57 protein-coding genes, 1 tRNA gene and 1 pseudogene (1 of these 59 running past the window's edge) are annotated in these 55,160 nt (G+C 65.0%); 14 read left to right on the top strand and 45 right to left on the bottom strand.

The window, feature by feature from the left end; translation table 11 throughout:
- The 8 genes from ACQ6S1_RS00295 to ccmI all read right to left on the bottom strand — a co-directional run.
- Positions 1–987, bottom strand: the 5' end (the start) of a protein-coding gene (locus ACQ6S1_RS00295; RefSeq protein ID WP_445039181.1) for a bifunctional [glutamine synthetase] adenylyltransferase/[glutamine synthetase]-adenylyl-L-tyrosine phosphorylase. Its footprint begins 1,923 nt before the window's first position; only the first 987 of its 2,910 coding nucleotides appear in the window; the start codon lies at positions 985–987; its stop codon lies beyond the left edge, outside the window.
- A gap of 3 nt (positions 988–990) precedes the next feature.
- Positions 991–2,379 carry a sensor histidine kinase gene (locus tag ACQ6S1_RS00290; RefSeq protein ID WP_445039180.1) on the bottom strand — a complete coding sequence of 463 codons (1,389 nt, stop codon included), beginning with the start codon at positions 2,377–2,379 and terminating at the stop codon, positions 991–993.
- Entirely contained in the window at positions 2,363–3,058 is a 696-nt protein-coding gene (locus tag ACQ6S1_RS00285; RefSeq protein WP_445039179.1) for a response regulator transcription factor, read from the bottom strand. Before ACQ6S1_RS00285 ends, ACQ6S1_RS00290 begins: the two co-directional genes overlap by 17 nt.
- Before the next feature lie 77 nt (positions 3,059–3,135).
- A complete protein-coding gene (locus tag ACQ6S1_RS00280; RefSeq protein WP_445039178.1) occupies positions 3,136–4,749 on the bottom strand; it encodes a Do family serine endopeptidase in 1,614 nt (537 codons plus the stop codon).
- Positions 4,750–4,870: 121 nt separating this feature from the next.
- Positions 4,871–5,302: a cytochrome c-type biogenesis protein gene (locus tag ACQ6S1_RS00275; RefSeq protein ID WP_445039177.1), complete on the bottom strand. Its 432-nt coding sequence runs from the start codon at positions 5,300–5,302 to the stop codon at positions 4,871–4,873.
- A gap of 29 nt (positions 5,303–5,331) precedes the next feature.
- Positions 5,332–7,323, bottom strand: coding sequence for a heme lyase CcmF/NrfE family subunit (locus ACQ6S1_RS00270; protein ID WP_445039176.1), 1,992 nt, complete (start codon positions 7,321–7,323; stop codon positions 5,332–5,334).
- The gene (gene ccmE, locus ACQ6S1_RS00265; RefSeq protein WP_445039175.1) at positions 7,320–7,757 is read right to left on the bottom strand and encodes a cytochrome c maturation protein CcmE; all 438 of its coding nucleotides are present in this window, start codon (positions 7,755–7,757) and stop codon (positions 7,320–7,322) included. Before ccmE ends, ACQ6S1_RS00270 begins: the two co-directional genes overlap by 4 nt.
- Positions 7,754–8,872: a c-type cytochrome biogenesis protein CcmI gene (ccmI, locus tag ACQ6S1_RS00260; RefSeq protein ID WP_445039174.1), complete on the bottom strand. Its 1,119-nt coding sequence runs from the start codon at positions 8,870–8,872 to the stop codon at positions 7,754–7,756. The genes ccmE and ccmI overlap by 4 nt, the downstream gene beginning before the upstream one ends.
- A 155-nt stretch (positions 8,873–9,027) precedes the next feature.
- Between ccmI and ACQ6S1_RS00255 the strand changes: the two genes are divergently transcribed.
- The 3 genes from ACQ6S1_RS00255 to ACQ6S1_RS00245 all read left to right on the top strand — a co-directional run bounded on the left by ACQ6S1_RS00255 (position 9,028) and on the right by ACQ6S1_RS00245 (position 13,933).
- Entirely contained in the window at positions 9,028–10,287 is a 1,260-nt protein-coding gene (locus ACQ6S1_RS00255; RefSeq protein ID WP_445039173.1) for a sarcosine oxidase subunit beta family protein, read from the top strand.
- A gap of 80 nt (positions 10,288–10,367) precedes the next feature.
- Positions 10,368–13,349 (top strand): 2Fe-2S iron-sulfur cluster-binding protein, encoded by a 2,982-nt coding sequence (locus tag ACQ6S1_RS00250; RefSeq protein ID WP_445039172.1) that lies wholly within the window; start codon positions 10,368–10,370, stop codon positions 13,347–13,349.
- A complete protein-coding gene (locus tag ACQ6S1_RS00245; protein ID WP_445039171.1) occupies positions 13,346–13,933 on the top strand; it encodes a hypothetical protein in 588 nt (195 codons plus the stop codon). Before ACQ6S1_RS00250 ends, ACQ6S1_RS00245 begins: the two co-directional genes overlap by 4 nt.
- A gap of 55 nt (positions 13,934–13,988) precedes the next feature.
- On the opposite strand, the gene ACQ6S1_RS00240 is transcribed toward ACQ6S1_RS00245, so the two are convergent.
- The 12 genes and pseudogenes from ACQ6S1_RS00240 to ACQ6S1_RS00185 all read right to left on the bottom strand — a co-directional run bounded on the left by ACQ6S1_RS00240 (position 13,989) and on the right by ACQ6S1_RS00185 (position 25,383).
- Positions 13,989–14,462: a glycine zipper 2TM domain-containing protein gene (locus ACQ6S1_RS00240; RefSeq protein ID WP_445039170.1), complete on the bottom strand. Its 474-nt coding sequence runs from the start codon at positions 14,460–14,462 to the stop codon at positions 13,989–13,991.
- An 81-nt stretch (positions 14,463–14,543) separates the two neighbouring features.
- Complete coding sequence (locus ACQ6S1_RS00235) at positions 14,544–15,908, bottom strand: ATP-binding protein (RefSeq protein WP_445039169.1); 1,365 nt, start codon at positions 15,906–15,908, stop codon at positions 14,544–14,546.
- Positions 15,905–16,582 carry a response regulator transcription factor gene (locus ACQ6S1_RS00230; RefSeq protein WP_445039168.1) on the bottom strand — a complete coding sequence of 226 codons (678 nt, stop codon included), beginning with the start codon at positions 16,580–16,582 and terminating at the stop codon, positions 15,905–15,907. Before ACQ6S1_RS00230 ends, ACQ6S1_RS00235 begins: the two co-directional genes overlap by 4 nt.
- A 12-nt stretch (positions 16,583–16,594) precedes the next feature.
- Positions 16,595–16,954, bottom strand: a complete 360-nt coding sequence (locus tag ACQ6S1_RS00225; RefSeq protein ID WP_445039167.1) for a PepSY domain-containing protein — start codon at positions 16,952–16,954, stop codon at positions 16,595–16,597.
- 69 nt (positions 16,955–17,023) lie between these two features.
- Positions 17,024–18,454 (bottom strand): DUF2793 domain-containing protein, encoded by a 1,431-nt coding sequence (locus ACQ6S1_RS00220; RefSeq protein WP_445039166.1) that lies wholly within the window; start codon positions 18,452–18,454, stop codon positions 17,024–17,026.
- Complete coding sequence (locus ACQ6S1_RS00215; protein WP_445039165.1) at positions 18,447–22,280, bottom strand: baseplate multidomain protein megatron; 3,834 nt, start codon at positions 22,278–22,280, stop codon at positions 18,447–18,449. Before ACQ6S1_RS00215 ends, ACQ6S1_RS00220 begins: the two co-directional genes overlap by 8 nt.
- A gap of 3 nt (positions 22,281–22,283) precedes the next feature.
- Positions 22,284–22,724 (bottom strand): NlpC/P60 family protein, encoded by a 441-nt coding sequence (locus ACQ6S1_RS00210; RefSeq protein ID WP_445039164.1) that lies wholly within the window; start codon positions 22,722–22,724, stop codon positions 22,284–22,286.
- The gene (locus ACQ6S1_RS00205) at positions 22,721–23,614 is read right to left on the bottom strand and encodes a phage/gene transfer agent baseplate hub protein (protein ID WP_445039163.1); all 894 of its coding nucleotides are present in this window, start codon (positions 23,612–23,614) and stop codon (positions 22,721–22,723) included. Before ACQ6S1_RS00205 ends, ACQ6S1_RS00210 begins: the two co-directional genes overlap by 4 nt.
- Positions 23,615–23,626: 12 nt before the next feature.
- Positions 23,627–24,256, bottom strand: coding sequence for a phage distal tail protein, Rcc01695 family (locus tag ACQ6S1_RS00200; protein ID WP_445039162.1), 630 nt, complete (start codon positions 24,254–24,256; stop codon positions 23,627–23,629).
- Positions 24,257–24,835: a phage tail tape measure protein gene (locus tag ACQ6S1_RS00195; RefSeq protein WP_445040218.1), complete on the bottom strand. Its 579-nt coding sequence runs from the start codon at positions 24,833–24,835 to the stop codon at positions 24,257–24,259.
- Between the two features lie 12 nt (positions 24,836–24,847).
- Positions 24,848–25,015 (bottom strand): annotated as a pseudogene (locus ACQ6S1_RS00190) (rcc01693 family protein); the annotation flags it as partial.
- A 32-nt stretch (positions 25,016–25,047) separates the two neighbouring features.
- Positions 25,048–25,383, bottom strand: coding sequence for a gene transfer agent family protein (locus ACQ6S1_RS00185; protein ID WP_445039161.1), 336 nt, complete (start codon positions 25,381–25,383; stop codon positions 25,048–25,050).
- A gap of 97 nt (positions 25,384–25,480) precedes the next feature.
- Here ACQ6S1_RS00185 and ACQ6S1_RS00180 point away from each other — a divergent pair, with 97 nt between their 5' ends.
- Positions 25,481–26,296: a hypothetical protein gene (locus ACQ6S1_RS00180; RefSeq protein WP_445039160.1), complete on the top strand. Its 816-nt coding sequence runs from the start codon at positions 25,481–25,483 to the stop codon at positions 26,294–26,296.
- A gap of 3 nt (positions 26,297–26,299) precedes the next feature.
- Here ACQ6S1_RS00180 and ACQ6S1_RS00175 read toward each other — a convergent pair whose 3' ends face one another.
- The 11 genes from ACQ6S1_RS00175 to ACQ6S1_RS00125 all read right to left on the bottom strand — a co-directional run bounded on the left by ACQ6S1_RS00175 (position 26,300) and on the right by ACQ6S1_RS00125 (position 34,277).
- Positions 26,300–26,710 (bottom strand): phage major tail protein, TP901-1 family, encoded by a 411-nt coding sequence (locus tag ACQ6S1_RS00175; protein WP_445039159.1) that lies wholly within the window; start codon positions 26,708–26,710, stop codon positions 26,300–26,302.
- A gap of 80 nt (positions 26,711–26,790) precedes the next feature.
- Positions 26,791–27,201 (bottom strand): DUF3168 domain-containing protein, encoded by a 411-nt coding sequence (locus ACQ6S1_RS00170; RefSeq protein ID WP_445039158.1) that lies wholly within the window; start codon positions 27,199–27,201, stop codon positions 26,791–26,793.
- Positions 27,198–27,398: a hypothetical protein gene (locus ACQ6S1_RS00165; protein WP_445039157.1), complete on the bottom strand. Its 201-nt coding sequence runs from the start codon at positions 27,396–27,398 to the stop codon at positions 27,198–27,200. Before ACQ6S1_RS00165 ends, ACQ6S1_RS00170 begins: the two co-directional genes overlap by 4 nt.
- The gene (locus ACQ6S1_RS00160) at positions 27,395–27,727 is read right to left on the bottom strand and encodes a phage head closure protein (RefSeq protein WP_445039156.1); all 333 of its coding nucleotides are present in this window, start codon (positions 27,725–27,727) and stop codon (positions 27,395–27,397) included. Before ACQ6S1_RS00160 ends, ACQ6S1_RS00165 begins: the two co-directional genes overlap by 4 nt.
- On the bottom strand, positions 27,727–28,275 hold the full coding sequence (locus ACQ6S1_RS00155) for a head-tail connector protein (protein WP_445039155.1): 549 nt from the start codon (positions 28,273–28,275) through the stop codon (positions 27,727–27,729). Before ACQ6S1_RS00155 ends, ACQ6S1_RS00160 begins: the two co-directional genes overlap by 1 nt.
- Positions 28,276–28,352: 77 nt before the next feature.
- Positions 28,353–29,624, bottom strand: coding sequence for a phage major capsid protein (locus ACQ6S1_RS00150; protein ID WP_445039154.1), 1,272 nt, complete (start codon positions 29,622–29,624; stop codon positions 28,353–28,355).
- 76 nt (positions 29,625–29,700) lie between these two features.
- A complete protein-coding gene (locus ACQ6S1_RS00145) occupies positions 29,701–30,270 on the bottom strand; it encodes an HK97 family phage prohead protease (RefSeq protein ID WP_445039153.1) in 570 nt (189 codons plus the stop codon).
- Positions 30,271–30,325: 55 nt separating this feature from the next.
- Positions 30,326–31,492, bottom strand: coding sequence for a phage portal protein (locus tag ACQ6S1_RS00140; RefSeq protein WP_445039152.1), 1,167 nt, complete (start codon positions 31,490–31,492; stop codon positions 30,326–30,328).
- Positions 31,493–31,510: 18 nt separating this feature from the next.
- Positions 31,511–32,824: a DNA-packaging protein gene (locus ACQ6S1_RS00135; RefSeq protein ID WP_445040217.1), complete on the bottom strand. Its 1,314-nt coding sequence runs from the start codon at positions 32,822–32,824 to the stop codon at positions 31,511–31,513.
- Positions 32,793–33,329, bottom strand: coding sequence for a hypothetical protein (locus tag ACQ6S1_RS00130; protein WP_445039151.1), 537 nt, complete (start codon positions 33,327–33,329; stop codon positions 32,793–32,795). The genes ACQ6S1_RS00135 and ACQ6S1_RS00130 overlap by 32 nt, the downstream gene beginning before the upstream one ends.
- A 471-nt stretch (positions 33,330–33,800) precedes the next feature.
- Positions 33,801–34,277: a YcgN family cysteine cluster protein gene (locus ACQ6S1_RS00125; protein ID WP_445039150.1), complete on the bottom strand. Its 477-nt coding sequence runs from the start codon at positions 34,275–34,277 to the stop codon at positions 33,801–33,803.
- A 109-nt stretch (positions 34,278–34,386) separates the two neighbouring features.
- Here ACQ6S1_RS00125 and ACQ6S1_RS00120 point away from each other — a divergent pair, with 109 nt between their 5' ends.
- Positions 34,387–36,594 (top strand): transglycosylase domain-containing protein, encoded by a 2,208-nt coding sequence (locus ACQ6S1_RS00120; protein ID WP_445039149.1) that lies wholly within the window; start codon positions 34,387–34,389, stop codon positions 36,592–36,594.
- On the opposite strand, the gene ACQ6S1_RS00115 is transcribed toward ACQ6S1_RS00120, so the two are convergent.
- On the bottom strand, positions 36,587–36,928 hold the full coding sequence (locus ACQ6S1_RS00115) for a hypothetical protein (protein WP_445040281.1): 342 nt from the start codon (positions 36,926–36,928) through the stop codon (positions 36,587–36,589). The two genes, ACQ6S1_RS00120 and ACQ6S1_RS00115, sit on opposite strands and share 8 nt — an antisense overlap.
- On the opposite strand from ACQ6S1_RS00115, the gene ACQ6S1_RS00110 reads away from it, so the two are divergent.
- Together ACQ6S1_RS00110 and ACQ6S1_RS00105 are read left to right on the top strand one after the other, a co-directional pair.
- Positions 36,893–37,225, top strand: coding sequence for a DUF1214 domain-containing protein (locus tag ACQ6S1_RS00110; protein ID WP_445040216.1), 333 nt, complete (start codon positions 36,893–36,895; stop codon positions 37,223–37,225). The genes ACQ6S1_RS00115 and ACQ6S1_RS00110 overlap by 36 nt on opposite strands.
- Positions 37,222–37,770, top strand: coding sequence for a DUF1254 domain-containing protein (locus ACQ6S1_RS00105; protein WP_445039148.1), 549 nt, complete (start codon positions 37,222–37,224; stop codon positions 37,768–37,770). Before ACQ6S1_RS00110 ends, ACQ6S1_RS00105 begins: the two co-directional genes overlap by 4 nt.
- Positions 37,771–38,083: 313 nt before the next feature.
- Here ACQ6S1_RS00105 and ACQ6S1_RS00100 read toward each other — a convergent pair whose 3' ends face one another.
- From ACQ6S1_RS00100 to ACQ6S1_RS00090, 3 genes are read right to left on the bottom strand one after another with little or no spacing between them, the layout of a single operon-like run.
- Positions 38,084–38,425 (bottom strand): DUF1491 family protein, encoded by a 342-nt coding sequence (locus ACQ6S1_RS00100; protein WP_445039147.1) that lies wholly within the window; start codon positions 38,423–38,425, stop codon positions 38,084–38,086.
- A gap of 20 nt (positions 38,426–38,445) precedes the next feature.
- On the bottom strand, positions 38,446–39,129 hold the full coding sequence (locus tag ACQ6S1_RS00095) for a peptidoglycan-binding domain-containing protein (protein ID WP_445039146.1): 684 nt from the start codon (positions 39,127–39,129) through the stop codon (positions 38,446–38,448).
- A 2-nt stretch (positions 39,130–39,131) separates the two neighbouring features.
- Complete coding sequence (locus tag ACQ6S1_RS00090) at positions 39,132–40,853, bottom strand: sensor histidine kinase (protein ID WP_445039145.1); 1,722 nt, start codon at positions 40,851–40,853, stop codon at positions 39,132–39,134.
- Positions 40,854–41,085: 232 nt separating this feature from the next.
- Between ACQ6S1_RS00090 and ACQ6S1_RS00085 the strand changes: the two genes are divergently transcribed.
- Positions 41,086–41,514, top strand: coding sequence for a SufE family protein (locus tag ACQ6S1_RS00085; RefSeq protein ID WP_445039144.1), 429 nt, complete (start codon positions 41,086–41,088; stop codon positions 41,512–41,514).
- On the opposite strand, the gene ACQ6S1_RS00080 is transcribed toward ACQ6S1_RS00085, so the two are convergent.
- The 3 genes from ACQ6S1_RS00080 to ACQ6S1_RS00070 form a co-directional block, all read right to left on the bottom strand.
- A complete protein-coding gene (locus ACQ6S1_RS00080) occupies positions 41,490–42,170 on the bottom strand; it encodes a DUF6456 domain-containing protein (protein ID WP_445039143.1) in 681 nt (226 codons plus the stop codon). The genes ACQ6S1_RS00085 and ACQ6S1_RS00080 overlap by 25 nt on opposite strands.
- Positions 42,171–42,387: 217 nt before the next feature.
- Positions 42,388–42,801: a Ros/MucR family transcriptional regulator gene (locus tag ACQ6S1_RS00075; RefSeq protein WP_445039142.1), complete on the bottom strand. Its 414-nt coding sequence runs from the start codon at positions 42,799–42,801 to the stop codon at positions 42,388–42,390.
- 298 nt (positions 42,802–43,099) lie between these two features.
- The gene (locus ACQ6S1_RS00070; RefSeq protein WP_445039141.1) at positions 43,100–44,137 is read right to left on the bottom strand and encodes a hypothetical protein; all 1,038 of its coding nucleotides are present in this window, start codon (positions 44,135–44,137) and stop codon (positions 43,100–43,102) included.
- A gap of 151 nt (positions 44,138–44,288) precedes the next feature.
- Here ACQ6S1_RS00070 and ACQ6S1_RS00065 point away from each other — a divergent pair, with 151 nt between their 5' ends.
- Positions 44,289–44,882, top strand: a complete 594-nt coding sequence (locus ACQ6S1_RS00065; RefSeq protein WP_445039140.1) for a superoxide dismutase — start codon at positions 44,289–44,291, stop codon at positions 44,880–44,882.
- Positions 44,883–44,928: 46 nt separating this feature from the next.
- Here ACQ6S1_RS00065 and ACQ6S1_RS00060 read toward each other — a convergent pair whose 3' ends face one another.
- Positions 44,929–45,675 (bottom strand): DUF1194 domain-containing protein, encoded by a 747-nt coding sequence (locus ACQ6S1_RS00060; protein WP_445039139.1) that lies wholly within the window; start codon positions 45,673–45,675, stop codon positions 44,929–44,931.
- 115 nt (positions 45,676–45,790) lie between these two features.
- Here ACQ6S1_RS00060 and ACQ6S1_RS00055 point away from each other — a divergent pair, with 115 nt between their 5' ends.
- From ACQ6S1_RS00055 to folK, 5 genes are all read left to right on the top strand, one after another.
- Positions 45,791–47,344 carry a helicase HerA-like domain-containing protein gene (locus ACQ6S1_RS00055; RefSeq protein ID WP_445039138.1) on the top strand — a complete coding sequence of 518 codons (1,554 nt, stop codon included), beginning with the start codon at positions 45,791–45,793 and terminating at the stop codon, positions 47,342–47,344.
- Positions 47,345–47,363: 19 nt separating this feature from the next.
- Entirely contained in the window at positions 47,364–48,755 is a 1,392-nt protein-coding gene (locus tag ACQ6S1_RS00050) for a dipeptidase (protein ID WP_445039137.1), read from the top strand.
- A gap of 80 nt (positions 48,756–48,835) precedes the next feature.
- Positions 48,836–49,603 carry a dihydropteroate synthase gene (folP, locus tag ACQ6S1_RS00045; RefSeq protein WP_445039136.1) on the top strand — a complete coding sequence of 256 codons (768 nt, stop codon included), beginning with the start codon at positions 48,836–48,838 and terminating at the stop codon, positions 49,601–49,603.
- Positions 49,600–49,971, top strand: a complete 372-nt coding sequence (gene folB, locus ACQ6S1_RS00040; protein WP_445039135.1) for a dihydroneopterin aldolase — start codon at positions 49,600–49,602, stop codon at positions 49,969–49,971. Before folP ends, folB begins: the two co-directional genes overlap by 4 nt.
- On the top strand, positions 49,964–50,452 hold the full coding sequence (gene folK / locus ACQ6S1_RS00035; protein ID WP_445039134.1) for a 2-amino-4-hydroxy-6-hydroxymethyldihydropteridine diphosphokinase: 489 nt from the start codon (positions 49,964–49,966) through the stop codon (positions 50,450–50,452). The genes folB and folK overlap by 8 nt, the downstream gene beginning before the upstream one ends.
- Before the next feature lie 5 nt (positions 50,453–50,457).
- Here folK and ACQ6S1_RS00030 read toward each other — a convergent pair whose 3' ends face one another.
- The 6 genes from ACQ6S1_RS00030 to frc all read right to left on the bottom strand — a co-directional run bounded on the left by ACQ6S1_RS00030 (position 50,458) and on the right by frc (position 54,932).
- Positions 50,458–50,727, bottom strand: coding sequence for a PilZ domain-containing protein (locus ACQ6S1_RS00030; RefSeq protein ID WP_445039133.1), 270 nt, complete (start codon positions 50,725–50,727; stop codon positions 50,458–50,460).
- A 92-nt stretch (positions 50,728–50,819) separates the two neighbouring features.
- Complete coding sequence (locus ACQ6S1_RS00025; protein WP_445039132.1) at positions 50,820–51,128, bottom strand: SWIB/MDM2 domain-containing protein; 309 nt, start codon at positions 51,126–51,128, stop codon at positions 50,820–50,822.
- A gap of 115 nt (positions 51,129–51,243) precedes the next feature.
- Positions 51,244–51,318, bottom strand: a tRNA-Gln gene (locus ACQ6S1_RS00020).
- A gap of 114 nt (positions 51,319–51,432) precedes the next feature.
- The gene (gene sucD, locus ACQ6S1_RS00015; RefSeq protein WP_445039131.1) at positions 51,433–52,317 is read right to left on the bottom strand and encodes a succinate--CoA ligase subunit alpha; all 885 of its coding nucleotides are present in this window, start codon (positions 52,315–52,317) and stop codon (positions 51,433–51,435) included.
- Entirely contained in the window at positions 52,317–53,516 is a 1,200-nt protein-coding gene (gene sucC, locus ACQ6S1_RS00010) for an ADP-forming succinate--CoA ligase subunit beta (protein WP_445039130.1), read from the bottom strand. Before sucC ends, sucD begins: the two co-directional genes overlap by 1 nt.
- Before the next feature lie 138 nt (positions 53,517–53,654).
- On the bottom strand, positions 53,655–54,932 hold the full coding sequence (gene frc / locus ACQ6S1_RS00005; RefSeq protein WP_445039129.1) for a formyl-CoA transferase: 1,278 nt from the start codon (positions 54,930–54,932) through the stop codon (positions 53,655–53,657).
- Between the last annotated feature and the right edge of the window lie 228 nt (positions 54,933–55,160).

Raw genomic sequence — 55,160 nt, 5'->3', positions numbered from 1 at the left:
GCCCTCCACCGCGATCACACCATGGCCGCGATGGGCGTGGATCTGGCGCTTCATCGCGTGGATGTCGGCAATGGCCGCGTAATCCAGATATCTTCGCCAGACGAACGGCGTCAGTTCCTTCAGAAATGCCTCGCCCGCCGCGATGTCGCCGGCGCAGGGGCGCGCCTTCAGCATCGCGGCGCGTTCCCAGTTCTGTCCCACGCTCTCGTAATAGGACAATGCCGCGCCAACCGAGATCGCGATCGCCGTCGATCCCGGGTCCGGCCGCAGCCTGAGGTCGGTCCGGAACACATAACCATCCGCCGTGCGCTCCTGCATGATGCGCACAAGCCGCTGCACAACCCGCACAAAAAACGGCGCGGGCTCGAGGCCCTCGGCCAAAGGTGCGGCCTCTCGGTCGAACAGAACGATGAGGTCGATGTCCGATGAATAGTTCAGCTCACGCGCGCCATGCTTGCCCATGGCCAGCAGGATCAGGCCGGAATCGCGCTCGGGATCATCCGCGTCGGTCTTGAAGGTGCCCTTCACCACCTCCTTGCGCAGCAGGAAACGAAGGGCAGCCGAAAGCGCCTGATCCGCGAGGTCGGACAGAGCAGCCGTCACCTCTGGCACGCCCCACACGCCGCCGAGATCGGCCAGCGCCAGCAGCAGCGCCATCTCCTGCTTTCCGCGCCGCAGCCGGCGCATCAGCACAGCTTCGTCGTTTTCGTCCGCGGCAGCGCGCACATCGGCCAGCACCCGCTCGCGCGATTGCTCCGCGGGCTCCTTCAGCAGGTTCAGAAGACGCGCCGGATCGCTCGACATCAGCCGCCACAGAAAGGACGATCCCTCCGCGATCCCCGCCAGCACATCCTCCACATCGGGGCGAGCCGCGCATTCCTCTACCAGCGGCGGATGGTCCGCCAGAAGATCCGCGATCTTGCGGCGGCCGTCGTCACCGGGCCGGGGGCCGCGCCGGAGGCAATGGCTGAGGGGAAATGCGCTCATGTCCTAAACCCGGGGAAGTTCGATGCTGGCCCGCAGGCCCGGATGATTGTCGGCGAGAACGAGAACACCTCCATGCAGGTGCGCGATGGCGTTGACAAGGCTGAGGCCGAGGCCCGAGCCTGGGAGGGTGCGGCTCGTCTCCAGCCGCACGAACCGTTCCAGCACGCGCGCGCGGTCGGCGTCCGCAATGCCGGGCCCGTGATCCGCCACCACGAGGCGCACCCGCTCGCCCTCCGTTTCGACCTGCAGCGCGATCTTGCGAGGAACGTCAGGAGCAGCGGGCGCACCATATTTCAGAGCATTGTCCACGAGGTTCGCCATCGCCTGCGCCAGCAATTCGCGATTGCCCCGCACCTGCGTCTCGTCCGAACCCGGATCGCAGGTCAGCGCAAAGCCGGCATCCTCGGCCACGGGCTCGTAGAGATCGGCAACGCTCGCCAGCAATTCGCCCACGTCCAGCGGCTTCATCATGTCGCGCGAGGCACCGGATTCGGCGCGGGCAATCATCAGCATCGAGTTGAACGTGCCGAGCAACGCGTCGGATTCCTCGATCACCTGCTCCAGCGCCGCGCGGTAATCTTCGTCTCGTCGGCCGATCCGCAGCGCTTCCTCTGCGCGGTTGCGCAGCCGCGTCAGCGGCGTCTTCAGATCGTGCGCCACATCGTCGGTCACCTGTCGCATGCCGGCCATCAGTTCCGAGATGCGTTCCAGCATGGCGTTGACGCCGATGGCCAGGCGGTCGAACTCGTCACCGGATCCGGACACGGGCAGCCGCTGGGAAAGGTCGCCCGCCATGATCGTGCGGCTCGTCGCCGTCAGCGCATCCAGCCGCACCAGAACGCGCCGCGCCACGATCAGTCCGCCGACAAGGCCCAGCAGGATCACGAGCACGAGCCCGCCGAGAATGGTCTGGGCCAGCACTTCCGCAAATCGGCGGCGCTCCGCCAGGTCGCGCCCCACCAGCAGGCGAAATCCGCTCGGCAGCACGAACACGCGAACATGGGCCATTGCCCGCGCCTCGTTTCCCGAACCTTTGCGGGTGTAATCGGTCTCGCGTGCGCCTGCGCGGTCAAGCACGCCCGGCGGCAGAGCCGCCACATTGCCGGCCAGCGGCTCGCCCATCGGCGAAGTCACGAGATAGAGGAACGCGCCGGGGCCACGCACCCGGTTCTCCACCTCCCGCACGAGGCCGAGCATGCCGCCCGACGCGTAGCGCTGCGCCAGCCCCGCCACTTCCGCCCGCACCGCCTCGTCGATCTGCGCCTGGACGATGCGACTCGACTGCCACAGCACGTAACCAAGGCTCAGCACGGCCGTCAGCGCGAACACGCCGAGCAGGCCCAGCGCCATCTTGAACGCAGTGGTGCGGAGCAGCTTACCGAGCGCCGTCACGGATCACATATCCGGCGCCACGGATCGTGTGCAGAAGCGGCCTGTCGAACCCCTTGTCGATCTTCGAGCGCAACCGCGACACATGAACGTCGATCACATTGGTCTGCGGGTCGAAATGATAATCCCAGACATTTTCGAGCAACATGGTGCGTGTCACCACCTGCCCGGCATGGCGCATCAGATATTCCAGCAGCCGGAATTCGCGCGGCTGCAGCGGAATGTCCCGGCCCGCCCGCACCACATTATGCGACAGCCGGTCGAGCTCCAGATCACCCACCTTCAACAGCGTATCGCCCGCCATGGGCGACGCGCGCCGCCCCAGCGCTTCGATCCGGGCGAGAAGCTCGGTGAAGGCGTACGGCTTCGGCAGATAATCGTCGCCACCGGCCCGCAGGCCCGCCACCCGATCGTCGACCTGTCCCAACGCCGAGAGGATAAGCGCCGGAATGGTGACGCCGTCCCGCCTCAACCCGCCGATCAGGGTGAGACCGTCCAGTTTGGGCAGCAGCCGGTCGAGCACCAGCACGTCATAGGCCGTCTCACGCGCCATGGCATAGCCGGCCTCGCCGTCGGCGGCATGGTCGGTCACATGCCCCGCTTCGGCCAGCGCCTTCACGAGATAGGCGGCGGCTTCGCGGTCGTCTTCGACAAGCAGGATGCGCATCCCTGCTTCATACATGATCGTACGCCTCAAAAAGAAGCGGCGGACAGCCGTTCCGCTGCCCGCCGCTTGATGTCATCGCGATAAACCTGAGATCAGCCGCGGTCGACCGGCACGGCCACGTAGCGGGCATTGTCGCCCGTGCGCACCCGCATCAGCACAGAACGAGTGCCTTTGTCCTTCGCGGCCTTCAGCGCATCGCCCACGTCACGCGGATTCGACACCTTCTTGCCGCCGACTTCCAGAATGATGTCGCCCGTGCGCAGCTTCTCCGAAACGGCGCTGTTCTGGTCGATGTCCGAAACCACCACGCCCTCACTGCCCGCGCCGTCGACGCGAGCGGCCGATTGCAGGGTCACGCCGAGATCGGCGAGTTCGGTCGGCGTCGATTCCGAACCGCTCGGGCCGGTGTCGGAGCCGGCCGAGGCCGAGCGCGGCTCCTCGGGCAACGTGCCCAGCTTCACCGTCACGTCGCGCTCGCCGCCGTCCCGCCACAGCTTGATGCGGGCATCGGCATGGGGTTTCATGCCGGCGATGGTCCTCGACAGGTCCCGCGCGTCCTCGACACGGTGGCCATCGACGTCGAGGATCACATCGCCCGCCCGGATGCCAGCCTTGGCGCCGGGACTATCGGGCTGCGGCTCGACCACGAGCGCGCCGCGCGCCTCCTTAAGACCGATCGATTCGGCGATCTCGTCGTTCACCGGCTGGATCTGGATGCCCAGCCAGCCACGCGTCACCGCGCCGCTCGCCCGCAATTGATCGATCACCCGCGCGGCCACTTCCGAAGGCACGGCGAAAGCGATGCCCACATTTCCGCCCGACGGCGAATAGATCGCCGTGTTCACGCCCACGACCTCACCCTTGAGGTTGAAGGTCGGGCCACCGGAATTGCCGCGGTTCACCGCCGCGTCGATCTGCAGGAAGTCATCATACGGGCCGGCGCCGATGTCACGGCCACGCGCCGATACGATGCCCGCCGTCACCGAACCGCCGAGGCCGAACGGATTGCCGATCGCAACCACCCAATCGCCGACACGCGGCGAGGCGCTGCCGAACGACACGAATTTCAGATCCTTGGCGTCGTCCACCTTGAGCAGCGCAAGGTCGGTGCGCGGATCGGTGCCGATCACCTTGGCCTGCAAGGTCTTGCCGTCATCGGTGCCCAGCTCGACCTCGGTGGCATTCTCGACCACGTGGTTGTTCGTCACCGCATAGCCATCGGCCGAGATGAAGAAGCCCGAGCCCTGGGCCATGCCGAACTGGCGTCCCTGCCCCTGCGGTCCCTGTCCGCGCGGCCCGCTGCGCGGTCCCTGATCGGGTCCGCTGTTGGGTCCTCCACGGCCGAAATCGTCGAAGAAGCGGCGCAGCGGATGCCCTTCCGGAAGATCGCGGAAGAAGCCGGGCAATTGGGCCTGCTCGTTGCGCGCGACGGAGGTCTTGACGCGCACGCTGACCACGGCCGGCTTCACGGTATCGACCACGTCGGCGAAGCTGATCTGCTGCTGGCGCGGAGCTTCCTCGCGCAGATTGTTCTGCTGGCTGAGGTTCTGCACGTTGACGATCTGGGCGTTGGCCGGGGTGCTGTCGGTCAGCACTGCCTCGCCGGCCACGACACCGGCCAGGCCGAGCGCAAAGACCGACCCCAGCAGCACGCGCTTGCGGCGCTTCAGCGATCCAGAAACAGGTCCGGAGGAATTCGATGCCATGTGCGGATGTCCTTGTGAAATTTCCGGCAGTGACGGGCCTCCGCCGCTGCGTTGCACACAAGATGGGGCGTCGCCCCTTACGGCTCCATGGCCGCCACATGAAATCTTCGTAAGGTTCGGCTCAGACCTCGCGCTGGAGCGCGGCGTCGAGGCGTTTCTGTTCGTCGGCCGACAATTCGGCCGGTCCCGCAGAACGACGCCGACGAAATGCCAATGCCGCGGCTCCGGCGCCCAGCACCAGAACGATCACCGGCGCGCCCCACAAGAGCAGCGTTTCGCTGCTGAGGCGTGGGCGCAGCAAGACGAACTCGCCGTAGCGTGCCACGAGGTATTCCTTGATTTGGTCGCCGCTGTCGCCGGCCTTCACACGCTCGCGCACCAGCATGCGAAGATCCTTGGCGAGCGGCGCATCGGAATCGTCTATCGACTGATTCTGACAGACCATGCAGCGCAATTCGAGAAACAGTGCGCGAGCGCGGGCTTCGGCAGCGGGATCCGGCAGTCTCTCATCGACCAATGCCCAGGCGGGCGCAGCCAGAAGCATCGCCGCCATCAAGACGATCCGCCACATCGCGCGCATCTCTATTCCGCCGGCACGGGGGAAGCGGCGGCCACCCGATGCCGCGAGGGCTTCGGCACACCAATTCTGAGACGGCGATCCGCCAGCGAAAGCGTGCCGCCCAGCGCCATCAGAACCGGTCCGATCCAGATCAGCAAAACGAGTGGCTTCCACTCGGCACGCACCGCCACTTCGCCATTGGTGGCCACCTCGCCCAGCGACACATAAAGCTGCGACACCCCGTAGGTTATCAGTCCCGCCTCGGTCGTGGTCATCTGGCGTGCTTCGTAGACACGCTTGGCCGATTCGACGCGGCGTTCCACCACGCCGTCCCGGCGCACCGCGAAGCTGGCCACGAGGTCGCGGTAATTGGGGCCGTTGCGGGTTCCCAATTGCTCCAGCACCAGCGACCGGCCGGCGATGTCGAAGGCCGCGTCCTGCCGCATGGTCTCGATGCGCTCCACATTCCACGCGGTCGCACCGATGATGCCCATGAGGCAAAGACCAAGACCGCAATGCGCGATGGCTCCGCCCCAGGTTGCGCGCGGCAGGCCGCCCGCGCGGCGCAGGCTCTGCCCCAACGGAATGCGAAACAGCCGGATACGCTCGACGATTTCCGCGAACGATCCCACGATCACGAACAAAGCGAGCGCAATTGCCAGAGGTGCGAGTGCCGGGCCGCCTTCCGCGAACAGCACGGCCGATCCGCCACCGATGATCGCAACACCAGCCGCAGCCCAAAGCCGCTGCGCCGCCCACAGGAAATCGCCCCGCTTCCAGGCCAATAAGGGCCCAAACGGGACGGCTACCAGAAGTGCCAGCGCCAGCGGTCCGAACGTTGCGTTGAAGAACGGCGCACCCACGGAAATCTTCTCGCCGGTCAGGCCTTCCAGCGCCAGCGGGTAGAGCGTGCCCACGAACACGGCCGCCGTCGCGGCCGACAGCAGCAGATTGTTCAGCACCAACGCCCCCTCGCGGGAGACGGGCGCAAACACGCCGCCCTGTCGCAGCGTTCCCGCTCGCAGCGCGAACAGGCTGAGCGAGCCGCCGACGAAGATACCGAGGATGGCCAGGATGAACAGGCCGCGCTCCGGGTCCACCGCGAAGGCGTGGACCGACGTCAGCACGCCCGAGCGCACGAGGAATGTGCCGAGCAGCGAACAGGCGAAGGTCAACAGCGCCAGCAACACCGTCCAGACCTTCAGCGCCTCGCGCTTTTCCATGACGAGCGCGGAATGCAGCAGCGCGGTGCCGGCCAGCCAGGGCAGAAGCGAGGCGTTTTCCACCGGATCCCAGAACCAGAAACCGCCCCAGCCCAACTCGTAATAGGCCCAGTACGAGCCCATCGCGATGCCGAGCGTCAGGAACACCCAGGCGGCCAGCGTCCAAGGCCGCACCCAGCGGGCCCAAGCGGCATCGATCCGCCCTTCGATCAGCGCCGCGACAGCGAAGGCGAAGGCGATCGAGAAGCCGACATAGCCGGCGTAGAGCAGCGGCGGATGGATCGCGAGGCCGATGTCCTGCAGCAGCGGGTTGAGATCGCGCCCCTCGAACGGCGCAGGGTCCAGACGGATGAAAGGATTGGATGCAACCAGGATGAACACGAGAAAGGCCACGCCCACCCAGCCCTGCACGGCCAGCACATTCGCCTTGAGGGTCGGCGGCAGATGGCGTCCGAACGCCGCGACGGCCGCACCGAAAAGGGCGAGGATCAACACCCACAAAAGCATCGAGCCCTCGTGGTTCCCCCACACGCCGGAGATCTTGTAGATCAGCGGCTTTGCGGAGTGGGAATTCTCGACGACGTTGAGGACGGAGAAGTCGGAGCTCACATAGGCCGCCGTCAGCGCCGCGAAGGCAAAGCCCACGAACAGAAGCTGGCCCAGCGCCGTGCTCGTCGCCACGCCCATCAGGGTGGTGTCGTGGCGCCAGGTGCCCCACAGCGGCACGGTGCTTTGCACCAGCGCCAGCGCAAGGGCCAAAACCAGTGCGTAATGCCCCGCCTCGGCGATCATTCCTCGTCGCCCTTCCAAGTGCCTTGCGCCTTCAGCGCATCCGCCACTTCCTTCGGCATGTAGCTCTCGTCGTGCTTGGCCAAAACGCTTGCCGCGCGGAACATACCGTCAGGTCCGAGCTCGCCCTCCGTCACCACGCCTTGCCCTTCGCGGAACAGATCCGGCAGAAGTCCCTTATACGTCACGGGCACGCTGCTCGTCCCGTCGCTCACGGCAAAGTGCACCTCGGGGCCTTCGCGCCGCACACTGCCTTCCGCGACCAGCCCACCCATGCGCAGGCGCGTGCCTTGCGGCGGCGGGCTTTCGACGAGTTGCGTCGGCCCGCTGAAGAACACGATCGTGTCGTTGAGCGCGGTCAGGACAAGGCCCACCGCCACCGCGAGAACCGTGCCGGCACTGCCGATCAGAGCGAGACGTCTTCCCTTGCGTGTCACGCCGGATTTTCCTCAAGATCAAGGCCCAGCACCAGATCGTCGATCCGGCGCAGTTCCGCTTCCTTCCCTGCAAAGGCGCCCCGCGCCTCCGACGCCGCGGCCTTGGCCTTGTCGGCATCGCCGAGCATGGTCCAGGCCCGGATCAGACGGAGCTGTCCGGCCAGATCGCCCGGATCGCCCTTGAGCCTGCTTTCGAGCCCCTCCACCATGGCACGGATCGTGACCATGCGCTGGTCGGGACTTTGGCTCGCCAATGTCTGCGGGTCCACCGCCGGAACCTGTCCATCCGGCCCGAGAGCGGCGGACGCCAGCGCCTGACGGGCCGCGCCGCGCCACGGCGCGTTGGGCGGTGCCTCGACCAGCAGAGCCCGGTAAATGTCGGCGGCTTCGGCCATATCGCCGGCCTGCTCGGCCGCACGACCGAGATAGAACCGCGCCTGCGGAAATCCGCTTTCCTGGCTCAGCGCCCGCTCGAAAGCCGCCTTCGCTTCGGGCGTCACCGTACCGTCGTTTGCAAAGGTCAGCGCCTCGCCAAGGCCCGCTTCCCGCGCGGGCGTCGTGCCCAACAGGCGGATCGCATTGCCGTAAGCGGTCGCGGCATCCTGCGCGCGGCCCATGCGCAGATAGACGGGCGCCAGAACTTCCCAGCCCCTGCCATCTTCGGGCCGGCGGGAAACTTCCGCTTCCACGCGGGCGATAAGGCTCGCAAATCCCTCGTCCGGCGTCATTTGCCGTTCGGCCAGCGGCAGATCCGGCAAATCAGGGCGGCCAAGTGCCCCATAGACCATCAGCGCCACCAGGGGCACGCCGGCCAGACCCGCAAGAGCCGCCATACGCCGCCGTCGCGTCGCGGCCGGCCCTGCCGTCTGGGGTGCAGGCTGCGGCGCTTCCGAAGCAGCGATCAACCGTCGCGCAATCTCGGTCCGCGCAGCCGCTGCTTCTTCCACGGGGATGATCCCGCGTGCGCTTTCGCGCTCCACCTCGGCCAGCTGGTCGCGATAGACCGCCGCTTCGCCGCTGGCCGCGGCCGCAACCGTGCGGCGCCGGGCGAGAGGCCACAGCACGCACATCACCGCGGCGGCCGTCATCAGGGTCAGAACAATTCCAAGGACCATGGCGCCTCACCTACCACATTCACATTGTGTCTGTGATCAGGGGAAACCACGTAGAATTCATGCAATGTTGTCACACATATGTTGGCCGGCTTCCGCGCGCGGCCATTGATGATTAAGCTCCGGCATCGGCGTAATGATTCAATCCGGCAGGTGTGATGCGACGGGCGGTTCGCCGGTATTCCTTCTTTTCGCTGCTGCGCGAGGCGCGCCGCCATCATTCGGGCTGGAGCCCGGTTTGGCACAAGGCGGATCCGAAACCGGTCTATGATGCCGTGATCGTCGGCGGTGGCGGCCATGGCCTCGCCACGGCCTATTACCTCGCGAAGCGCCACGGCCTTCGCAATGTCGCGGTCCTGGAGAAGGGCTGGCTCGGCGGCGGCAACACGGCCCGCAACACCGCCATTATCCGCTCGAACTATCTGCGGCCCGAGAGCATGGCGCTCTACGGCCTGTCCCATTCGCTCTACGAAAATCTGTCGCGGGAGCTCGGCTTCAACGTCATGTTCTCGCCGCGCGGCCTCGTCGATCTCGCCTTCACCCGGCGTGATCTCGACATCCTCTCGCGCACGGCCGACGCCAATGCCCATCGCGGCATCGCCAGCTGGATGATCACGGAGGCCGAGGCACGCAGCCACGTCCCCTTGCTCGGCTCCGGCCCGGGCTCCCTGCCCGTTCTCGGCGCGCTGTGGCAGCCACGCGGCGGCATCGCCAATCATAATGCCGTGGCCTGGGCCTACGCCCGGCGCGCCTCCGCGCTCGGCGTCGACATCGTCGAGAATTGCACCGTGGAGCAGGTGCTCACCGAGGGCGGGCGCGTCACCGGCCTCAATACGTCGCGCGGCCGCATCGCCACGCCGCGCATTCTCCTCGCCACGGCGGCCGACACACCCTCCCTCGCAGCGCCGCTTGGCGTGGATCTGCCCATCGAGCCGGCTGTCCTTCAGGCGCTCGTTTCGGAGCCCATGAAGCCAGTCCTCGACGTGGTCGTCCTGGCCGGGCAATCGCACGCTTATGTCAGCCAGTCCGACAAGGGCGAGTTCGTCATCGGCGGCGCCACCGATCCCGCGCCCGGCATCGGCCGCCGCGGCTCCCCCGATGTCATCGAAGACACGTTGACCTCGTTGCTCGAAATGTTCCCCAGCCTGTCCCGCGTGCGGATGGTGCGCCATTGGGCGGGCATCGTAGACATCACGCCCGACCGTTCGCCCATCATCGGACCGGCCGGACCGGAAGGCCTGTTCGTCAATTGCGGCTGGGGCACCGGCGGCTTCAAGGCCGTGCCCGGCTCCGGCTATCTCACGGCTGCCCTGCTGGCCGACGGCACGCCGCCGCCTGTCCTCGAGCCGTTCGGGCTGGATCGTTTCGCGCGCGGCCGGTTCATCGAAGAGGGCGCGGCATCCGCCGTCGCTCATTGAGGCCGAACCATGCTCCGCATTTCCCGTTCGTCCGGCCGATCCACGGTCGTTGACATGGAACGCCCCGAAAGGATGCCGGAATGAGCGGCCCGTCCCGTCACCCGGACAGCCGTTTCGGGCGTCTCGTCGATCGCTCCAAGCCGATCGGCTTCACCTTCGACGGACGCCGCTATCGGGGTTTCGCGGGCGACATGCTGGCCAGCGCCCTCCTCGCAAACGGCATCAAAATCGTCGCACGCAGCCAGAAATTCCATCGGCCGCGCGGCATCATCGCGCTCGGCGCGGACGAGCCGGACGCCTTCGTCAGCCTTGGCGCCGATGACCGTCGCACGCCCAACAGCCTCGCCACCCAAATTCCTCTTCATGAAGGCCTCGTCGCCGAAAGCCAGAATGCCTGGCCGTCGCTGCGGCGCGATCCCATGGCGCTGCTCGACCGCGTGCGTCCTCTGCTGCCGGCCGGTTTCCAGCACAAGACGTTCCGCTGGCCGGCCAGGGCCTGGCCTTTCTACGAACGCCTGCTGCGGCGCGGCGGCGGCCGTGGCCGCGTCCCCGACCGGCCAGATCCCGACCGCGCCGAGCACGTCCATCTCACGATCGATGTCCTCATTATCGGCGGCGGCCTCGCCGGGCTCGCAGCGGCGGAGGCGGCTGCGGCCGAAGGGCTCTCGGTCGTTCTCGCAGAGCAGGATCACAGGCTGGGCGGCATTGCCGATGCCTATGACGGCCGCATTGAGGGCCAGCCCGTGCTTGACTGGACCCGCGAAAAAGTGCGCGCACTCGCCGCCTCGCCCCATGTCCACATCCTCACCGGCACCAATGCGGTCGGGCTTTACGATCATGGCCGCGCCTTCCTCGTGGAGCGCACCGCGGAGGCCTATCGCGGCCCGGAGCCCGAGAACATGCCGCGCGAACGGCTGTGGAAGCTCCGCGCCGGCGCAATCGTCCTGGCGACGGGAGCCGTCGAAAAGCCACTCGTTTTTCCGGACAACGACCGCCCCGGACTGATGCTCGCGGCTGCCGCCCGGCTTTATCTGCGCCGCTACGGCGTCGTTCCGGGCGCGCGCATTGCCATCGCCACGGCCGGCGACGAGGGCTACCGAACGGCCTTCGACCTCGCCGAAGCGGGCGTCGACATCGCCCGCATCGTCGATCTGCGGCTCCGTCCGGATGGACCGCTCTTCCACATCGCCAAGGCGCGCGGCCTTCCGGTCGCGCCCGGCTCCGCGCCCGTCGCTACCCAATGGCAGCGCGGCCAGGGGCTTACCGGCGTTACCATCGCCAACCGCCTCACCTTCGACGCGCCCGCGCTGAAATCGGACATCGCCTGCGACAGCCTCCTCGTCTCCGGCGGCTGGGCACCCCAGGCTGCCCTCGCGGGTCATCTGGGCGCACGGCTCAGTTTCGATGCGGCACGCGGTTATTTCCGTCCGGGCAGGCTGCCGCCCGGCCTGTTCGCCGCGGGCGCAGCAAACGCCTGCTTCGACCTCCCTGAAGCGTTGAACGATGGCTGGCGCGCCGGCACCGAAGCAGCAGCACACATCCACAATCGCCCCGCCGCGCCCTCCAGATTCTCGGCGTCCGTCGATATCACCCGCGACGAGCCGGCCGAGGCCGTCGGCATGCTGCCGGATATCTCGACACCGGCCGAACGAAACCGCGCCTTCGTCGACCTCACCAACGACGTCCTTGTCTCCGACATCGAGATCGCCCTGCGCGAAGGCTATTCGGAACCGGAGCATCTCAAGCGTTACACCACGCTCGGCCAGGGGGCGGATCAGGGAAAGCTCGCCCTCGCCAACGCCGCCATGGTCGTTGCCCAATTGACGAAGACAGAACCCGCTCACACCGGCTTCCGCCCGCCCGTCACGCCCGTCGCTTTCGGCACGTTTGCCGGCCCGCGTCGTGGCACGCTGGCGCGGCCTGCCCGCATCACTCCCGTCTCGGCCCTCATGCCGCCCCTTGATCTGGAGACCCACGGCGGATGGCGCCTGCCGGCTGCCTTTCCGTCGAGCGGAGAGGCGAACGAAACCGCCATCCGCCGCGAAGTGCGCGCCGTGCGCGAGCATGTCGGCCTGTTCGACGCGAGCGCCGCCGTCCGCCTCGCTTTGATCGGCCCGGACGCCAAAGCCTTGCTCAACCACGTCAGCGCCACCGATCTCACCGGCATCGCACCGGGAGCATCTCGGCACGCGCTTTTCCTCGACGACAACGGTTTCGTCCTCGAAGACGCGGTCGTCTCGCGGCTCAACGAAGCGCACTTCATCGTCACCGGCCGGGTCGGACGCGGTGCGCAATTGGCGGAGAGGTTCGAACGGCACCGGCGGGATCTTCGCGTCGCGGTCTTCGACCAAACCGAAAGCCTCGGCCGCCTCGTCCTCGCCGGCCCTAGCGTGCCAGCTCTGCTGTCGAACGTCCCCTGCAGCCTCGACGTTCACGCGCTCACCTTCGGCACCCTCACCGAAGGCACGATCTTCGAGACGCCCATGCAGGCGCTCGCCAGCCATCACACCGGCGCGGCGGAAATCGAAATCGCTCTGGCGGCCGGCCATCTGCCCGCGCTGTGGCAGGCCCTACTCACCGCCGGCGCCGAAATCGGCATCCAGCCCATCGGCCTCTCCTCCGTAGAACGTGTTCGGCTGGAAGCGGGCGCCATCGACCTCGATCACGAGGCCGACGCCGCGACCACACCTTTCGATCTCGGCCTCGGCCATCTCGTCGCCGCGGACAAGACCGACTTCCTCGGCCGCGAAGCGCTGGCCCGCCCGGCTTTATTGCCCGCTGACGCACGCCGCGTCGTCGGCCTCCTGCCCGAGGATCCCGGACTCGTCCTCACGCCCGGCATGCATCTCATCCTGGATGCGGACCAGCCGCCACCGCGCCGCACCGTCGGGCGCGTCACCCTTGCCGGCTATTCACCCAGCCTGCGCCGGCCCATCGCACGCGGTCTGATCGAGCCGCATGGCCCCTCCATCGGCGGGAATGCCGTCATTATCCAGGCAGGCGAAGGCAAGATTGTGCGGCTGGTCGATCCTGATTTCCTCGCGGGGGATGCTTCCTCATGACGCTCGCCTGGACCGACACACTTGCCGCCCCGCGTTCGCTGGCCACGCGCGACACGCTGGCCGTCACCATCGTCGAAGACCCCGGAATCATCGATCTGCGCGTAACAGGCGAACCCGGCGGGACCTTCACCGCACTGGGCGTTTCCCTACCCATTCGCTCCGGAAGCAGCGTCGAACATTCCGGTCTGCGCATCCTTTGCACCGCCCCCGGCGCGTGGCGCGTCCTCGCGCCGCGCGAGGCAATTGCCGGCATCGTGGCGTCGCTTCGGGCCGAGCATCCCGATGCGGCTATCGTTGATCTGACCGGCGGGTTCAGCGCCTTTCGGCTCGTCGGCGGCACGGCCTTCGAGCTGCTGCTGCGGGTCTGCCCGGACGATCTCACCGGCCTCGAAAAGGAAACGGCGCGGGAAACCTCGATCGCCGGACTGTCGTGCCTGCTTCTGCGAGAGCCGGGCCCGGTCGAATCCTGGCTTGCGCTTGTGCCACGCTCGCTGTCGACCCACGCTGCCGAAGCACTGGTCAATGCCGCGCGCACACCCGGCCGGCTCGTTCTGTTCGAGGCCGGAGCACCGCCGCCTGTCTGAAACGAAAACGGGCGGCTTTCACCGCCCGTTTCTCAAAGCTCTCAATTCGCCTCGGTCAGACCGGACTCCAGCGTCCGTCCGGCTGGCGGCAGGCAATGCCGCGGGCCGTGCGCGGGCTGCCATCCACATAGACGGTGTGGGCGTATTCGCGGCAGCGCTCATAGCCGCCCCGCTCGGCATAGGGACCGGGGGTCACGGTGCCGTAATAGGCGTCCGAACGCCAGGCGACCGGCGCTCCCGGCGCACCATATTCGAGCGCACGGATTTCGGCGTCATAGGCTTCGCGGCGCGCATTGTCGTCCATCGAACGGCCGATCTGGTTGCCCACGAGCCCGCCCACCGCCGCGCCCGCCAACGTCGCCACCGCGCGTCCGCTGCCATGGCCGATGGTCGAGCCCAGGAGGCCGCCGGCCACCGCGCCCGCAACCGTGCCAACACCCTCGCGCGGCCCGGCATCGCCGGTGGTCTGGTTGCAGGCCGCCACGCTCGTCGTCAGAACGGCCACCATCAAGAACTTACGTCCGATCATCCCCATCCCCCTTGGGCAATAGCCCTTCTTTAACCTTCCATCGCCAGTAAGGCTCGATTCGGGCGATATTCTGGCTTCGTTTCACACGGCCGGCAGGCGCAGTTCGGCGCGCAAGCCGCCCAGAGGCGCCGCACCAAGCGACAGCGAGCCGCCATAGAGCCGCGCAAGATCCGTCACGATCGACAGGCCGAGACCTGAGCCCGGCTTGGTCTCGTCGAGCCGCCGTCCCCGTGTCAGCGCGTCCTGCCTCTGTTCGACCGTGAGGCCCGGCCCGTCATCATCCACGATCACGCGCAACCAGTCCGAGGTTGCCACATCCGGCTCCGCCAATACCTCGACATCGATGCGGCTGCCCGCCCATTTGCAGGCATTGTCCAGCAGATTGCCGACCATCTCCTCGAAATCCTGTCGCTCCACGCGCAGCCGGCCGGGAGCCGCCCGGACATTGATCGCGATATCGCGATCGCGATGCACCTTGCCCATGGTCCGCGCCAGCGCCTCGATGGCAGGTCCAGCCTCCGTCGCCGCGCCCAAGGTCGCGATACCGGCGCTTACCCGTGCCCGATCGAGATGATGTTCGATCTGCCGCCGCATGATCTCCGCCTGCTCACGGATCTTGCCGGCTGCAGGGTCGCGGCTCACGCTCGCTTCGTTCACGATCACGGAAAGCGGGGTCTTCACCGCATGGGCCAGATTGCCCGCCTGCGTGCGCGCCCGTTCCACGATCTCGCGATTGCCGTCGATCAATGCGTTCAGCTCACGCGCAAGCGGCGCGATCTCGCTCGGCACATTGCCTTCCAGCCGCTGCCTCTGACCACCACGGATGGCCGCGATCTGGTCCGAAATCCGCTTCAGCGGCCGCAATCCGAAGCCGACCTGAAACGCCGCCGTGGAAACGAGACCCAGCCCGAGAAGGAAGAAGGTCGAGATCAACGCGGAATCGAAGGCTTCGCGCTCGGCCGCCATCTCGCTCGTCTCACCCGCCACCGCCACCACATAGCGGGCCGACCCAACCTGGATCACCCGCTCCACCTGCCGCAGATCCTCGTTGTCCGGCCCCTGCACATAGGCCTCGCGCGTCGCCGCCTCGTCCTTTTCCGGGTCCTGGTCGATCAGAAACGGCAAATTGCGATCGAACAGCGAGGACGACGACCGCCGCACGGCTTCCGAGCCCGGCACATCGCGGCGGCCGATCTGCCAGTACCAGCCGGAAAGCGGCAGTTCGAAACGCGGTTCGCCCACCGTAAAATCGAGGGTCTCGAGGTCCGCCTCGCGCGCCAGATCGCCCACCAGCGCCTTCAGATAGACGTAGAGGCGTTGGTCGAACCCGCGCTCCACAAGATCGCGGTTGTAGGAGGACAATGTCACGCCAGCGATCACCAGGATGACACCGGTCCACAGCGCCGCTGCCAGCAGCAGGCGCGCCGCGAGCGAACGCGATTTCACGTCGCGGCCGTCTCGTCCGCCGGCATCGCCACATAGCCGAGGCCCCGCACGGTCTGGATCACATCCACGCCGAGCTTGCGGCGGATGCGGCCCACAAAAACCTCGACCGTGTTCGAATCCCGGTCGAAATCCTGATCGTACAAATGCTCGACCAATTCCGTCCGCGACACCACCCGCCCCTGATGATGCATCAGATAGGACAGCAGCCGATATTCGTGGGAGGTCAGCTTCACCGGGTTGCCGTCGACCGACACACGCCCCGAGCGGGTGTCGAGGCGCACGGACCCACAGGCCAGTTCGCTCGTGGCATGGCCGGCCGCGCGCCGCAGCAAGGCCCGCAACCGCGCCAGCACTTCCTCCATGTGAAACGGCTTTGGCACATAATCGTCGGCGCCGGCGTCGAAGCCCTGCACCTTGTCGCTCCAGCTGTCGCGCGCCGTCAGCAGCAGAACGGGGAAGACACGCCCGCCGCGCCGCCAATCTTCCAGCACGCGCAGGCCGTCCATCCTCGGCAGGCCTATGTCGAGCACCACGGCGTCATAGGGCTCGGTGTTGCCGAGAAAATGCCCCTCCTCGCCGTCGAACGCCTTGTCCACGGCATAGCCTGCGTCCATCAGCGCCTTGCAGAGCTGGCGGTTGAGATCGGGATCGTCCTCGACGACGAGAATGCGCATGCCGTTTCGCCCTCACCGCACATTGACGACGCGGCCGGAGGCGGCATCGAGCGTCACATAGGAAACCTTGCCCGAGGGCGGCAGAACCGTCACCACATAGGCAAGCCCGCCGTTCTGCGGGCACAGATCCGCATTGATCATCTCGCCCTTCGCGGCCTGCTCCGCCACGTCGCGCACCTCGCTCAGAGGCCGCGCCTTGCCGGAGCCGACCGCCGCGATGGCGGCCCGCCGGTCAAGACACCCGCCCCGGCTCGGGCCCTGCGCCAGAAGCACTGTATCGTCGCCCGCAGCCGGCTGGGATGACGTCACGGGCATGAGGCAGGCCCCGACCAGGCCCGCCAGCGCAAACTTGATCAAATCGTGCACAGGCATCCCTCACCATCATGCAGGCTGGCGCTGAACCCTAAGTGAACGGGTGCCGATCCTGAAACCCCTCGCGCATCACAAATATTGTCCGCCCGCCTGCGCGGAGCCAAGCCCGCTGCCCGGCAGATAGCCTGAACCCGCTCCCGCGCGGATCACGGCATTCGCCGCCACGAGATACCGGGCGCCTGATGCCGCGCCGCTGAAGCTGTTGCCGTTCACGATCAGCGTCCCTCCATTGATCGCCTCGGCGAACGAGGTGAACGCCGGGCTGCCCGCCAGCATCAGAGCCTTTCCCTGCACGCTGATGGAAGCGCCGGCATCCGCACTCCAATGGCGCACCGCACCTCCCGAAATGCGATAATCACCACTCGCCATAGCCCGGGCGCCTGGCGCGGTCATCGCCACATGGCGGCCGGCGCAACCTGCGAAGTCCACATCGCGAAAGCGAATGACACCGGGCGCATCGCCCCGCAGGCAATCACCCTCTCCGGTCGTCGTCAGCCTCATTCCCGACAGCTGCACATCGCCGGGCAGAGGCACCGACCACGCTATGAGATGCGCGCCCGCACTCAGCACCGTCGCACCGGCTCCAGCTCCCTGCACGACAAACGTCCCGCCCCCGGTCCAGCCGCTCGCGACGTTCAGTCCGGCAAAGATCCCTTCGCCCAGCGTGATGACGGCCGTGAAACCCGCGAGATCATAGCGCCGTGCGATCACGTCATAGGCGTGCTGAAGCGTCGCGAACGCCCGCTCCGGACTGTCCGCCGTGCCGTCATTGCCGTCGTCGCCGTCGGTGCGGACGAAGAAACCGCGATCGGAGGTGAAGCGCTCGCGCACCCCGCCCTGCGGGAACCGCACCTCGCCCGTGCCTCGATCGATCCGGATCGCTTCACGCCATTCTCCGTCGTCTGCCGACACCTTGAAGAGCAGGTCATCGTCACCGACGAGCCCGATTTCCGCCCGCCCGACATAGCCCGACTGCATCAGCAGCGAGACGACGTTCCCGGACGCTTCCTTGTTCATCACGACGCGCAGATCGCCGTTGCCGCCTTCCTCACCGGCCTTCGCGGTCCACAGCGCATTTTCGGCCTTCACCGCGAACGGCGTCGCCTCGTCCGCCTCGGTCCTGAAGCCGAAGAGAGAGATGTTCTGGAGATTCTCGCCGCCACCAGCGGCGCTCCATTCGCCAATGCTGAAAACGCACAGCACGCCCTCTTTCGCCACCCAGCAGCGCCAACCTTCGCGCGGCGTCAGAAACAGCCAGTCGCCATCGCGAAACACCGCAACGGCGTTGTCGCGCCCGGTCCACGCGCCCGACGCCCCGGAGGCCACGATGTGGCTCTCTTCGGGAATGGGCGCGTCCGGCGGCACGCTCTGGTCGCGGTCCAGCACGCAGGCCTGCACCAGCAGATCGAGCCGCGTCAGCGCCTCGTTCACCGGCACATGCTTCTGAGCCTGTGCCGCCGCGATCAGCGGCAGGCCGAGATTGGCTGTGGTCTCAGACATCGAACACTCCCTCCACGGCGCGGCCGGCCCCGACGCTCGCCGAAATTTGCATCAACCGAACCCGCAGCCGATGCCGTCCCACGCCGAAATCAACGCTTTCCTCGGCCGGCGCGTAGAGAAATCGCGGCTCACCAACCTCGACACCCCGCACGACCTGTCCGTCGCGCAAGATCTCCACGCGATAGGCCTCCCGCTCCTCGGCCAGAGGCACCTCGGCCATTTCCCAGGAATCGCCGTTCAGCCGCGCCCGACGGATCCAGCGGATCAGCAACCCATCCGGCCTACGCTCCGCCTGCAAATGAACCGGCGAAAGTGGCCGCAGCGCCACAGCGCCGGGTTCGGCGCGTACCGCGATTGCCAGATCGTCGGCGAAATCGCGCCCAGCCGGCGACACATGAAGGTCCATCGGCCGGCCCAAAGCCTCGACGCCCCGGATCAGCGGCTGCACGCCCTCGTCCAGCAGCACGAACCGGCTTCCTGCCGGCTTCGCTATCTGCGCTTCTGCCTCGGTGCCCGATTGCCCGCGCAGGAAGCGCGACAGGCGATACGTGCCGGCCGCCACCAGTTCGGCCCTGCCGAATTGCAGCACCTCCCAGGAGCCGTCAGCGTTCTGCACTGCCGCTGCATTGGCCCCTTCGAATAACCGCGCGTCCGAGGCGCTCATCAGCTCGCCGGAAACGCGCACCTGCACGGCGTGCCCCCCGTCGAAGCGCCACACAGGCCCAGCCGCCAGCTCCTCCAGCAAGGTGCCGAGAATAGCCGGCACGCCGACACGCAGGATCGGCTGGAACGTGCCGCCCTTGTCCTGCCAGACATTCATCGCGCCGGGCCAGGGTTTCGCGGCGATGGCGATCCGCGTCAGCACCGGCGGATCGTCTCCCGGCGCAGGAAGATCGAGCAGCACCACATCGCCGGGCCCCGCCGAAACCGGCGTTCGCGTCGGCATCCGGCCCTCTCTCAGAGGCGGCGCCTCGAAGATTTCAGGCGCGATCGCACGGGCAGAACACCGCCGCAGCGGCCCATCGGCGATCGTGCCGATCTCGAACAGATTACCGTCGAGCGAGACGAGATCGCCGGGCTCGACCTCCGCCATTGAAGGCGGCAGCGCGAAACTCGCGGACTCGCGGCCCACCCAGACGTCCTGCAGCCGGATCGCCGCCCGCCGCCGCATCTCTGCCAGCCCGGCAACCAGCGCGGTATCGCTCGCGACGATCCCGTCGGCGTCGACACCGCGGCGCCGGACCGAGGCCAGGGACGGCGCAAAATCCAGCGCGACATCCTCGAAGCCTATGGCGATCCCGGCCGGCAATTCGCTTTCCTGCGCCCGCAGATAGGACGGCTCGGCACCTTCGCCGTCCGCCGCCAGATTGTCCGTCGTCAGGACCCGCGCCGAACCCCGTCCGCGCGGTGCCAGCACGATGCGCCCGTCACGCTCGCGCGCGCCGAAGGCGAACAGTTCACCGAGCGGCTCCAGCGCCTCACGCGCCGAGGCCGGGCGGTCGATGACATAGCCATCCACCACGCCCTCCAGCGCCATCGTGTCGAATGCTGGCGCGCCCCCCTCTTCCAGGATCTGGGCCGCAAGTTCAGCCAGAGGCGCCTGTCCCAACCGGCCCGTCAGCCAATGTCCGGTCTCGTGCGCCGCACCATCCGCCCACACATCGCGGGCCGAGGGAAAAGCGGGAAACGGCCGCGCATCCCACGCCCACAGCGACGTCCACGCAGGATCGACCATCGGCATCCCGTAGACCGACGAAGCCGGGTTTGCGTCGGATTCCTCGCCATACACCGCGAGCAGAGCCTCGATCGCGCGGCGCTGGATCGCATCATCGCGCCCGCCCGCCGAGAAAGGAGGCAACGCCGCGCCCGGCATCTTGATGTCCGGAAACACGTTCGGCGCGTTCGCGCCCTTGTCGACGGCCGGGCAGCCGATCTCGGTCAGCCAGATCGGTTTCGATCCCGGCACCCAGGCCGTCGGCTGCGGCATTTCCTGGCCGTCCACCCGCTCGTGATGGGCGTTTCTCCACCAATTGGCCAAATCCTTCTGGCGGAAGGTCCATTCCTTGCCGAAACCGTCGGTGATGGGCGCGCGCCGCTGCGCCGCTCGGTCTTCGTCGCTCGCATAGAACCAGTGATAAGCTTCGCCGCCTGCCACGTTCGCCGCCAGATAGGCCGCGTCGTAGATGCTGTCGCTCACAGCCCGGTCGCGATGCGCGGTCCCGGATCGCCAGTCCGCGAGCGGTGCGTAGAGATCGATCCCCACGGCATCCACGGCAGAATGCGCCCACAGCGGGTCGAGAGGGAACCGCACCTCCGCCCCATCGCCCGGCACGTGAGCGCCATATTCCGTCCAGTCCGCCGCATAGGTAATGCGGGTTCCGGCGCCGCAGAGCCGCCGCACCTCGTCCGCGAGCTTCACCAGTTCCGCCACGGCCGGATAGGCACCCTCATCGTCCCGGCTGCGTGTCAGATCACGGAATTCCGAGCCGATGATGACGGCATCGACACCGCCGGCCGCCTCACCAAGCGCGGACATGTGCAGCACGAACCGCCGCCAGCCCCAGTCGGCAGGCCCGCGATAAACCATCCGCCCGTCCCGGACCGAAAAATCATCCGCATCCGCCACGCCAAAGAACCGCGCAACCTCATCGCGTGCCACCGCATCGCCGCGCCCCGCCGCCGCAATCTCTCCGCGCCAGGTATAGGCCGGCTGCGGGGCGATCCCCGTCACCGGATGCGGGAGATCGTTGTCGGCCGGCACGTCCATCATCAGGAACGGATAAAGCGTCACCTTCCAGCCGCGCGCCTTGATCGCCTGAATGGCTCGGATCACGCCCGCATCCGATGGCGAGCCGCCATAAGCCGCCCGGCCCTCGATGCTCGATACGGTACGCGCGGTCGCCCGCGTTAGCCCGGCCACTTCCCAGGTCACGCCGGCCGTTCTCTTGTCCCGGGAATCCGTACGCGGCGTCACCATGCACGTTCCACAGCGCAGATCGTCTCCGAACCAGGCCACCACCAGCGAGACATTTTCGAGGTTCGGGCACAGCGCTTCGAGCTCGTCGAGGCTGGCCTCCAGATCCGTCGCGGCGATCCGGGTATGCCGGTTCTCCGACGCCGTCTCCCCCAGCCCAAGGGTCCGCGACACGGTCCGCGTGTCATAGCCGAATTCGGTGGAACCGGGGATCAGGCACATCGAGCGGATGTTCCGCTCCAGCATGCCCACCGGCCGGATCACCTCGAAGGAAAGCTGCGGAATGCGGTTGCCGAAATCCTCCAGCGGCAGCCGTTCGAACACGGCATAGGCCAGCCCGCGATAGGCCGGCGCATTGCCAGCCCCTTCCTTGGCGATGATGAGCGGGTCCGGTTCCTGATCCTCCGCTCCGGTGTAGAGCCGCAGGTTCAGTTTTATCGTATCGAGCGGCTTGCCATCGGCCCACACCCGTCCGATCCTGGCCACCGGCCCCTCGCAGAGGCCCAACGCCACATTGGCGTAATAGCTCACGCTCTGCGCGGATTGCCCGGCCCCGGTCAGCCCCTTGCCGCCAGCGGAGCGGCGGCTCACCACCGCCTCAAGCCGTGTCGCCCAGATGATCTGTCCCGACACCCGCCCCCGCCCCCACACGCGCGAAACCGGCGTGCCCTCGGTGGACGCCGTGACGTCGAGATCCTTCAGAGACGGCCGCGAGCTTGCTCCACCCCCCAGCAGCGAGCGGTCGATCGCCGCGCCCGCCAGCCCGCCGGCCGCACGCCCGATGATCGTGCCCACTGGCCCGAACACGCTGCCGAGCGCCGCACCCGCCGCCTGGAAGACCAAAGTCGCCATGTCTCAATCCGTCCGTCGGGTTTCGGGAAAGGCGAACCGGAAAGCGATCCGCTTCCGCCATTGGCGATGGATGGGCACCTCGGCCACGCAGGCACCTTCATGGGCATGGATCATGCGGTCTGGCCCGGTGGCGATCGCCAGATGCTTGGCCGCCACACCTGGCCGCCAGCGAAAGATCAGCACCTCGCCCGGTCCGATCTCATCGTCGCCGCAGCACGCGACCAGATGCCGCGCCGCCGCTTCGGCCAGCGGCTCGCCGTCCGCAATTTCCGCCCAGTCGGGCGCATAGGGCGGCGGCTGTTCCGGCAGCTCGCCATAAAGCGCCCGCCACACACCGGTCACGAGGCCCAGGCAGTCGCAGCCCACGCCCTTCACGCTCGCGCCATGGCGATAGGGCGTGCCGATCCAGCCGCGTGCCTCGGCCAACGCACGTTCGGCGATCACAGGAAATAGCTCCCGCCATCGTGCTCGCCGTCCTCGGCGCTGGGATAGCCCAGAACCCGCTCGGTGCCGGGAATGTGCGGAAAGCCGCGGAAGTTCGCCGCATTGGCAAAGCGGTCGCGGCAGGTCTCCAGCCGCTTGTCGCAACCCGCTTCGAGAGTGAAGACATCTCCCGGCTGTGGCGAGAACGGCAGCTTCTGCCACAGGGCCAGCCTGGCCCCTGCAGGCTCCGCGCGGTGCTCGCGCACCTCATGGCTCGTTCCGGCATTCGGACCGGAGGCGAAGCGCAGCGTCCCGGCGTTGAACCAGCCATCGGCGAAGCGGTCGAGGCCCATCGCGGTCAGCTCGAAAGCGCTCACCGCCTCGAGCACGGCACCCGTACCGCGAAATGCGGGATCGTTCAGGTCTTTGCGGCAGCGTGCATCACCCAGTTCGGCGTCACACGTCATCGCGTAAAGTCGCCCTGTGCGGGCGTCCAGCCGGTGCATCATCGAACGCAATTCCGCGCTGAATGCCGAACCTGAGCGCCGCACCTCGCCGATTTCGGCCACACGTAGCCGCACCCTTTGCTCGGGCGCGGACCAGTTCACGAGGAACATCTCCACTTTTGCCTGGTCCCATGATCCGGCGGCCAGATCGGCTTCCGTCAGGCTCGCATCGCCCAGCACGCCGGCCACTTCGCCGCCGCCAACGGCGAAACCGAATTCGGCGGACGCCTCCGCCGCATCGAGCCCGCTCGCCGCGCGAAAGATCGTGCCATCGAACGCCAGATCCTCGTCATGGTCGGTGAAGCCCAGCACCATCCCGTCGCGGCGGATGGCGCGCCAGCATCGGCAACACGTCGTCGTCTCGCCGGCGAGGTGCGCCGCGAGCTGGGGATCAAGATCACGCATGGAAAACTCCGTTCAGGGACGGATTTCGATCACCGGGATCGAGGGAATGGTGCCGGCCTCGAAGGCCGCGAGATCGACCTCCAGGAAATCGGTGTCGAAGCGCACCGGCACGTCGAACTGGAAGCCGGCCGTCAGCACGGCGCCCGCCGTCGGTGCGTCCTCAAACGTCACGGTGCCGGTAATCTCATCAACGCTGAATCCGGCTTCCGCCTCCACACCGTTCACGCCGATGCGCACGCTGTGCATCACCGGCTTCACGATGGGTCGCCGATAGGGATCAGCCCCGCTGCCATAGGTCTTGCCCAGCGGGAAGGATGTCGTCTCGCCGTCGCCGGCGCCCAGCATCTGGTCGAAAGGCGACACCACCTCTCCCGGTGCGGCGGAGGAATGATCCAGCCGGTCGCGCCAACGGAAGCCGTGCAATTGCCCGCGTCGTTCCTCGAAAAAGGCCACCACGAGGCTCAGCGCCGCCAGGTTCTTGACGCCCCACCCGGCATCCCAGCGCCGCCGCGCATGGGCCCAGCGGGCATTGCGCTGCTCGCGGCCGGAACCGAGCGTCACGATCTCCGTACGGCGTTCCGGCCCACCGCGCGCGCCCAGCGCCACGTCCAGCGGGAAGCGGACTTCATGGAAAGCGGCCACCTACATCGCCCTCCGGCCGCGCGCCACCGCCCGCGCCAGAGCGGCCGAGACCTGCGCCTCCGAGCGACGAAAGCTCTCGGCGTCGGGCGTCGCGATATTCACGGTCACATTCGTCCCTCCACCAGCCGACCGAACGCCCAGCCGACCGTCAGCCCCGCGTGCCAGCGGCAGGATCGCTTCCGAGCCGGCCTCGCCCATCAGTCCGGATCGCCCACCGCTCATCGGGAAATAGGTCGGCGTCGACACCACACCGCCGGAGGCGAACGGCTGCACCCGCCCGCTCAATGCACCGCCCTTCGCAAACGGCATCACGCCCCCGACAATGCTGCTCATCAGCCCTCCGAGGCTCGCCTCCAGCGGCTTCATCGCACTGCGGAGCGCCAGATCCACCAGCCGCTGCCCCAGTCCGGTCAGCACGTCGGACAGCGAGCGCCCCTTGATCGTCGCGCCCTCCAGCGCCGCGGTCAGAGATCGGCCGAACCCGCGCGACAGGCGATCCAGATCGCCGAGAGAGCGCTCCAGTTTCGACGTGTCGGCCTCCACGGCCACGCTTCGCGTCTCCTCGAATTCGGACGCCATCATCACCTCCAGCTAATCGGGAAATTGCCGCATCAGGCCCTCGAGCGCCGCGCGGTCGAGCGCCGAGGACGCCGCGCCCGGACCGCCGCCCAGCGCCGCAGCCAGCTCACGCGGCGTCATGGTCCAGAAATCACGCGGCGCCAGCCGCAGCACGCCCAGCCCGGCATGCATCATCTCGGCCCAGGGAAACGGCGCACGCTCGCGACGTGCGCCTACGGAGGGTTTGCGGAAGCGGTCTCCGGCTCACCGAACGTCGCCACCAGAAGCCGCGCCACGATGTCGAGATGGCCCGGCAGGCCGCCGGGCGCCGGAAGCGTCGCCACCTCGTCGTCCGAAATCACATTGCCGCCGCCGCGCAGGCCCGCACCCAGAATACGGATGGCATCGCGCGACGAGATCCGTCCGCTCTCGAACCGCGCCGCTAGCGCCAGCAGATCCTCCGCTCCAAAGGCGGCTTCCAGTTCGGCCAGCGCGCCGAGCGTCAGGCACAGCGCATAGCTGCGCCCGCCCAGCTCGGCGGAAATTTCTCCGCGATGGGGGTTCGGCATTTTTCTTTATCCTATTCAGGGAAAAGGAGAAATGGCTGTTGGCGAGGCCCTGCCCGCCATGCAATCGTCGCGTGTGGCTCGGATTCGGGGGGATTCGATGGGTTTTGTGAGAGAAGGTGCGTTCGCGATCGCTTTTGGGTCGGTGCGCGATGCAATCCGCAGTCTGGGGGCAATCCCCACCGTCTATCTGGCGATCTTCGCGCTGTTCGCTGTGCAATCCATCGCGATGTACCGCGAGGCCGCGATCGAGGCAGTGCCCGTCGGCACCCTTGTCGTGGCAGTCTTCACGGGCTTCGGCTCGATTCCGTTCATCATCAAAGCCCTGCGCTATTTCGCGGACGGCGACGCGGAGGCACCGCTCTGGAGCTGGGGCCGGATCGGCCGCTTTCTTCTCTGGCCGCTTTTGCTCACGCTCGCCATCGGAATTCCAATTGGCGTGGTGTTCTTCTTAGTCGGTAGACTATTCGCCACCGGGGAAGCTGAGCCGGGGCCAGGGATGCTGGTTGCCGGCCTCGCAATCGTGCCGGTCTTCTTCGCATTTCTCTGGCTGGGCCTGCGCCTTTCCACACTGTACGTCGTCCTCGCACGTGGCGAGGATCGGCCGATCCGCCGCTCCTTTGCGGACACGCGGGGGCAATTCTGGTTCATTTTCAGAACCTTCCTCGTGGCCATGCTGGTGTTGATTGCGGTCTTCGCCGTCTATGGCGCAGGGCTGTTTCTGACGGGCATGATCGATCTCGCCGAAGAGCCCGCTCCGTTAAGCGGGATCAAGCTCTTTGCGGGCGGCATCGCGGACGGTCTGCTGCAGATCGTCGTGGTTTCGTATTTCGCAGCCTTGTACGGTCGACTTTTCCGCAATCTGCGGGGCCTGCCGCCGCTGTTCGCCCGGCAGGAAGGATTTGTCGGAGCCTGAGGGTCAGGCCGTGGCAAACACCAGTTCGCCCGCGCTCTCCATGGCGAGGTCGAACGTCACCTCGCCCATATGGTCGCCGCGATATTCGAGGCTCGATATCTGAAACGGACCTTCGATGGTGCCGAAGCTCGGCACCAATATCTGCCAGCGCCGGATCGCACCGTTGAAGAACACCTCCCGCGCCAGCGCGTCGGACTGCGCGTCGCGGAACACGCCGGAACCGGAAAGGCTGGCGCGCTTCATGCCCGCGCCTTCCAGAAGCTCACGCCAGCGCCCGACACTCTCGGAATGCGTTACATCGACCGCTTCCGCGTTCAGCATCACGGCACGCGCCCGAAGGCCCGCCACAGTCGTGAAACCGCCAACGCCATCCGCAATCTTGAGCAGGAGGTCCTTGCCCTTCTGAGCCACCATGTCGGTCTCCGCAAAAAGAAAACCCCCGCTCGGCTGAACGGGGGCACAGTTTTGTCTGGGAGGGACGAAAGCTAAATCGATCAACCGCCCTCTGGTTCCGTCACCGCGCGGAAGCGCAGTGCGGCGAAACGGCGCCGTCCGTCCGAAGCACGCTTGGCCTCGGTGGCCAGCCAGCGCAGATTGGATAGCTGGTGGCCATCAAGCGGCAGATCGGCCCCGTCAAGTGTGGTCACCAGCTGGTTCGCCGCGCTCAGGGCCTGCGCCATGCCGGCCTCTTGAGACCAGACGTTCAAGCTGAAGCGGTGCTCCTGGCCTTCTTCGAACGAACCTCCTGCGCCCCGGCTTTCCATGTCCGTCAGAACAACGTAGGGCAGCGAGGCACCCGCCGGCACCTCGTCATAAACCTTGGCCCCACCGAGGAGCTCGGTCAGTTCCTCATCGTCCTGCAAGCGCGAGCGGATTGCGGAGCGCAATGCCAGAGCGGCGTTCAACGGCGATACCTTGCCGAAGCCCACACCGGGATGGCACCCGGCCAGGCGTCGCCACCCAGAAACATTTCACCGCCCTCGAAGCGGACGCGGCGGCGCCCGGTGATGGTGGCGGTCAGCGCGTCGACACGGGCGCCGAGACGTGCGGCGAACTCGCGTGCCAGGCCCTCATAACCCTTCAAGGCGGAGGACAATGTCATGGGCGTTTTTCCTCTGTCAGTGCGACGAGGAAGCGGCGCTCCCCGGTCGGATCATAAACAGAACGTATGATGTACGTGGCGGTTCCTGCCCGCAGGCGGTGGCGCGCACTTAAATCGTCATGCCACCGCATCACAATTCGGTGCACGATCGTCTGTCCCGCGGCATCCGCTGTCAGACCGAACGACGCCGAGCGCGCCTCGATGTCGGCCCACACCGTGCCGGCATCCCGCCATGTGCGGGCAAAGCCGCCTGCACCGTCTGGCACGTCCACCGGCTCCTCGACAACGATACGGTGCCGCAAGCGGCCGATATCCGGTCCGCCCGCCATCACAGCCTCAGCCGGCGTTCGGAAGCGATCAGCACGGCGGCCGCCAGCGGCCACGATCCGTCGCCCGGTTCGAGCGTGCGGTGCTCGTACCAATGCGCCACAAGAAGCCGCATAGCCTGCGCCAGATCGGGCGGCACGGCGGCGGCCGGCCCGAAACCGGCCTCGACATCCACCTCGATGCCGCCGAAGGGTCGCAGCACGGCCGGGCCGCCCGCAATGTGCAGCCGGGCCGAACAGTCCAGTACCCAGCCGCCGGCATCGAGTGGAACCTCGGTGCCGTCCGCCCGCCGCAGCCGCGCCGCCCGCACCGCCACGAGAGGCGACAGCGGCACGTTCACCAGCCCACTCGCAGGCCAATCATCCAGCACGAGGCGCCAGATCTGCGTCATCAGCTTCTTGCCGGTCGCCGTCTCGACATGCCGCCGCGCTGCGGCGATCAGCCTGACGAGCAGCTCGTCCTCATCGTCATGGTCGAGCCGCAGGAAGCCCCGGATGTCGTCCAGCGACACGGGCTCCTCGTCCGGCTTCGTCAGCAGGAACAAAGGCATGGATGATGGCTTTCGGAAAATGATTCAGGAAAGATGGCCCCCGCCGCAGAGGCGGAGGCCGTGCCAGTGTCGGCGGCTCAGTCCTCGCCGAACTTCAGCAGCTTGATGGCGTCGAAGTCCTGCACCCCGCCGCCCACGCGCTTGGTCGTGTAGAACAGCACGTAGGGCTTGGCGGAGTACGGGTCGCGCAGCACGCGCACGCCCAGCCGGTCGACCACCAGATAGCCGCGCCGGAAATCGCCGAACGCAATCGGGAAGCTGTCCGCGGCGATATCCGGCATGTCCTCGGCTTCCGTCACCGCGAAGCCCAGCAGCGAGGCCGCACCGCCCGGCTGGGCCGGCGGCAGCCACAGATAGCGCCCGTCGGCATCCTTGAGCTTGCGCACCGCCGCCTGCGTGCGCCGGTTCATCACGAAGCGCGCGTTCTGCCGGTACCCCGCCTTCAGCGCATAAACGAGGTCCACCAATTGGTCGGACGGGCTCGGCGCACCGAACTCACCGTCCGCACCCGTCGCCACATAGCCGATATGGCCCCAGCTCCAGTTCTCCTCCGCCACCTTCGGCGGGTTGAGGAAACCGCGCGGCTTCTTGTCCCCGTCGCCGTTGATGAAGGCCGCGCTTTCCTGCTCGGCAAACGCGGTGTCCACCTCCTCGGCGATCCAGCGGTCGAGGTCGATCGCAGCATCGTCCAGCAAGGCCTGCGTCGCCGCCGGCATGGCGTAGAGCTCCATGGCCGGAAACTCGATCTCGGCCAAAGTCGGCGTCACGGTCTGCGTGCGCACCTCGGTCTCGCCCACCCATCCCGTCGCGAAACCGCCCGTCGCGAACGGCTTGCGGTACACCGAGGACGAGATCGTGCGGATGCCGGCGATGGCCCGGATCGGCGAGCTTGCCGCCAGCCGATGGCCGATCTCGCGCTCGGTTTCCTCCGGCACGAAATAACCGCCCTCCGTGCCCGATCCCACCGACAGGCTCTTGCCGTCCAGACGCAGGATCGCGGAAGTGTCGCCGCGCCGCACATAGGTCTCGAACGCCGATTTGTGCTCGCGCGCCATCGGGCTGATGCGGTCCGGGTCGCCACCGATTGCCGGCCTGCGCCCCTTCAGCACCAGCTGGTCCAGCACGTCCTTCTGGCGATCGAGAGCGGCGTCGATACGGGCCAGCTTCTCCTCGGTCACGGGGTCGGCGGTCAGCCTGTTCTCGATCTCGGCCAGCCGCTCGTCATTGGCATCGCGATAGCCCTCGAAGGCACGCATGAAGGTGTCATAGGCCTCCACCACCTCCGTGCTGCTGGGCACGAAATCCGCGCCCTTGCATTCCGGCGCGGGCAGAAAAATGTGTGCGTTCATCGATAGACCTCGTGGATGATGTCGGACATGAAAAAGCCGCCCGGAGGGGGCGGCGCGGTCGTGAAATCCGTCGCGTTCAGGTGTGCCGGAACAGGGCTTCCGCCTCGGCCCGCGCCGTTCGACGCACGGGAAATCCGGGCGGCCGTTTCGGCGCATCGGCGGTCAGGCTTTTGGCGGCGGCGATCCTGGCTTCGGGCAGCATCGGAAACGTCACCACCGAGATTTCCCAGAGGTCGACCTTCTCCAGCCGCCGCACGCGGGTGCGCGGATCGCGGCGCGCGCCGATCGTCTTGAAGCCGATCGACAGGCCATCGATTGCCCCGTCCTGGATCAAGGCCCAGATCTCGGCCGCGCGCGGCACCCGCAAGGCCAGCCGTCCGCGCACGCGAAGACCCATACTGTCCTCGCGGATCTCGTCCCACACGCCGATGGGCTGCATCGGGTCGTGCTGGAACAGCATGCGCACCCGTTTCGCCCCATTGCGCCGCAAGCTGTCGGCGAACGCGCCGCGCACGACCAGATCGCCGCCCAGATCGGTCTCGCCAAACAGGCTGGCATAACCGGCGATGACGCCGCCCCGCGCCACCGCCTTCGGAGGCCTTGGCGCCTTCTTGGTTTCCTCCACAGGGGTCCAGGTTTTCAGCATGACGTCTCCCTCGCCCGCTGGGAGTGGGCGTCGAACAGATCAAAAGGTGTGCGGATCAGGCGGCTTTCGGCCCGTAGCCGATGGCGGCGCGTTTCTCGTCGTCGGTCAGGAAGCTTGCCGCCGCCACGCGGCGCCAAAGGGCCTCGCGTTCGCTGCCCAGCGCCTCTATGCGGTCGAGATCGGGCTCCAGCCGCAGCCGCTCCGTGCCGAAGGCCGGGCTCAGCCAATGGGTCAGGTCCTGCGCCACGCGTCCGATCAGGGGCAGCACCGTTTGCCGCCACAGAGCGCGGTTGGCCTCCTGATAGTTCGCATAGGTGTTGTCGCCGGGGATGCCCAGCAGCATGGGCGGCACGCCGAACGCCAGCGCGATCTCCCGCGCCGCGCCGTTCTTGGCCTCCATGAAGTCCATGTCCTTCGGCGTCAGCGCCATGGCTTTCCAGTCCAGCCCGCCGTCCAGCAGCAAGGGCCGCCCGGCATTGCGGATGCCCTGAAACTGCAGCTCGAGCTCACTCTTCAGCCGGTCGAACTGTTCATCCGAGAGGTTCGCCCCCTCGGGCCCTGAATAGACCAGGGCACCGGAAGGCCGCGCCGCATTGTCGAGCAATGCCTTGTTCCAGGCCGCCGCGGAATTGTGGATGTCGATCGCTTGCGCCGCCGCCTCCAGCGGCGACAAGCCATAATGGTCGTCGAGCGGGTGGAAGAAGGCAATGTGCAGGATCGGCGGCACCTCGGCATCCTGCCGAAAGCGGATCGTCTCCGCCCCCACCGAATAATCATAGGCCTCCGGCCACCCATCCGCGCCCGGCACCACCTTCAGCCGGTCGGGCCGCAGCGCATAAAGTTCGCGCGGCACACCGTCGAGAAGCGCCGCCTCCACATAGCCATTGCCGGCCACCAGCAGATGGCCGATCAGGCTCTCCAGAAACGCCGCGCCGCTTTGCCGGCCGTTCGGCTGGGCCAGCAGGTCCAGCAATTGGTGCCGGTCCAGTTCGCGCTCGCCTTCATAAAGCAGCAGCGGCACGGACGCCGCCGTTTCCGCGATCAGACGCACGCATCGGAAGACGATGGCGTTCCGGATGAAGCCCTCACGGGCCAAGGCCGCATAATCGCGCGGCGTCCACACCGGCCGCCCCGCCTCGTGCAGCGCCACAAGGGTGTGCGCGCGCGACGCCTTCTCCTCCGGCGCCGCCCGCCGCAGGATGTTCTGCAATCCGTGAAACATGAAGTCTCCTTGAAGAGGCTAAAGTCCGCGCAGGCGCGGCGCGCCCTTCGGGCTTTCCAGCGCCAGGGCCGTCACCGCCCACACCATCGCGTCCAGACGATCCGGCGAATGGCCGCCCGACAGGCCATCGAGGCCGAAATCGCACATCTCGTCTTCCAGTCCGGGCAGCGGGCCGACATGGCGCACCCGCCCCTGCGCATAAAGGCTCGCCACCGGTTCCGCCCGCAGCCATTTTCCGCGCGTCGCATGCACCAGCCGCACCGGAATGTTGGGATCGGCCTGTGCGATCACCGCACGCACCATCTCGCCCCCCTGATTGGCCTCCGCGATCAGGGCGTCGGCCTCGTGCGTGCGCCAGGCCGCCACAGCCTTCGCAGCCCACAGATCGGGCCGCGCCACGTTCACCGTCTCATCCGCCAGCACATAGACAATGCCGTCGGAACCCGTTCCCGCCACCACGATCCCACAGGCATCCGAGCGACGCCCACCACCGGCCGGCGGATCCACCGCCACCACGATGCGGCCCAGTACCGGCGCCTGCTCAAGGCGGCCGGCCTCGATCCCGTCACGCGTCCACAGAGCATCCGGCCGGTCGTCGATGATCTCGCCATCCAGTTCCTGCCGCCCCAGCCGGGTGCCGGCGTAGCGGCCGACAATCGCCTCCAGAAAGTCCGGAGCCAGATGAAACGCGTTGGCGCTCGTCGCGGCATGCGTCACGGCCGTGCGTGGATCCGCCATCAGGCGCTTCAGCAAAGGCAGCGGGCGCGGCGTCGTCGTCACCATCTGACGTGGCCGCGCGCCCAGCCGCAGGCCGAATTGCAGCATGTCCCACACGGCGTCCGCCTGCTTCCATTTCGCAAGCTCGTCGCACCAGGCCGCGCCGAATTGCGGTCCGCGCAACGCCTCGGGGTCTTCCGCCGAGAAGCATTGCGCCACCGCGCCGTTGGGCCAGGTCAGTCGACGCCGCGAAGGTTCCCACAAGGGCCGCCGCCTTCCGCTGATCGCGAGGATGCCGGACACGCCCTCCACCATCACCTCGCGCACATCGGCCGCCGTCTCGCCCACCAGCGCGATGCGCCCGATTGGCTCCGGCGTGAAATCCTTCAGCCCCAGCGCCAGGCCCCTCACCCATTCGGCGCCGGCGCGCGTCTTGCCCGCCCCACGCCCGCCAAGGAACATCCATACGGTCCACGCCCCGCCGCCTGCCGCCTGCGCTGGCGGCACCTGCTCGTCGCGTCCATAAAGCGGCCAGTCGCCGAGCATGATGCTGATCTCATGGCTGCTCAGCCCGGCCAGGAACTCATTCAGCAGCCCGGCTTGCGCACAGCGCATCAAGGCGTCGCGCAAGCTCGCGGCGGAACTCGTCGATGTCGATCTCGTCATCCGGTTCCTTCGCCTGCTCGGCGGCGTTCGCGTCCAGGCGCTGCAATTCGGTGAGAGTCTTCACGAGGCTTGCCAGCGTCCGTGCCGCTTTTTCCGCGTCCCCGCGCGGCGCTAATCGGTCCATGCGGCGCAGGGTCTGCTCCACGCCCGAAACTTCGCGTTCCACGATGTCCCGAATGCGCTGAATGGTCTCCGCCCGTGAGGGACGCTCCTCCAGTGCCTCGTCGCTCAAAGCGTCCGTCGGAAGGATCGAAACCTCATCTGCCGCGCCGGTGTCGGACTCTCCGTTGCGATCGAGCCGCGCCACCCAGCCCCATCGCGCCCGGTACGAATGAAATGTGCGCGGCTTCATGTTCAGCATGCCGGCAATCGCTTCCACCGGAAGACTCGTTTCCTCATACAGCCGCCGCGCCTGAACCTTCACCTCAGGATCCACCACGATCGCTGCAACCATCCTCTTGCCCTCCCGGGCCGGCCCCGATCCTGCCGCCCACACTTCTTGAGCATGGGGATGTTGTACCCGAACAGCGTCACGCTGTCAAGGATTATATTCCATTATGTGAATTTTGACCTACGCCGTTTGATCGGCATTCATCGGCGCATCACGCGCACAGCCATCGGCATTCAAAGAAGAAGTTTGAAGCGCGGGCCGGTCGCTGCTCCGGCTTCGGTCCCTCGCCCCAGCTTTGCCGCGCATCGGTCAGGGCTGGTATTTCGAAGGTGCATCCAGAGGACGCGCGCACCGGGAGTTCCCTCCCCGGCAGGACCGGACCTTTTTGGCCGCGTGTCTGCTTTCCACGCCGCCGCGCTCTTAAAGTCTCAAGAGCCGCCCTTCGTCCTCCCGACCGGCGATCTTTGGCGTCGCTTCGGCAGCTCCAGGTTTTCACCTTGAAAGCGGTGCTGGCCCTACGTGGTTAATGGCGCGTTACCGGGTGTTGCGACGTCTGCGTTTGGGCCATTTTTCCGGCCAGCGGACAATCCGCTCGAGGATCTCGTCGATTGTCACATCGTCCTCGCTTGCCGAGACCTTTCCCCGCACCGAGGCGCCGGAATGATGCACGCTTTCCCTGTCTCCCGAAACGAGAGGGTGCCAATCCGGCAATTCCTTACCTTCGGCAACGAGGCGGTAGCCGCAGGTTGCCGGCAGCCAGCCGAGGGTGCGCACCACGTCGGGGGTCAGCCGCACGCATTCGGGGACGATGGTCTGACGCTCGGGGTAATTCCTGCATCCGCAACTCTGCCCGTCCAGAAGCGTGCAGCCGACATCGGTGTAGGCAATCGCGCCGCTGTCCTCGTCCTCGAGTTTTACGAGGCAGCAGCGGCCACAGCCGTCGCACAGCGCTTCCCATTCCTGGGGCGACATTTCGTCCAGCGTCTTCGTTTTCCAGTACCGTTCGGCCACGGTCCTCGTCCAAAATGCGATGGGAGATCGCGCGCCTCTTGCGCGTCGCACGGTCTGGGGTCAAGAGAGATAGATAGGGCGGCTGCGCCCCTATGGCACGGAGAGCCCGTTGCGTAACCTGTTGTCCGGCCCAACGATCGACAGGATCAAGCGGGCCCTTCTGGCACTGGACTCGGCGATCGACGCCGCGGCCTACCGCGCATTGCGCGGCTTCGGTGCGGTATGGGAGCGCTTCGTCGGCGCCTCGCAGGACATGCGCATGCGCGGCTGGAAGCGCGGCGTGTTCGAGGTGGTCGGCGAAGGAGCCACCTGGGGTACGCTCGGCGCGCTGATGATGCTGGCCCTGGCCCAGCCTGCGTTTCAGGCCACGAAGGAAGACTGGCGCAAGCGCGTCGACCTCGCCGTCGTGTTCCAGGACAGGACCGGAGCCGAGATCGGCCGCCGCGGCGTGATGCAGACCGATGTCGGCTCGCTCGACGACATCGCCGATTCGATGATCAAGTCAGCGATGGCCATCGAAGACCGTCGCTTCTTCCAACATTTCGGCATCGACGTCCCGGGCACCCTGCGCGCCATTGTCGAAAATGCGCGCCACAGCGGCGTCGTCCAAGGCGGTTCGTCGCTGTCTCAGCAGCTCGCCAAGAACCTGTTCCTCTCGAACGAGCGCACGCTGGAGCGCAAGGTCAAGGAAGCCTTCCTCGCGATCTGGCTGGAAGTGAATCTCTCGAAGGAGGAGATTCTCAAGCTCTATCTGGACCGTGCCTATATGGGCGGAGGAGCGTTCGGCGTCGAAGCAGCGGCACAGCTCTATTTCGGCAAGTCCGCCCGCACTCTTTCCCTCGCCGAATCCGCGATGCTCGCGGGTCTGTTCAAGGCGCCCACCAAATTTGCGCCTCACGCCAATCTGTCGGCAGCCCGCGCTCGCGCCAATGTCGTTCTCGACACTCTGGTCGCTTCAGGCTTCATGACAGAGGGACAGGTCCACGCCGCACGTCTCAATCCGGCCACCCCCATCGCACGTCAACGCGGAACCAGCCCGGACTATTATCTCGACTGGGCCTTTCTTGAGGTGAAGAAACTCGCCGACGCCGGGAAGCTGGGGGGCAGTCGCTCCGTGGTGGTCAAAACGTCACTCGATCCCGCGGTGCAGTCGCGGGCCGAAGAAAGCATCGAGAACCTTCTGCGCCAATACGGCACCCAATACGGCGTGAAACAGGCCGGCCTTGTTCTCATGGAGCCGTTCGGCGCGGTACGCGCCATCGTGGGCGGTCGGGATTACGGCGCGAGCCAGTTCAACCGTGGCACGGACGCGCTCAGGCAGCCGGGATCATCGTTCAAGCCCTACGTCTACACAGCGGCCATGATGAACGGCTACACGGCCAATTCCATCGTCACCGATGGTCCGATCACGATCGGAAACTGGTCACCACAGAATTACGGCCGCTCGTTTGCCGGGCGCGTCACGCTGATGTCGGCTCTCGCCCGTTCGCTCAACACCGTTCCGATCCGGCTCGGCCTCGCGGTCGGCCTCAACAAGGTTGTCGAGACGGCAAAGCTGATGGGTGTACGCACGCCGCTCCGGATCAATCGGGCGCTGGCGCTGGGCACCTCCGAAGTCACGGTTCTCGATCAAGCTGCCGGTTATTCCAGCCTCGCCAATGGCGGCTTTCGGGTCGAGCCCTATGCGGCGGTCGAGATCTCCGACAATCGCGGCGCTCTCCTGTGGCGTCATGATCGCGATGCTCCTGCACCCGAACGAACCATTCCGGCGGAAGCCGCAGCCGAAATGAACCGCCTCATGGTCAATGTCGTCGATGCCGGCACCGGCCGTAGGGCAGCGCTCGAGGGCCTGAAGATCGGCGGAAAGACCGGCACCAGCCAAGATTATCGCGACGCCTGGTTCATCGGCTATAGCGGCGATTTCACCTGTGCGGTCTGGTTCGGCAACGACAACTATTCGGGCACGCGTGAAATGACGGGCGGCACCCTGCCTGCAATGGCCTTCAAAGAGGTCATGACTGTGGCGCAGGCGGGCGTCGATCCGCGTCCTATCCCAGGTATATCGCCGTCTGGTGCGCCCTCAGCAGCCATCGCCTCGGCCGCATCGCCCGAAAGCCACGACAACAACCAGAACGGCCGCCTTCCGCGCCGCGCCTCCATTGTTCTCGATCAGATCAACGATCTCATGCAGAAGGCAGAGATCGCATCTATCAGTAATGTCGATACGAACGCCGGTACTGAGCGCATGACAGCGGAAACCCATGCGGTAGATGCGAAGTCTGCGCCCACGGGCCAGGCCAGACCCGCCGTCAACTGAAAACGAACGGCATCATTAACCCTAGCCCCTCCTGGCATCTGATCGTCTCTTGCGCCTTATTCTCAACCTCATCTTCATTGCCGTAATCGGAGCCGGCCTGGGCCTCGGCCTGACCTTTGCCGCCGTCCGCAATCCCCCCATGCTCAACGCCATAAAAAGCGGGCCCTGGACGGCGATAAGTGGCGAAGGGTCGTCGGACATCGATGCGTACAGCCTCGCAGCGATCACGCGACGCGGTGAAGTTCCGCTTGCTACCGGAGACGGGCTTTCGTTTCGTGCATCGGTTGACCATGAGGGATTGCCGCTTCGCGGCGCGTGCCGGTACCGCGTTCATGGCCTGATGCCGAACGTCAGGGTGTGGTCCTTGAGCGCTTATAGCGATGCGGGAGCGATCATTCCGAACGCGGCACACCGATACGCCTTTTCCAGCGCCGAAATGGCTCGGGATTTCAACGGCGCGGTCTCAATCCAGATCTCGGCTCAAGCCCAATCCGGCAATTGGCTCCCGGCGCCCCTGGAGGAAGAATTCATACTCGTACTGAGGATGTACGACACCACTCTTGGAGCCATTTCCGGCGGGCGGGATGCGCCGGATCTCCCAGCCATCACTCGTGTGGGATGCCCCTCATGAGGGTGTTGCTGAACTGGCTGTTCGCCGCGGTCACCGGAATTCTCCTGGGAGGTATCGTCCACATCGGATCGTTGCTGGCGATCCCCCATTTCAGCAATCACAATGCCTACGGGCGGCTCGTTTCCATATCGGACACCAATAACTTCATTGTTCTGGATCCGGAAAAAGGCGACCGGCGCCTCCCCCTCCTGGATCCGACATTTATCAACCTGACCTGCCGCTACGACGTGACTAAGGCGCCGCTCCAGATCCGGGTACCGATCGTCAGCGATTATCTTGCGTTGTCGTTTTATGGGCGGGACGGGATCGCGTTCTTTTCCTTGAACGAGCAATCCGCCCTTGGGCCGAACATCGATGTCGAGCTGTATGACGCCAGTCAGCCCGATCTCAAGACGGAAGATCTTCGCGCGGGCACCATCCCGATCGCGGCACCAAGCGCGGAAGGCTTCGTCTTTCTAAGGGTATTCGCCCCTACCCCCAGCATAAAGGCTGTGGTGCAGCCCGCTTTGTCTCAAGCTGTGTGCGAGCCCGCGCGGCCAAGGTAACGTTCACGCGCGGGGCGTGCTCATGGTCGACACCCTGTGGATCGAGGCACGTCTTTCGGTTGTCAGCGGCGCCGGCTCGTGCCGCTCGTAGCGAACCCCCGTGAAAAACAGCAGCTCTCCAGGCTTTTCAACCGGTCGGCTCGATCCAGATCGACGGGCCAGGCCCGTTCTGAACGTCAACAGAACTCCCATGGTCGTGCTCCGCGTGTGAGCCGCGACGACGGACAGCGCGGCCTGCCAGCTTCAGCAGACAACGTGTTTGGTTAACAGAGCTTTACCAGCCCACTCGACGCGCTTTTCCCAAGGCCGGCCATCACACCAATTTCAGAAAGTGGCGCCCCTCGCGATCCTCCACCGCGACAATCCAGAGATCGCTGTCGAACTTGATTTCGCGAGTGAGACGTTCCTGGATGACGGCATTCTCGGCGGGTCCAGATACCTGTTGGAACAGCCGCTCGCCCCCCGCCTCCTCCGGCACGGACGCCTGAGGTGCAGCCCCATAAAGAATCGAGGTGCCATCGAGCCGGTCGCAAACCACGAAGATCGCGCCGGCCTCCGGTGAGCCCCGCCGCTGAACCACGGCAAATGCTCCCTCCCCATTGCAGCGCCGCACATGCGCCGAAACCCAGAAATCCGACGTCAAGCGCGCCGACATCAGAAGCCGAGCCTCGCCATTTAACGTATGCGACCAGCGTTGAGGATGCGTCGCTTGAGATCAGACGTGATCTCCCCACGCACGGGCAATCCATTTTTCGTTTCAAAACGACGGATTGCGGTCCGGGTCGCCTCACCCATCAGGCCGTCGGCCTTCAACGGTCCGAAACCAAGCCGCTCCAACGCCTGCTGAACCTGCATCACATCGCCGCTCGAATCCCCACCGCCCTGACGTAGGAGATCCAATAGCCCCGCACTGGGCTGTCCAGTCGGGGTCAGGCCGGCGATCGTCTCGAAACTGCGAATGGCCGCTTCCGTCTTAGGCCCCGGCAAGCCGTCCGGCGCACCCTCATAGATGCCGCGGCGCCCAAGTTCGAACTGGATGTCCTTGATAAGCGGGCTGCTGGCAGCCGTCGTCGCGCCCGCACTGTGGGCGCCGTTTGTTTCCGGTGCGGCTTGGGATTGCGTATCCTGGCCGGCAAATGGCGCAGAGAGGTCGGCGGGACGCGATTGAAACATCAGCGCATTGACCATGATCATCACGGCCGTCGCTGCCGCCAGTCCAAGAGCGGTGACATCGAGCGGGCTGAAACGTTTCGATCCTGCGAGCTCATTGGCCATTGCGGCATCCAGCATCTTTTTCTTCCCGCTTTCCCTCTTGGCCCTTGTTGCCTGCCCTGACTTCACAGCCTTCTTCGATGCCATGTTCAACCGTTCGCCACAGCCCGCAATGTCCTGACCACCTCGATCTCCGCTTCCACCGCGCCCTGCGGTTCGGCTGCATTCAGGGGCAGGTCGATAATGATACGCGTTCCGGCGCCTACTCGGCTTTGCACATCGAACCGGCCGCCGTGCAAGGCAACCAACCCCTTCACCACGGAAAGCCCGATTCCGGTTCCCTCAAAGGGGCGCTCATAAGATGAGCACGCCTGGAAGAATGAGGTGCCAAGACGCGGCAAATCTTCGGCCGAGACACCGATGCCGGTATCGGAGACCTCGACCCTCATCTGTCCACCCATCTCGCGGGCCTCAATCCGGACCCGCCCCCCCGGGGGTGTGAACTTGATCGCGTTCGACAGCAGATTGATCAAGATCTGCTTGCAGGCCCTCTTGTCCGCCACGATTGCCGGAAGTCCCCGTCCGGCCTCCGACACGACCGTCACTCCAGCCGTGGCAGCCTTCAGTTCGAACAATTGCACGCAGCCGTCGATGACCTCTTTGATCGACAGCGGCTCGCGGATGATGGTGAAGTTCCCGCTCTCGATCCGCGACATGTCGAGGATGCCGTTGACCACCGAGAGGAGGTGCAGGCCGGAATCATGGATCAGTTCGGCGTATTCCTCGCGTCGCTTTGGATCGACGCCGTTGGCGTGCTTCTCGGTCAGCAGCTCGGAAAAACCGATGATCGCGTTCAACGGCGTCCGCAATTCATGACTGACATTGGCAAGCAGCGCATTCTTGACCGCTTCGGCCTGCTTCGAGGCCTCGTCCGAGGGAAGCGCGGCGGCATCCTTTGCAGATATGTCGCGCGCCACGACGACCACTTCACCACTTTGGTTGCAACGCCGGCAACGCATCTGCACCAGCACGAATTGCGGGTGACTTGGCAGCCCGGAAACGGCCCGCTGGAGCCGCAGATCGAGCATCCGGTCTTCTCCGGTTACGGCCACATCGGAGATTGCCGTCAGGAAGGCCGGTCGGTCCGAAACATGGACACGATCAAACAGGCCCCGCGCCAGGAGCGCCGACTTTTCAACCCCCAGAAACTCAGTTGCCGCGGCTGACGCAGAGATGACCGAACCATCGCGATGATGGACAGTCACGAGATTCTGCGAATTTGACACCACGAAATCATAGCGATCCGCGACGTTGGGCTCGCTCGGCGCATGCGCATGCCCTAGGCGCTTCGCCAGGAAACAGGCGTAGCCGATCGCGATCAGTGAAGCGGCACCTGAGAAAAGCAGCCAAACGGGATCGCTATGTCCGCCGGCCGGCACCGGCAATACGCCCAGAAGGCCCGCTGCGAGCAAAGTCATCACGGCAATCGCCGCCGAAAATCCCGCGCGCCGCGCTCCCTCAATTTCAAGGCGTGACGCGGTTTCGAATATTACGAACGGCAGAACGATCATCGCGGACGACTGAACGCCGCCCGAAAGAGCCGCGATTGCCAGGATGGGCAGACAGAGACTGCCAATCGAAATGGCCAATGCTTCCTGCAGTCGCCCGGTCCGGGAGAGATGCATGGCTACCAGCAGCGGCACGACGAGCCACGTCAAAAAGATAGCTGCCAAAGCGGATAAATGGCCACCGCTCAGGATCAGGAAGAGCGGGATGATCGCAAAACCCATCATGCTCGCGGCCAGGTGCGAGGCGATGAAGGTTCGATGCCGCGCGAACAAACGGGCGTCGCTCAGTGCGGAAGTGTGCACCAAAGCCCCAATGTGTTCGCCGGCATGCGAGAAAGAAATCATCTTCCGAACATGGCAGGCACGGCTTAAACGAACGTTATGCCGCGCCGCGGAATTGAGCGTTTTCTGGCTCAAGCAGACGGCATGCGCTCACCCTTTGGGGTCGGGCTTATGAGCGACGTCTCGTTGGCAAGTAAGATTGCCTCGCAGGCCCTATGCTTTGACCGGGTTCCACCCATATAGATCTGATCCCATGCACACGCCCATCGACGACATCATCGAATCGTTCAGCTATCTCGAGGATTGGGAGGAGCGCTATCGCTATCTCATCGAGCTCGGCCAAGCGCTTGCGGATTTTCCGGACGATGCCCGAACCCGCGAGAACAAGGTTGAGGGTTGCACCAGCCAAGTCTGGCTGAAAACCGCTGTCGAACAGACACCCGATGGGCCTGTGCTCCAGTTTACCGGAGACAGCGATTCCCATCTGGTGCGAGGCTTGGTCACCGTTGTGATGGCCCTGTATTCTGGTCGGCCCGCTCAGGAGATTCTCGCGCTCGATGCTGCGCCCGTTCTCGAAAAGCTCGGCCTGCGCGAACATTTAACGCCTCAGCGCTCGAACGGCCTGAGATCGATGATAAAGCGTATCAATGTGGAGGCTCAGGAAGCTCTCGCCACGTCTTGATGCTGCCCGCGGGGCCGCACCCGATCCGGCCCCTTTGCGACGTCGGAATAACCGTAATGACCTGCAAGCCTGCCGAGAGCCAGGGCAAGAATGATCTTGGCCGACCGCGCCGGCCATTGCCGGTCCCGCTCGACATCCTCCAAGCCTTTCAGAAAACAACACACATCGAGCAGCACGCCGGAAAGTTCGGGGCCGACATGGTCGAGCGCCTTTCGAACGCGCTGCCGCGCCGAGACCATCCTGTCTGTCGGGTCTGATTGATCACTGGTCGTCGCCGACCTTACGCCCGTCCAGCTGGAAGACACACGTGGTCCCAGATTGGCGAAAGTGAAATCGGACCGCAGGCGCTCGCCGGCCGCGAACATCGCCTCGCCGATCAACGGTTGCCCGTTGCGATCCTTGCGCCGATGCAGCCAGAGCAGAGGGCTTTCCGCAAGGTCGATCCGGGCTCCCGGCGCGATTTCGTTGGATGGTTGCACAGCGCCATGCTGGCGCCGGAAATCCTCTTCCCCATCCGAATGACGGCGCGCCCAGAAATGGCCAGCCTCCGTCGGAAGTAAAAAGCCGGTGGGCGTAACATAGGCGAGATCACGTACAACAAGATTGTGAGCGTGGTCTTGCGGGAGCGACAGCCGCTCGCCTGTCAAAACGAACATCCCCGCCTCTGTTTTTCGTGCCGATCTTGCCTCGCTGCGCACCAATCGAAGCAGAAAACGCTCGGAACGAGAAAGAGCTGATGCCCCTCCTCGTTTCCGGGGATTCTTCACTGTGTATCGTGACCGTACAGATGATGTCATGCCTCACCTCCAAAGGCAAGGAATATCATCCTCATACGCTCATATCAAGATAGTTTTCCTAAGCGCTATCTCGCCTTCAGGCCCTTTTGCGCTGCTGGCCGAGGCCCATTTTCTTGGCGAGAGCGGACCGCGCTTCAGCGTAGTTGGGCGCGACCATCGGATAATCCGCCGGCAGACCCCACTTCTCGCGGTATTCTTCCGGCGTCAGATCGTATTGCGTACGAAGGTGACGCTTTAGGGATTTGAACTTCTTACCATCTTCGAGACAGATGATGTAATCGGGCGTGATCGACTTTCGAACCGGCACTGCGGGCTTCGGCGCTTCGGATGGCAGCTCGGTCACTCCATTCGTAAGACGAAGCAGAGCGGCATGAACATCACCGATCAATTGAGGCAGATCTGACGTGGTGACCGAATTGTTGCTGACATAAGCCGAGACGATATCGGCGGCGAGTTCGACGTAATTGGGTGAGAACGAGGTGTCCGACATCAGTCGCAGGTCCTAAACGTTAGGGATGGGCCACGAGCCCATTAGATTTGGGGTGCAGTCCGGAACAATGCTGGCGAGCAAAGAGCCAAGTTCAACCTGCCGATCCCAACATATGTCTACCTTATTATCCGCACCGGCGATGAGACACAATATAGGTGGGCCAATTCTTTTTGACCTTACCTCTGCTCCTTTGGAATGAGCAGATCGATCAACAAATTTTGTAGAAGAGGCACATGGATTTTATTGAGGCAGGACCTTCACTTTCGAACGAATCGAAGCTGAAGGCCCTGAAAATCCATCAGCTCTTGCGGTCTGGACCGCTGCGATCGGCATCGCCGACTTCTCGTTTCAACAATTCACGGAATGATTCCGACCAGTTCGGCTCAGCCTGAGCACTGATGTTCGCGGATTGCGGGGCCACGGGGCGAACATCCGGCGGAGAAACCTCAGGAGCGCGCTCTTGTCCGGCAGGTTCAGGCGTCGGATCAATCTTGGGCGAAGCTCCGCGACCGGACAGGTAGGATTGCCAGGATGAATTGCGGGAAGCAGGAGCGCTCGCAGCCCCTGCCGCCGCAGGCCGGGACGCCGACGACGCGGACGATTGCGCCTGCGGCTCATCCGTTCGCTCCCGCGCCTCCGCCTTCAGCTCTGTCCGCGGCTGGGATGGCTCCTGCCGCGCCTGGGCGGGAGGTGTTGAGACGGCCGGAGGCGTCGGCTCCGTTCGCTCCCGGCGCACGCGCAGAATCTCCTCCCGTGCCTCATCGATCGAGCCGTACCGGCGAAGACCATCGGGGCCGTCAGCCTCGATCGAGCCATCGGAATAAAAGCGGTACGTCCGCCCGTCGATCACCCCTTCCCTCACCAGCTTGGCGGCACTGGGCGTCTCCGAAACCGACGGCTCACTTGGCCGTGGCCCTTCTGGCACGACACGGGGCTCGGGTCGGGCAGGTTCTGCGTGCGGCGTAGGTCGGGGCGCTTCAGGGGGCGATACATTCGACGCGCCTGCAAGCGCCTCATCGATCGCGATTGAGGCGGCTTCCAGCTTCGGGCGAGCGTTAGCCACTACCGGCTCCACAACCGGGGCCCTTGCCGGGCGCACGTCCGCCCTTGGGGGCTCAGGGCTCGTCGCCACCGGAGCCGGGGGCTCGATCCGCGCCGGCGCATGAAGGCGAAGGCGGTCGACCGAACGAACAAGCGCCGCCAAAGCGATGACAATCGCCCCTGCGCTGACAAGGCTGGCGGCAATATCCAGAGTCGCCACGAAATCGCCCGTGGCCAGGACGATTGCCCCCCAACCGATCAGCAGAACTCCCAAGGCGATAAGGAACACAATCATATTCACGATCCTGATGACGGCCAACTACTCACACCCCGATTCGTTCCAGAAAGAAGCATAGTCGGTTGCGGGGCAAGGGGGAGGGCTCTATCTACGCTTTGCCTAGCGCTCTGCTAGCTGGACACATTCTGGCCTGAACTGGAGGCTGTCGATGCCCTTTACGCTGCCCGAACTGCCCTATTCCTACGATGCTCTTGGCCCGTATATGTCGCGGGAAACCTTGGAATTCCATCACGACAAGCATCACAATGCTTACGTGACCACCGGCAATAAGCTGCTCGAAGGCTCCGGCCTTGAAAATGCGAGCGTCGAGGAGGTCGTCAAGGCGTCGTTCGGCAAGAACCAGGCGCTCTTCAACAATGCCGGCCAGCACTACAACCATCTCCATTTCTGGAACTGGATGAAGCCGAACGGTGGTGGACAGCCGCCGGAGAAGATCGCACGCAAGATCGACGAAGATCTCGGCGGCTACGAAAAGTTCAAGGAAGACTTCGTCCAGGCCGGCGTTGGCCAGTTCGGTTCGGGTTGGGCCTGGCTTTCGGTCCAGGATGGCAAGTTCGTTATCCAGAAGACCCCGAACGGCGAAAATCCGCTTGTGCATGGCGCCACGCCGATTCTCGGCGTCGATGTGTGGGAGCATTCCTATTACATCGATTATCGCAATCGTCGGCCGGACTACCTCAAGGCCTTCCTCGAAAATCTGGTGAACTGGGAATACGTCGAGAAGCTCTACGGCGAGATCTGAATTCGAAAACGGGGCCGCGAGGCCCCGTTTTTTCACCGTTGTTGCATTACTCCGTTCCGCCCGCGAGGAGGATATTTCTCCCCTGCCCGTTCGCCGCCAGTTCCAGCACCAATTTCGTTCGGATAGCCTGCGCGAATCCGTCCCGTCCCTCTGCCGTCTCCACGAAGCTGCCGGGCCCGCCGATCACGTTCTGACGATAATAATTCTCGAGCGGCATTCCGAGCGACAGCGCCACCGAACTGCCCGGACTGCGCACGGCCAGCGCGTTGATCGTCACGCCTTGTCCCACCGCTTCATCCCGTGCCGCCATGATCGGCCGTCCGCCGATATTCGGGCCATCTCCGGAAACGTCGATGATCGTGCGTTCGCCGACAAAAGGCGCCGCCTTGATATGTCCCATGGCGAAATCAATCGCATTCGAGATCGAATTGTAGCCATAAGTGAGTTTCGGCTGTGTCCGCAGCCGCCGGCCGAATGCCTCTGCCGATGCGGCGCCGTCGATCAACGTCCAGTCGACCACGATGTCCTGGCTGTCGGGCGCACCCCATTCCAGAAAAAGTACCGCGATCCTCTGGTGTGCGTTGGAGCCGATCGCCGACAATACTTCGGGGCTTGCCATTGCCCTGGCATACCCCTCGCGCTGCATTTCAAACTCCTCCGCATCGATCGAGCCCGAGCCGTCGGCCAGCAGCACGAGCAGCACGTCCACGGCATCCTGTGCGCGGGCCATTCCGGGTGGCACAACAAGCAAAGCCAGAACGAGGACGGCGCAGCGCATCAGAGAGATGGTCATCACGAGGTCTCCGGCGGCTTCCAGGATGCGGACATGATGACAGATTGCCGCGCAAGCGCACTTGACGATCTCGCGTGCGCGGGGTCGATGTACACGACCTCAGGAGATCCGCTTCATGGATGTCGCAGACAAGCTGTTCATCGGCACCAGCACCAAACCTGAATATCTGGCGCTTCGGTTCGCGAACCGTCACGGCCTGATCACAGGCGCGACCGGCACCGGCAAGACCGTAACGCTGCAGGTGCTGGCCGAGGGCTTCTCCAATGCTGGCGTTCCGGTTTTTGCTGCGGATGTGAAGGGCGATCTCGCTGGTCTGGGTGCGCGCGGCGAGCCGAAGGACTTCCTCGTCAAGCGCGCCGCCGAGATCGGGCTGGACCCTTACGTCAACGACGCCTTCCCCGTCATCCTGTGGGATCTGTACGGCGAACAGGGCGCGCCGGTGCGCACCACCGTCACCGAAATGGGACCGTTGCTGCTCTCCCGCCTCCTGAACCTCAACGATGTGCAGGAGGGTGTGCTCAACATCGTCTTTCGCGTCGCCGACCAGGAAGGGCTCCTTCTTCTCGATCTCAAGGATCTCCAGGCCCTGCTCACCCTTGTTGGCGACACGGCAAGCCAGCTCACCCTTCGCTACGGCAACATCTCCAAGGCCAGCATCGGGGCCATCCAGCGACAATTGCTGATCCTCGACAATCAGGGCGGCACGCATCTGTTCGGAGAGCCGGCTCTTCAGCTGTCCGATATGATGCAGACCACCCGCGAAGGTCGGGGCATGATCTCCATCCTCGCGGCCGATCGGCTGATGCAATCGCCACGCCTGTACGGCACGTTCCTGCTCTGGCTGCTCTCCGAATTGTTCGAGGAATTGCCGGAGGTCGGCGATCTCGACAAGCCGAAGCTCGTCCTCTTCTTCGATGAGGCTCACCTTCTGTTCGACGATGCGCCCGACGCCCTCCTCGAGAAGATCGAGCAGGTCGTTCGCCTCGTGCGTTCCAAAGGCGTCGGTGTCTATTTCGTGACGCAGAACCCGCTGGACGTACCTGATCGCGTCTCATCGCAGCTCGGCAATCGTATCCAACATGCTTTGCGGGCCTATACTCCGCGAGAGCAGAAGGCCGTGCGCGCCGCCGCAACCACGTTCCGCGCCAATCCGGCTTTCAGCACCGAAGAGGCCATCACGCAGATGGCTGTTGGCGAGGCGCTCGTCTCGACGCTCGAAGACAAGGGCGTCCCCTCAATGGTGGAGCGCACGCTGATCCGCCCTCCAGCATCGAGGCTTGGGCCGCTTACCGCGCAGGAGAGGCAGACTGCGGTGCAGAACAGTCCGGTTTCGGGGCATTACGACGTCGCGGTCGATCGCACCAGCGCCTATGAGGTGCTCCGAGATCGTTCCGCCAGTACCGCTGCCGAGGCCACGAACGGCGCCGAGCCTGCTGAAGGTGGCGGTCTCTGGGGCGGCCTGCTCAAATCGGTCCTCGGGATCGGCGGGGGCCGCAGCAAGCGCCTCACGCCCGGGCAGGCCGTGGCGCGGGAAGTCACACGCACCGTTACCAATCGGATAGCCGGCAATATCGCGGCCAATATCGGAAAATCGGTGGGCGGCTCGGTTGGAGGTTCACTTGGCCGTGCGGTGGTGCGCGGCGCCCTGGGTGGCCTTCTGAGGCGTTGAGTTTGGGAGTTTGTAGTCGATGTCCAATACAGAAGCCGTCCTGAACGCCGTGGATGCGGGCCTTCAGCAATCGCTGAATCGGCTGTTCGATTTCCTGGCCATCCCATCCATTTCGACCGACCCTGCCTTCAAGGCCGACTGCCGCCGCGCCGCACAATGGGCCTCCGACCAGCTCAGCGAGATCGGGTTCTCCTCACGCGTCATGGACACCAACGGGCATCCGATGGTGCTGGCCCAGCGCCGGCCGGAAGGCGCCCGCAAGCACGTGCTGTTCTATGGCCATTACGATGTGCAGCCGCCGGAGCCGCTCGATCTGTGGCAAACACCACCCTTCGAGCCCCGCATCGAAACCGGCCCGCGTGGTGAGCGTATCGTTGCGCGTGGCGCTTCGGACGACAAAGGCCAGTTGTTCACCTTCCTGGAGGCCGCTCGTGCCTGGATCTCCGCGACGGGAGATCTGCCGGTCGCCGTCACCGTCCTTCTCGAAGGAGAGGAGGAATCGGGCAGTCCATCGCTGAAGCCCTTCTTCGATGCGAACAAGGATCTCCTGAAGGCCGACATCGCCCTTGTTTGCGACACGGGTCAGTGGGATCCTGAAACTCCCGCCATAACCACGCGCCTGCGCGGCCTCGTCGGCGAAGAAGTGACGATCACAACGGCCAGCCGCGACCTGCATTCCGGCATGTATGGCGGCCCGGCGCTGAACCCCATCCGGGTGCTTACCCAGCTTCTTTCCCAGTTGCACGACGCAGAGGGCCGCGTCACCATTCCGGGCTTTTATGAGGGTGTTGCCGGTCTACCCGAACCCCTCGCACGCCAATGGGCTGATCTTGGATTCGACGAGACCTCGTTCCTGAACGAAGCGGGGCTCGCTCCGAACGCCGCAGGCGAAGCGGGCCACAGCGTGCTCGAACAGATCTGGGCTCGGCCCACCTGCGAGATCAATGGCATTTTCGGCGGCTATACCGGGGAAGGCTTCAAGACCGTCATCCCCGCGCAGGCTTCAGCGAAGATTTCATTTCGGCTCGTAAGCAAACAGGATCCGGTTCGGATCAGCGAAGCATTCCGCGCCTTTCTCAAGGACCGCCTGCCGCAGGGGGCCACGCTCTCCTTCCATGAGCACGGAGGCAGCGGCGCGATCGAACTCGAGGCTGACAGCCCTGCCTTGCAACTGGCGGCACAGGGACTGCAGGAGGAATGGGGCAAGGACCCGATCCTGATGGGCTCCGGTGGTTCGATCCCCATCGTCGGCGCATTCCGGCGAGATCTGGATATGGCCACGCTGATGATCGGCTTCGCGCAGGATGACGACCGCATCCATTCGCCGAACGAGAAATACGACCTGAACGCGTTCCACAAAGGCACGCGTTCCTGGGTTCGTATCCTCGGCAAACTTGCCGAGTGGCAGTGACGACTGAATTGCGGATGGCATCCGGGCATGGATGGAAGGCCGGCGAGCGCTTTTTACCGCTGAACGCCGGACCGTTGCTGATGGGCATACTCAACGTGACGCCTGATTCCTTCTCGGACGGCGGTTCTCACGAGGGTGAGGCAGCCTTGGTGCGCGCCCGCGCTATGGCAGCCGAGGGCGCAGATATCCTCGATATCGGGGGCGAATCGACACGTCCGGGATTTACGCCGATCGGCGCGGACGAGGAAATCGGGCGCGTTGAGCCCGTGATCCGCGCAGTAGCGGGCGAGATCGACATTCCCATATCCATCGACACCACCAAGATGGCCGTCGCACGCCGCGCCATCGAAGCCGGTGCGTGCATCATCAACGACATCTGGGGTTTTCAGCGGGATGCCGAGATGGCGCGGCTGGCGGCCGACACCAGTGCGGGCGTCGTTCTGATGCACAACCGACCCGAGGCCGATCCGGCTATCGACATCATAAGCGACATCCTCGATTTCCTCCGCCGCTCGGTGGATCTGGCGCTGTCGGCGGGTGTCGCCCCCTCCTCCATCGTGCTCGATCCCGGCATCGGCTTCGGAAAGACGGCCGATCAGAACCTTGAGACGATCCGCCGCCTACCGGAACTCATGGCACTGGACTTCCCGCTCTTGATCGGCGCATCGCGCAAGCGCTTTATCGGCGCACTCACTGGCGTGGACGATCCGCGCGAAAGAATCCACGGAAGCCTCGCCGCTCACATCGCAGCGGTTCTGGCCGGAGCAAAAATCGTTCGCGCGCATGATGTGGCTGCGCATCGCGCCGCTTTTCAGGTGCTGGACGCCATCGGGAATCATCGATCATGAATGTCGACCGGATCAAAGTCTCAAACCTCGCTTTGTTCGCCTATCACGGCGTCTTCGAAGGCGAACAGGAGATCGGACAGCGATTCTATCTCGACGTCATGGTGGAAGCCGACCTCGCCCCGGCCGCCCAGTCGGACGCCGTCGAGAAGACCGTAGATTATGCCGCGCTCGTGAAGGTCATCGATCTCGCGTTCACCGAGCAGCGCCAGAAGCTTCTCGAAACGCTCGCCAGCCGTGTCGCGGAACGCATTTTCGAGAGCTTTCCCATCGTCCAAGCGACGGAGATCACCATCCGAAAGCCCAGCGCGCCGATCGAGGCAGTGTTCGATTCCGTTGAAATCCACATTCGCCGCGTGCGCCATGGCTGAAGCCGGTCTCGGCCTCGGCTCCAATCTGGGTGAGAAGGCTGCCAATATCCGCGCAGCCGTCACCCGCATAGCTCAGCATCCTGACGTCAGGCTGCTCCGTCGTTCCGCTCTCTACCGGACAGCACCATGGGGGGACGAAGATCAGGATTGGTTTCTGAACGCCTGCATTATCGTCGAGACCAAGCTCTCACCACGCGATCTCCTTCGCGTCTGCCACGAAGCCGAGACGCTGGGCGGCCGAGCCCGGAGCAAGGAGCGGCGCTGGGGTCCGCGTCAGATCGATGTCGATATCTTGTTCTACGATGACGTCGCGCTCGACGATGCCGATCTCGCGCTGCCCCATCCCAGATTGACGGAACGCGCCTTCGTTCTCATCCCGCTCGCGGAGATCGCTGGTGATCGGGTAATTGGTGGCCGCACCGTCTCGCAATCGGCGGCATTGTGCCTATCAGACGATATCGTGCAGATCGGACCGCTCTGAACGGATCACTGATCGAGAAAGCGTAGCCCCATCCGGCTATCTGTCCGCCACGCGACATGGCAGGCCCGTTCAGGGCTTCCATCCTTCATCCGCAGCGTGACATGGCTTGGAATGCCGATCGTCGAAGGCAGCTCCACGAGAGCACCCCCTGCAGACATATTGCGGACGATGCAATCAAACGACGAGAAGCCATTGGCAACGATCAGTTGGGCCCCTTTCAGGGTCCTCATCCGGACCGAGCTTCGTTTGTTCTCGCTGTTGTCGTCAGGTGCCATGGACCTACCTAGCCACAGCCGCCCTTAGCAGAGGGTTTATCGGCAGAGGCCCTGGAAATGCCGGCCGCCGGCGAACGGCGGCCGGCATGAACTCACTTGAGATGGGCTGCCAGCAGCTTGTTCATCTCGAACATCGTGACCTTCTTCTTGCCGAACACGGGCTCAAGCTTGTCGTCCGCGAGGATCTCACGCTTGTTCTCGGGATTCTGAAGGTTGTTCTTCTTGATGTATTCCCAGATCTTGCTCACGACCTCGGAGCGGGCCAGCGGATCGCTGCCGACAACCTCACCAAGTTCCTTCGACGGCTGAAGGGGCTTCATGAATGCAGCGTTCGGCTGGCGCGCAGCCTTGGTCTCACCGTCCTTTGCAGGCGCCTTGGTCTTGGTCGTGGTCTTGGCCATTGATTTCCTCCGATGGACCGCTCGACGGCACCGCCGCCAGCTGCGACATTTAGATCGAATAAACTGGAGCTTCTACGGAATGTGGAAAGCTCTTTGCGGCGAGAGTCAACATATCTGGCTGGGGCGGGAGGATTCGAACCTCCGCATGGGGGAATCAAAATCCCCTGCCTTACCGCTTGGCGACGCCCCAATCTGTGGAGACCGAATAACCAAGGCCGCACGCTCCTGCAAGCGCCGAGGCGATCGGGGTTTTACCAACCCGGTTCCGGAGGCCGGGCATCCCGACCTCCGGAACCGATGATCTTCAGCTTTTCAGCAGTTCCACCAGCGTCTTGCCGAGCCGGGCCGGTGAAGGCGAGACGCGGATGCCAGCGGCTTCCATCGCAGCGATCTTGTCTTCGGCGCCACCCTTGCCGCCCGAAATGATCGCGCCGGCATGGCCCATGCGCCGTCCGGGAGGAGCCGTCCGTCCGGCAATGAAGCCCACTGTCGGCTTTTTGCGGCCCTTCTTCGCCTCGTCTGCGAGGAACTGAGCTGCATCCTCCTCGGCCGAGCCGCCAATTTCACCGATCATGATGATCGATTCGGTCGCGGGGTCTGCCAGGAAAAGCTCCAGCACGTCGATGAACTCAGTACCCTTGACCGGGTCTCCACCGATGCCGACCGCCGTGGTCTGGCCCAGGCCCTCATTGGTGGTCTGAAAGACCGCCTCATAGGTCAGGGTACCGGAGCGCGAAACCACACCCACAGAGCCCGGCTTGAAGATGTTGGCGGGCATAATACCGATCTTCGATTCGCCAGCGGTCACGATTCCGGGGCAGTTCGGCCCGATGAGGCGGGACTTCGATCCGTCGAGCGCACGGCGCACACGCACCATGTCCATCACCGGGATACCCTCGGTGATGCAGACGATCAGCGGAATCTCGGCATCAATGGCCTCGAGAATGGCATCGGCCGCGCCGGGCGGAGGCACATAGATGACGGACGCGTCCGCGCCCGTCTTGTCGCGCGCCTCGGCCACCGTATCGAAGACCGGCAGGTCGAGATGGGTGCTGCCGCCCTTGCCGGGCGACGTTCCACCGACGACCTTCGTGCCGTAGGCCAGAGCCTGCTCGGAGTGGAAGGTGCCGTTCTTGCCGGTAAAGCCCTGAACGAGAACCTTGGTGTCTTTGGTGAGCAGCACGGACATTATGCGGCCTCCTTCACGGCTTTGACGATCTTCTGCGCGGCATCATCGAGATCGTCGGCTGCGATCACGTTCAGTCCGGATTCCCCGATAAGCTTCTTGCCGGCCTCGACGTTCGTGCCCTCGAGACGCACCACAAGCGGTACCTTCAGGCCGACGTCCTTCACCGCCTGGATCACGCCCTGGGCGATCACATCGCACTTCATGATGCCGCCGAAGATGTTGACGAGAATGCCCTTCACCTTCGGATCGGCGGTGATGATCTTGAAGGCCGCCGTCACCTTCTCTGTCGTGGCGCCGCCGCCGACGTCCAGGAAGTTGGCGGGCTCCATGCCGTATTGCTTGATGATGTCCATCGTCGCCATGGCGAGGCCGGCGCCGTTGACCATGCAGCCGATCGTGCCGTCGAGCGCGATGTAGTTGAGATCATACTTGGATGCCTCGATCTCCTTGGCGTCCTCCTCGGTCTCATCGCGCAGAGCCGCCACATCGGAATGGCGGTAGATCGAGTTCGAGTCGAACGACACCTTCGCGTCGAGAACCTTCAGCTGGTTGTCCTCGGTCACCACGAGCGGGTTGATCTCGAGCAACGCCATGTCCTTGTCGGTGAATGCCGCATAGAGCTGCGTCACCAATGCGCCGGCCTGCTTGCCGAGGTCGCCGGTCAGGTTGAGCGCGCGCGCCACCGTGCGGCCGTGATGCCCCTGGATACCGGTCGCGGGATCCACGGAGAAGGTCACGATCTTCTCCGGGGTGTTGTGCGCCACGTCCTCGATGTTCATGCCACCTTCGGTCGACACCACGAAGGCCACGCGGCTCGTCTCCCGGTCGATCAACATCGACAGGTAGAATTCCTTCGCGATGGCTGCGCCTTCCTCGATGTAGAGGCGATTGACCTGCTTGCCGGCCTGACCCGTCTGCTCGGTGACGAGCGTGTTGCCGAGCATGTCCTTTGCCGACGAGACCACGTCCTCGATCGACTTCACGACGCGCACACCGCCCTTGGAGCCTGCGCCGAGCTCCTTGAAGGTGCCCTTGCCGCGACCGCCGGCATGGATCTGGGACTTCACGACCCAGACGGGGCCCCCGAGCTCATGCGCCGCCTTTTCCGCTTCTTCCGGTGTGAAGGCCGGAATGCCACGCGAAACGGGCGCCCCATACTCCTTCAGGATCGCTTTTGCCTGATATTCGTGGATGTTCATCGGGGGTCCCCCCTCCGCGTTGGTGATTGTTTACAAGACGGCCAGCGGCCGCCCGAACGGCTGCCGGTTCGCACGATACGACGACTGGATAGCACGAGTTTCCCGCACGCTCATGCCGCATGCGGAAAAAGGTCCGGCTTATTCTGCGGGTTCGCGAGCGCGCAGCCCGGTTGCGCCGGATGCCTTGATCTCCTCGATCCGTTGCGGATCGAGCTGGAGCACCTGGGCCAGGATCTCGTCAGTGTGCTCTCCCAGAAGAGGCGAGCGCTCGACGGGCACATCGTTGTCGGACAGCTTGATCGGATTGCCGACGGTGACATACGCGCCGCGGACGGGATGGTCGACCTCGACCAGCGTGCCGGTCGCATACAGCGACTTGTCTTCCGAAATTTCCTTCATCGAGAGGATCGGGCCGCATGGCACGTCCACCTCGTTGAGGATGTCCATGACTTCGAACTTCGTCTTGGTCATGGTCCATTCTTCGATGGTCGCGAAGATGTGGTTCAGCTTCGGCAGGCGAGACACCGGCTTGGCATATTCAGGATCGGTGATCCATTCTTCCTTGCCGATCGCCGCGCATACCTTGTCCCAGACCTGCGCCTGAGTGATGAAGTAGATGTAGGCGTTCGGATCGGTTTCCCAACCCTTGCAGCGAAGGATGCGCCCGGGCTGACCGCCGCCGGAATCGTTCCCGGCGCGGGGAACAGTGTCGCCGAAAGGAATGCCCTCGCCGAACTGGCTGTACTCCTGCAGCGGGCCGCGTTCCAGCCTCTGCTGATCGCGCAGCTTGACGCGGCAGAGGTTGAGGACCGAATCCTGCATCGCGCACAGCACCTTCTGCCCCTTGCCGGTCAGAGTCCGCTGATAGAGCGCGGTCACGATGCCGAGGGCAAGATGCAGGCCGGTGCCGGAATCGCCGATCTGCGCGCCGGTCACAAGCGGCAGTCCATCGCGGAAACCTGTGGTCGAAGCGGCGCCGCCGGTGCACTGCGCCACGTTCTCATACACCTTGCAGTCCTCGAACGGGCCGGGGCCGAACCCCTTGACCGATGCCACGATGATCCGCGGATTGATCGAATGAATACGCTCCCAGGTGAGCCCCATACGATCGAGCACGCCGGGCGCGAAATTCTCCACCATCACGTCGCAGATCTTGATCAGTTCTTCGAGAACCTCGCGCCCGTGCGGGTTCTTGGTGTCCAGCGTGATCGAACGCTTGTTCGAGTTCAGCATGGTGAAATACAGGCTGTCCGCATTCGGCACGTCGCGAAGCTGCGAGCGGGTGATGTCACCCTCGCCGGGACGTTCTACCTTGATGACGTCCGCGCCGAACCAGGCCAGAAGCTGCGTACAGGTCGGGCCCGACTGGACGTGGGTAAAATCAAGAATGCGCACGCCATCTAGAGCCTTGCCCATTTTACCTTCCCCTTGAAATTGTCGTTGTAAGTTTCTGCTAGGCCTGCGCGAACGGGTTACCACCCGCGCTTTTCCATGACTTACTTGCTTTGATGTGCCCGGGATTTTCCGAAGGCACCTTTGCTCCCGGTCATGAGCGGCAGGCGATGATCGATCGCCTGCCGCAATCTTCGCCGCGACGAAGTCGCGAACACCGGGGTTTTTTCGTGGTGTATTTTATTTTGCGGC

It is taken from the genome of Terrihabitans aquatilis, assembly GCF_052542005.1.
This window is presented reverse-complemented; position numbering and strand designations above follow the sequence as displayed.

Bases quoted from the DNA above. Each gene is read 5' to 3' on its own strand.
- ACQ6S1_RS00285 (WP_445039179.1), bottom strand. From the start codon at position 3,058: ATGTATGAAGCAGGGATGCGCATCCTGCTTGTCGAAGACGACCGCGAA.
- ACQ6S1_RS00280 (WP_445039178.1), bottom strand. From the start codon at position 4,749: ATGGCATCGAATTCCTCCGGACCTGTTTCTGGATCGCTGAAGCGCCGC.
- ACQ6S1_RS00275 (WP_445039177.1), bottom strand. From the start codon at position 5,302: ATGGCGGCGATGCTTCTGGCTGCGCCCGCCTGGGCATTGGTCGATGAG.
- ACQ6S1_RS00270 (WP_445039176.1), bottom strand. From the start codon at position 7,323: ATGATCGCCGAGGCGGGGCATTACGCACTGGTTTTGGCCCTTGCGCTG.
- ccmI (WP_445039174.1), bottom strand. From the start codon at position 8,872: ATGGTCCTTGGAATTGTTCTGACCCTGATGACGGCCGCCGCGGTGATG.
- ACQ6S1_RS00255 (WP_445039173.1), top strand. From the start codon at position 9,028: ATGCGACGGGCGGTTCGCCGGTATTCCTTCTTTTCGCTGCTGCGCGAG.
- ACQ6S1_RS00250 (WP_445039172.1), top strand. From the start codon at position 10,368: ATGAGCGGCCCGTCCCGTCACCCGGACAGCCGTTTCGGGCGTCTCGTC.
- ACQ6S1_RS00245 (WP_445039171.1), top strand. From the start codon at position 13,346: ATGACGCTCGCCTGGACCGACACACTTGCCGCCCCGCGTTCGCTGGCC.
- ACQ6S1_RS00240 (WP_445039170.1), bottom strand. From the start codon at position 14,462: ATGATCGGACGTAAGTTCTTGATGGTGGCCGTTCTGACGACGAGCGTG.
- ACQ6S1_RS00230 (WP_445039168.1), bottom strand. From the start codon at position 16,582: ATGCGCATTCTCGTCGTCGAGGACGATCCCGATCTCAACCGCCAGCTC.
- ACQ6S1_RS00225 (WP_445039167.1), bottom strand. From the start codon at position 16,954: ATGCCTGTGCACGATTTGATCAAGTTTGCGCTGGCGGGCCTGGTCGGG.
- ACQ6S1_RS00220 (WP_445039166.1), bottom strand. From the start codon at position 18,454: ATGTCTGAGACCACAGCCAATCTCGGCCTGCCGCTGATCGCGGCGGCA.
- ACQ6S1_RS00215 (WP_445039165.1), bottom strand. From the start codon at position 22,280: ATGGCGACTTTGGTCTTCCAGGCGGCGGGTGCGGCGCTCGGCAGCGTG.
- ACQ6S1_RS00205 (WP_445039163.1), bottom strand. From the start codon at position 23,614: ATGCGTGATCTTGATCCCCAGCTCGCGGCGCACCTCGCCGGCGAGACG.
- ACQ6S1_RS00195 (WP_445040218.1), bottom strand. From the start codon at position 24,835: ATGGCGTCCGAATTCGAGGAGACGCGAAGCGTGGCCGTGGAGGCCGAC.
- ACQ6S1_RS00185 (WP_445039161.1), bottom strand. From the start codon at position 25,383: ATGCCGAACCCCCATCGCGGAGAAATTTCCGCCGAGCTGGGCGGGCGC.
- ACQ6S1_RS00180 (WP_445039160.1), top strand. From the start codon at position 25,481: ATGGGTTTTGTGAGAGAAGGTGCGTTCGCGATCGCTTTTGGGTCGGTG.
- ACQ6S1_RS00175 (WP_445039159.1), bottom strand. From the start codon at position 26,710: ATGGTGGCTCAGAAGGGCAAGGACCTCCTGCTCAAGATTGCGGATGGC.
- ACQ6S1_RS00165 (WP_445039157.1), bottom strand. From the start codon at position 27,398: ATGACATTGTCCTCCGCCTTGAAGGGTTATGAGGGCCTGGCACGCGAG.
- ACQ6S1_RS00160 (WP_445039156.1), bottom strand. From the start codon at position 27,727: ATGGCGGGCGGACCGGATATCGGCCGCTTGCGGCACCGTATCGTTGTC.
- ACQ6S1_RS00155 (WP_445039155.1), bottom strand. From the start codon at position 28,275: ATGCCTTTGTTCCTGCTGACGAAGCCGGACGAGGAGCCCGTGTCGCTG.
- ACQ6S1_RS00150 (WP_445039154.1), bottom strand. From the start codon at position 29,624: ATGAACGCACACATTTTTCTGCCCGCGCCGGAATGCAAGGGCGCGGAT.
- ACQ6S1_RS00145 (WP_445039153.1), bottom strand. From the start codon at position 30,270: ATGCTGAAAACCTGGACCCCTGTGGAGGAAACCAAGAAGGCGCCAAGG.
- ACQ6S1_RS00140 (WP_445039152.1), bottom strand. From the start codon at position 31,492: ATGTTTCACGGATTGCAGAACATCCTGCGGCGGGCGGCGCCGGAGGAG.
- ACQ6S1_RS00135 (WP_445040217.1), bottom strand. From the start codon at position 32,824: ATGCGCTGTGCGCAAGCCGGGCTGCTGAATGAGTTCCTGGCCGGGCTG.
- ACQ6S1_RS00130 (WP_445039151.1), bottom strand. From the start codon at position 33,329: ATGGTTGCAGCGATCGTGGTGGATCCTGAGGTGAAGGTTCAGGCGCGG.
- ACQ6S1_RS00115 (WP_445040281.1), bottom strand. From the start codon at position 36,928: ATGAACGCGGTACCGGCACGCGCCGCGAAGCGGCAATCCCTCATGGTC.
- ACQ6S1_RS00105 (WP_445039148.1), top strand. From the start codon at position 37,222: ATGAGGGTGTTGCTGAACTGGCTGTTCGCCGCGGTCACCGGAATTCTC.
- ACQ6S1_RS00100 (WP_445039147.1), bottom strand. From the start codon at position 38,425: ATGTCGGCGCGCTTGACGTCGGATTTCTGGGTTTCGGCGCATGTGCGG.
- ACQ6S1_RS00095 (WP_445039146.1), bottom strand. From the start codon at position 39,129: ATGGCATCGAAGAAGGCTGTGAAGTCAGGGCAGGCAACAAGGGCCAAG.
- ACQ6S1_RS00085 (WP_445039144.1), top strand. From the start codon at position 41,086: ATGCACACGCCCATCGACGACATCATCGAATCGTTCAGCTATCTCGAG.
- ACQ6S1_RS00080 (WP_445039143.1), bottom strand. From the start codon at position 42,170: ATGTTCGTTTTGACAGGCGAGCGGCTGTCGCTCCCGCAAGACCACGCT.
- ACQ6S1_RS00075 (WP_445039142.1), bottom strand. From the start codon at position 42,801: ATGTCGGACACCTCGTTCTCACCCAATTACGTCGAACTCGCCGCCGAT.
- ACQ6S1_RS00070 (WP_445039141.1), bottom strand. From the start codon at position 44,137: ATGATTGTGTTCCTTATCGCCTTGGGAGTTCTGCTGATCGGTTGGGGG.
- ACQ6S1_RS00065 (WP_445039140.1), top strand. From the start codon at position 44,289: ATGCCCTTTACGCTGCCCGAACTGCCCTATTCCTACGATGCTCTTGGC.
- ACQ6S1_RS00060 (WP_445039139.1), bottom strand. From the start codon at position 45,675: ATGACCATCTCTCTGATGCGCTGCGCCGTCCTCGTTCTGGCTTTGCTT.
- ACQ6S1_RS00055 (WP_445039138.1), top strand. From the start codon at position 45,791: ATGGATGTCGCAGACAAGCTGTTCATCGGCACCAGCACCAAACCTGAA.
- ACQ6S1_RS00050 (WP_445039137.1), top strand. From the start codon at position 47,364: ATGTCCAATACAGAAGCCGTCCTGAACGCCGTGGATGCGGGCCTTCAG.
- folP (WP_445039136.1), top strand. From the start codon at position 48,836: ATGGGCATACTCAACGTGACGCCTGATTCCTTCTCGGACGGCGGTTCT.
- folB (WP_445039135.1), top strand. From the start codon at position 49,600: ATGAATGTCGACCGGATCAAAGTCTCAAACCTCGCTTTGTTCGCCTAT.
- folK (WP_445039134.1), top strand. From the start codon at position 49,964: ATGGCTGAAGCCGGTCTCGGCCTCGGCTCCAATCTGGGTGAGAAGGCT.
- ACQ6S1_RS00030 (WP_445039133.1), bottom strand. From the start codon at position 50,727: ATGGCACCTGACGACAACAGCGAGAACAAACGAAGCTCGGTCCGGATG.
- ACQ6S1_RS00025 (WP_445039132.1), bottom strand. From the start codon at position 51,128: ATGGCCAAGACCACGACCAAGACCAAGGCGCCTGCAAAGGACGGTGAG.
- sucD (WP_445039131.1), bottom strand. From the start codon at position 52,317: ATGTCCGTGCTGCTCACCAAAGACACCAAGGTTCTCGTTCAGGGCTTT.
- sucC (WP_445039130.1), bottom strand. From the start codon at position 53,516: ATGAACATCCACGAATATCAGGCAAAAGCGATCCTGAAGGAGTATGGG.
- frc (WP_445039129.1), bottom strand. From the start codon at position 54,932: ATGGGCAAGGCTCTAGATGGCGTGCGCATTCTTGATTTTACCCACGTC.